Annotated in this window: 50 protein-coding genes and 2 tRNA genes (2 of these 52 only partly in view); 19 read left to right on the top strand and 33 right to left on the bottom strand. The window is 68.3% G+C overall.

Features of this window, described 5'->3' with window-relative positions:
* Both pyrC and rnt read left to right on the top strand, forming a co-directional pair.
* On the top strand, positions 1 to 402 hold the final stretch of the coding sequence (pyrC, locus tag ACX93N_RS00775; RefSeq protein ID WP_459426471.1) for a dihydroorotase. It extends 633 nt beyond the left edge of the window; the window shows 402 of its 1035 coding nt (coding positions 634-1035); its start codon lies beyond the left edge, outside the window; the stop codon is at positions 400 to 402.
* Complete coding sequence (gene rnt, locus ACX93N_RS00770; RefSeq protein ID WP_459426470.1) at positions 399 to 1046, top strand: ribonuclease T; 648 nt, start codon at positions 399 to 401, stop codon at positions 1044 to 1046. Before pyrC ends, rnt begins: the two co-directional genes overlap by 4 nt.
* On the opposite strand, the gene ACX93N_RS00765 is transcribed toward rnt, so the two are convergent.
* The 4 genes from ACX93N_RS00765 to mpl are packed head-to-tail and all read right to left on the bottom strand — an operon-like array spanning position 1047 to position 5906.
* Positions 1047 to 1643: an LON peptidase substrate-binding domain-containing protein gene (locus ACX93N_RS00765; RefSeq protein ID WP_459426469.1), complete on the bottom strand. Its 597-nt coding sequence runs from the start codon at positions 1641 to 1643 to the stop codon at positions 1047 to 1049. It abuts the gene before it with no gap.
* Positions 1640 to 1897: a YkgJ family cysteine cluster protein gene (locus ACX93N_RS00760; RefSeq protein ID WP_459426468.1), complete on the bottom strand. Its 258-nt coding sequence runs from the start codon at positions 1895 to 1897 to the stop codon at positions 1640 to 1642. Before ACX93N_RS00760 ends, ACX93N_RS00765 begins: the two co-directional genes overlap by 4 nt.
* Entirely contained in the window at positions 1897 to 4515 is a 2619-nt protein-coding gene (locus ACX93N_RS00755) for an MMPL family transporter (RefSeq protein ID WP_459426467.1), read from the bottom strand. The genes ACX93N_RS00760 and ACX93N_RS00755 overlap by 1 nt, the downstream gene beginning before the upstream one ends.
* Complete coding sequence (gene mpl / locus ACX93N_RS00750; RefSeq protein ID WP_459426466.1) at positions 4512 to 5906, bottom strand: UDP-N-acetylmuramate:L-alanyl-gamma-D-glutamyl-meso-diaminopimelate ligase; 1395 nt, start codon at positions 5904 to 5906, stop codon at positions 4512 to 4514. The genes ACX93N_RS00755 and mpl overlap by 4 nt, the downstream gene beginning before the upstream one ends.
* 106 nt (positions 5907 to 6012) lie before the next feature.
* Here mpl and ACX93N_RS00745 point away from each other — a divergent pair, with 106 nt between their 5' ends.
* Together ACX93N_RS00745 and ACX93N_RS00740 are read left to right on the top strand one after the other, a co-directional pair.
* The gene (locus ACX93N_RS00745; protein WP_459426465.1) at positions 6013 to 7311 is read left to right on the top strand and encodes a 6-phosphofructokinase; all 1299 of its coding nucleotides are present in this window, start codon (positions 6013 to 6015) and stop codon (positions 7309 to 7311) included.
* A 69-nt stretch (positions 7312 to 7380) separates the two neighbouring features.
* On the top strand, positions 7381 to 8019 hold the full coding sequence (locus ACX93N_RS00740; protein WP_459426464.1) for an inorganic pyrophosphatase: 639 nt from the start codon (positions 7381 to 7383) through the stop codon (positions 8017 to 8019).
* A 20-nt stretch (positions 8020 to 8039) separates the two neighbouring features.
* Here ACX93N_RS00740 and ACX93N_RS00735 read toward each other — a convergent pair whose 3' ends face one another.
* Positions 8040 to 8789 carry a M15 family metallopeptidase gene (locus ACX93N_RS00735; protein ID WP_459426463.1) on the bottom strand — a complete coding sequence of 250 codons (750 nt, stop codon included), beginning with the start codon at positions 8787 to 8789 and terminating at the stop codon, positions 8040 to 8042.
* 395 nt (positions 8790 to 9184) lie between these two features.
* On the opposite strand from ACX93N_RS00735, the gene dksA reads away from it, so the two are divergent.
* From dksA to ACX93N_RS00675, 12 genes are all read left to right on the top strand, one after another.
* Positions 9185 to 9613 (top strand): RNA polymerase-binding protein DksA, encoded by a 429-nt coding sequence (dksA, locus tag ACX93N_RS00730; RefSeq protein ID WP_459426567.1) that lies wholly within the window; start codon positions 9185 to 9187, stop codon positions 9611 to 9613.
* Entirely contained in the window at positions 9559 to 10506 is a 948-nt protein-coding gene (gluQRS, locus tag ACX93N_RS00725) for a tRNA glutamyl-Q(34) synthetase GluQRS (RefSeq protein WP_459426462.1), read from the top strand. The genes dksA and gluQRS overlap by 55 nt, the downstream gene beginning before the upstream one ends.
* A 30-nt stretch (positions 10507 to 10536) precedes the next feature.
* On the top strand, positions 10537 to 10713 hold the full coding sequence (locus ACX93N_RS00720) for a hypothetical protein (protein ID WP_459426461.1): 177 nt from the start codon (positions 10537 to 10539) through the stop codon (positions 10711 to 10713).
* Positions 10703 to 13684, top strand: coding sequence for an ATP-binding protein (locus ACX93N_RS00715; RefSeq protein ID WP_459426460.1), 2982 nt, complete (start codon positions 10703 to 10705; stop codon positions 13682 to 13684). Before ACX93N_RS00720 ends, ACX93N_RS00715 begins: the two co-directional genes overlap by 11 nt.
* A 51-nt stretch (positions 13685 to 13735) precedes the next feature.
* The gene (locus ACX93N_RS00710; protein WP_459426459.1) at positions 13736 to 15148 is read left to right on the top strand and encodes a sigma-54-dependent transcriptional regulator; all 1413 of its coding nucleotides are present in this window, start codon (positions 13736 to 13738) and stop codon (positions 15146 to 15148) included.
* 453 nt (positions 15149 to 15601) lie between these two features.
* On the top strand, positions 15602 to 16873 hold the full coding sequence (gene pcnB, locus ACX93N_RS00705) for a polynucleotide adenylyltransferase PcnB (protein WP_459426458.1): 1272 nt from the start codon (positions 15602 to 15604) through the stop codon (positions 16871 to 16873).
* A gap of 2 nt (positions 16874 to 16875) precedes the next feature.
* Positions 16876 to 17406, top strand: a complete 531-nt coding sequence (folK, locus tag ACX93N_RS00700; RefSeq protein WP_459426457.1) for a 2-amino-4-hydroxy-6-hydroxymethyldihydropteridine diphosphokinase — start codon at positions 16876 to 16878, stop codon at positions 17404 to 17406.
* On the top strand, positions 17390 to 18073 hold the full coding sequence (locus ACX93N_RS00695; RefSeq protein ID WP_459426456.1) for a deoxynucleoside kinase: 684 nt from the start codon (positions 17390 to 17392) through the stop codon (positions 18071 to 18073). Before folK ends, ACX93N_RS00695 begins: the two co-directional genes overlap by 17 nt.
* Before the next feature lie 15 nt (positions 18074 to 18088).
* Entirely contained in the window at positions 18089 to 18880 is a 792-nt protein-coding gene (gene panB, locus ACX93N_RS00690) for a 3-methyl-2-oxobutanoate hydroxymethyltransferase (protein ID WP_459426455.1), read from the top strand.
* A gap of 298 nt (positions 18881 to 19178) precedes the next feature.
* The gene (gene panC / locus ACX93N_RS00685) at positions 19179 to 20063 is read left to right on the top strand and encodes a pantoate--beta-alanine ligase (protein ID WP_459426454.1); all 885 of its coding nucleotides are present in this window, start codon (positions 19179 to 19181) and stop codon (positions 20061 to 20063) included.
* 119 nt (positions 20064 to 20182) lie between these two features.
* Positions 20183 to 22114 (top strand): acetate--CoA ligase, encoded by a 1932-nt coding sequence (gene acs, locus ACX93N_RS00680; protein ID WP_459426453.1) that lies wholly within the window; start codon positions 20183 to 20185, stop codon positions 22112 to 22114.
* A gap of 44 nt (positions 22115 to 22158) precedes the next feature.
* On the top strand, positions 22159 to 23769 hold the full coding sequence (locus tag ACX93N_RS00675) for a sulfotransferase family protein (RefSeq protein ID WP_459426452.1): 1611 nt from the start codon (positions 22159 to 22161) through the stop codon (positions 23767 to 23769).
* A gap of 28 nt (positions 23770 to 23797) precedes the next feature.
* Here ACX93N_RS00675 and ACX93N_RS00670 read toward each other — a convergent pair whose 3' ends face one another.
* From ACX93N_RS00670 to rlmE, 17 genes are all read right to left on the bottom strand, one after another.
* The gene (locus tag ACX93N_RS00670; RefSeq protein ID WP_459426451.1) at positions 23798 to 26266 is read right to left on the bottom strand and encodes a TonB-dependent receptor; all 2469 of its coding nucleotides are present in this window, start codon (positions 26264 to 26266) and stop codon (positions 23798 to 23800) included.
* Positions 26267 to 26474: 208 nt separating this feature from the next.
* A complete protein-coding gene (locus ACX93N_RS00665; protein ID WP_459426450.1) occupies positions 26475 to 27473 on the bottom strand; it encodes a glycosyltransferase in 999 nt (332 codons plus the stop codon).
* A 444-nt stretch (positions 27474 to 27917) separates the two neighbouring features.
* Positions 27918 to 30056 (bottom strand): polyribonucleotide nucleotidyltransferase, encoded by a 2139-nt coding sequence (pnp, locus tag ACX93N_RS00660; RefSeq protein ID WP_459426449.1) that lies wholly within the window; start codon positions 30054 to 30056, stop codon positions 27918 to 27920.
* 57 nt (positions 30057 to 30113) lie between these two features.
* Positions 30114 to 30383 (bottom strand): 30S ribosomal protein S15, encoded by a 270-nt coding sequence (gene rpsO / locus ACX93N_RS00655; protein ID WP_459426448.1) that lies wholly within the window; start codon positions 30381 to 30383, stop codon positions 30114 to 30116.
* A gap of 98 nt (positions 30384 to 30481) precedes the next feature.
* Positions 30482 to 31411 (bottom strand): tRNA pseudouridine(55) synthase TruB, encoded by a 930-nt coding sequence (gene truB, locus ACX93N_RS00650; protein ID WP_459426447.1) that lies wholly within the window; start codon positions 31409 to 31411, stop codon positions 30482 to 30484.
* A gap of 1 nt (position 31412) precedes the next feature.
* Positions 31413 to 31823 carry a 30S ribosome-binding factor RbfA gene (rbfA, locus tag ACX93N_RS00645; RefSeq protein WP_459426446.1) on the bottom strand — a complete coding sequence of 137 codons (411 nt, stop codon included), beginning with the start codon at positions 31821 to 31823 and terminating at the stop codon, positions 31413 to 31415.
* 9 nt (positions 31824 to 31832) lie between these two features.
* Complete coding sequence (gene infB, locus ACX93N_RS00640) at positions 31833 to 34487, bottom strand: translation initiation factor IF-2 (RefSeq protein WP_459426445.1); 2655 nt, start codon at positions 34485 to 34487, stop codon at positions 31833 to 31835.
* Positions 34488 to 34545: 58 nt separating this feature from the next.
* Positions 34546 to 36045 carry a transcription termination factor NusA gene (nusA, locus tag ACX93N_RS00635; protein WP_459426444.1) on the bottom strand — a complete coding sequence of 500 codons (1500 nt, stop codon included), beginning with the start codon at positions 36043 to 36045 and terminating at the stop codon, positions 34546 to 34548.
* A 4-nt stretch (positions 36046 to 36049) separates the two neighbouring features.
* The gene (rimP, locus tag ACX93N_RS00630; RefSeq protein ID WP_459426443.1) at positions 36050 to 36535 is read right to left on the bottom strand and encodes a ribosome maturation factor RimP; all 486 of its coding nucleotides are present in this window, start codon (positions 36533 to 36535) and stop codon (positions 36050 to 36052) included.
* Between the two features lie 95 nt (positions 36536 to 36630).
* Positions 36631 to 36707, bottom strand: a tRNA-Met gene (locus ACX93N_RS00625).
* Positions 36708 to 36943: 236 nt separating this feature from the next.
* A tRNA-Leu gene (locus ACX93N_RS00620) sits at positions 36944 to 37029 on the bottom strand.
* Positions 37030 to 37059: 30 nt separating this feature from the next.
* The gene (gene secG / locus ACX93N_RS00615) at positions 37060 to 37452 is read right to left on the bottom strand and encodes a preprotein translocase subunit SecG (RefSeq protein WP_459426442.1); all 393 of its coding nucleotides are present in this window, start codon (positions 37450 to 37452) and stop codon (positions 37060 to 37062) included.
* Between the two features lie 24 nt (positions 37453 to 37476).
* Positions 37477 to 38223 (bottom strand): triose-phosphate isomerase, encoded by a 747-nt coding sequence (tpiA, locus tag ACX93N_RS00610; RefSeq protein ID WP_459426441.1) that lies wholly within the window; start codon positions 38221 to 38223, stop codon positions 37477 to 37479.
* 81 nt (positions 38224 to 38304) lie between these two features.
* Complete coding sequence (glmM, locus tag ACX93N_RS00605; RefSeq protein ID WP_459426440.1) at positions 38305 to 39654, bottom strand: phosphoglucosamine mutase; 1350 nt, start codon at positions 39652 to 39654, stop codon at positions 38305 to 38307.
* Complete coding sequence (gene folP / locus ACX93N_RS00600) at positions 39651 to 40514, bottom strand: dihydropteroate synthase (RefSeq protein ID WP_459426439.1); 864 nt, start codon at positions 40512 to 40514, stop codon at positions 39651 to 39653. Before folP ends, glmM begins: the two co-directional genes overlap by 4 nt.
* 31 nt (positions 40515 to 40545) lie before the next feature.
* Complete coding sequence (gene ftsH / locus ACX93N_RS00595) at positions 40546 to 42477, bottom strand: ATP-dependent zinc metalloprotease FtsH (RefSeq protein WP_459426438.1); 1932 nt, start codon at positions 42475 to 42477, stop codon at positions 40546 to 40548.
* 169 nt (positions 42478 to 42646) lie between these two features.
* On the bottom strand, positions 42647 to 43309 hold the full coding sequence (gene rlmE, locus ACX93N_RS00590) for a 23S rRNA (uridine(2552)-2'-O)-methyltransferase RlmE (RefSeq protein WP_459426437.1): 663 nt from the start codon (positions 43307 to 43309) through the stop codon (positions 42647 to 42649).
* Positions 43310 to 43405: 96 nt separating this feature from the next.
* Between rlmE and yhbY the strand changes: the two genes are divergently transcribed.
* Positions 43406 to 43723 (top strand): ribosome assembly RNA-binding protein YhbY, encoded by a 318-nt coding sequence (gene yhbY, locus ACX93N_RS00585; RefSeq protein WP_459426436.1) that lies wholly within the window; start codon positions 43406 to 43408, stop codon positions 43721 to 43723.
* A gap of 42 nt (positions 43724 to 43765) precedes the next feature.
* Here the strand turns inward: yhbY and greA are convergent, their stop codons facing one another.
* From greA to carA, 3 genes are read right to left on the bottom strand one after another with little or no spacing between them, the layout of a single operon-like run.
* The gene (gene greA / locus ACX93N_RS00580) at positions 43766 to 44242 is read right to left on the bottom strand and encodes a transcription elongation factor GreA (RefSeq protein WP_459426435.1); all 477 of its coding nucleotides are present in this window, start codon (positions 44240 to 44242) and stop codon (positions 43766 to 43768) included.
* The gene (gene carB / locus ACX93N_RS00575) at positions 44239 to 47460 is read right to left on the bottom strand and encodes a carbamoyl-phosphate synthase large subunit (protein WP_459426434.1); all 3222 of its coding nucleotides are present in this window, start codon (positions 47458 to 47460) and stop codon (positions 44239 to 44241) included. The genes greA and carB overlap by 4 nt, the downstream gene beginning before the upstream one ends.
* Positions 47461 to 47464: 4 nt before the next feature.
* Positions 47465 to 48610: a glutamine-hydrolyzing carbamoyl-phosphate synthase small subunit gene (carA, locus tag ACX93N_RS00570; protein ID WP_459426433.1), complete on the bottom strand. Its 1146-nt coding sequence runs from the start codon at positions 48608 to 48610 to the stop codon at positions 47465 to 47467.
* Positions 48611 to 48927: 317 nt separating this feature from the next.
* On the opposite strand from carA, the gene ACX93N_RS00565 reads away from it, so the two are divergent.
* A complete protein-coding gene (locus tag ACX93N_RS00565; protein ID WP_459426432.1) occupies positions 48928 to 49746 on the top strand; it encodes an SDR family NAD(P)-dependent oxidoreductase in 819 nt (272 codons plus the stop codon).
* A complete protein-coding gene (locus ACX93N_RS00560; RefSeq protein WP_459426431.1) occupies positions 49730 to 50935 on the top strand; it encodes an MFS transporter in 1206 nt (401 codons plus the stop codon). Before ACX93N_RS00565 ends, ACX93N_RS00560 begins: the two co-directional genes overlap by 17 nt.
* 2 nt (positions 50936 to 50937) lie before the next feature.
* On the opposite strand, the gene ACX93N_RS00555 is transcribed toward ACX93N_RS00560, so the two are convergent.
* The 8 genes in view from ACX93N_RS00555 to ACX93N_RS00520 are tightly spaced (at most 58 nt apart) and all read right to left on the bottom strand, a layout consistent with a single transcriptional unit that may run on beyond the window.
* Positions 50938 to 51375: an acyl-CoA thioesterase gene (locus ACX93N_RS00555; RefSeq protein ID WP_459426430.1), complete on the bottom strand. Its 438-nt coding sequence runs from the start codon at positions 51373 to 51375 to the stop codon at positions 50938 to 50940.
* Complete coding sequence (locus tag ACX93N_RS00550; RefSeq protein ID WP_459426429.1) at positions 51372 to 52538, bottom strand: iron-containing alcohol dehydrogenase; 1167 nt, start codon at positions 52536 to 52538, stop codon at positions 51372 to 51374. The genes ACX93N_RS00555 and ACX93N_RS00550 overlap by 4 nt, the downstream gene beginning before the upstream one ends.
* Positions 52539 to 52540: 2 nt before the next feature.
* Entirely contained in the window at positions 52541 to 53524 is a 984-nt protein-coding gene (locus ACX93N_RS00545) for an NADPH:quinone oxidoreductase family protein (protein WP_459426428.1), read from the bottom strand.
* 58 nt (positions 53525 to 53582) lie between these two features.
* Entirely contained in the window at positions 53583 to 54761 is a 1179-nt protein-coding gene (locus ACX93N_RS00540) for an acetyl-CoA C-acyltransferase (RefSeq protein ID WP_459426427.1), read from the bottom strand.
* 28 nt (positions 54762 to 54789) lie between these two features.
* Positions 54790 to 55710 (bottom strand): SDR family NAD(P)-dependent oxidoreductase, encoded by a 921-nt coding sequence (locus ACX93N_RS00535; protein WP_459426426.1) that lies wholly within the window; start codon positions 55708 to 55710, stop codon positions 54790 to 54792.
* Between the two features lie 34 nt (positions 55711 to 55744).
* Complete coding sequence (locus ACX93N_RS00530; RefSeq protein WP_459426425.1) at positions 55745 to 56209, bottom strand: MaoC family dehydratase; 465 nt, start codon at positions 56207 to 56209, stop codon at positions 55745 to 55747.
* A 40-nt stretch (positions 56210 to 56249) separates the two neighbouring features.
* Entirely contained in the window at positions 56250 to 57500 is a 1251-nt protein-coding gene (locus ACX93N_RS00525; RefSeq protein WP_459426424.1) for an acyl-CoA dehydrogenase family protein, read from the bottom strand.
* Positions 57501 to 57556: 56 nt separating this feature from the next.
* Positions 57557 to 57671: the 3' portion of an acyl-CoA dehydrogenase family protein gene (locus ACX93N_RS00520; RefSeq protein WP_459426423.1), read on the bottom strand. It continues 1022 nt past the right edge of the window; only the last 115 of its 1137 coding nucleotides appear in the window; its start codon lies beyond the right edge, outside the window; it ends in the stop codon at positions 57557 to 57559.

Genomic DNA, 57671 nt, shown 5'->3' with positions numbered 1-57671 from the left:
GGCATCCGCCCGCACTACTACTGCCTGCCCATCCTCAAGCGCGCCCGGCACCAGGAAGCCCTGCGCAGGGCGGCCACCAGCGGCAACCCGCGCTTCTTCCTCGGCACGGACTCGGCGCCGCACACCCGCAGCGCGAAAGAATCGCCCTGTGGCTGTGCCGGTGTGTACACCGCGCATGCGGCCCTGGAGCTCTACGCCGAGGTTTTCGACAGCCTCGGCGCGCTGGAGCGCCTGGAGGGCTTCGCCTCGCTGCACGGGCCCGCCTTCTACGGACTGCCCGTCAACGAGGAGACGATCACGCTCACCCGTGGCGAGCAGCAGGTACCCGCCTCGCTGCCCCTCGGCGAGGATGTCCTGGTGCCGCTCCGGGCCGGGGAAGCGCTGCCCTGGCAGGTCGCATGAGCGAAGGCACGGCCTCGGCCATGGCCGGCCGCTTTCGCGGCTTCCTGCCCGTCGTCATCGACATCGAGACCGGGGGCTTCAACGCCGCCACCGATGCCATCCTGGAAATCGCGGCAACGCTCCTGCGCATGGCGCCAGACGGCACGCTCACCGTGCACCGCACCATCAGTCACCACGTGAAACCCTTCGAGGGCGCCAACATCGAGCAGGCCTCCCTGGACTTCACGGGTATCGACCCCTGGCACCCGTTCCGGGAGGCCATCGAGGAGCGCGAGGCCCTGGGCGACCTGTTCCTCGCCGTGCGCCGGGAGCTGCGCGAACAGGGCTGCAACCGGGCGATCCTCGTCGCCCACAACGCGCACTTCGACGCCGGCTTCGTGAACGCCGCCGTCGAGCGCTGCGACATCAAGCGCAACCCCTTCCACCCCTTCTCCTACTTCGACACCGCAACCCTGGCGGGCCTGGCCTTCGGGCAGACGGTGCTCGCCAAGGCCTGCGCCGGCGCCGGCATCACCTTCGACAACAGCGAGGCCCACTCCGCTGCCTATGACGCGGAGCGCACCGCGCAGCTGTTCTGCACGATCGTCAATCGCTGGCAGGCGCTCGGCGGCTGGCCGCCCCCGGCAGTGGAAACGGCGGAGTAGTCAGTCGCCGCCGCTGATCTCGTTGAGCAAGCGGTCGAGTTCCGCAAGCAGGTCCTCGGCCGAGGCAAGGCCCAGCAGACGGTATTTCTCCGACTCCTCCAACGGCAGCAGCTGCAGCAGGGTTCCCGCCACCTGCGCCGCGTTCGCCCGGTCGACGGGCAGGGCAAGGCGCTGCACGTGGGGATGCGCCTCCAGCCCCTCCAGGAGCCGCGCGAGCCCTTCCCAGCGCTCTCTCATGGGCACGGGCGCGAGCGGCGGCCCGAAGCTGACCTCACCCATGTTCAGCTCGTTCGCCAGGCGCCAGTGCCGGTGCAGGTGGAAGCGCTCACCGCCCTCGACGGTGAGGCCGAGGAGGCCATTGGGCAGCTGGTCCCAGTCGACGATGCGGGCATAGGTGCCCACCGCGCCCAGCTCCGCGGCGCCACCGGCAACTTCGCTGCCGGCGCGCAGCCAGACAACGCCGAAGCCCGAACTCTCGCGCATGCAGCTGCGCACGAGGTCGAGGTAGCGTTGCTCGAAGATCTGCAGCGCCATGCGCCCGTAGGGCACCAGCACCGAGGACAGGGGAAACAGGGGAATCTCCGTGCGCTCGCTCATGCGGGGACGCTCCAGGCCTCCAGCTCGGTGAGAATCAGCAGCGCCTCGTCGCGGCTGTCGCCACAGAAGGCCGGCTCGGCCTGGAAGCGCTCACAGCAGACCGGCCGCTCGGGGCGGCCGAACAGTCCGCAGCGCAGGTCCTCCTGCAGGTGCACGCAGCGCACGCCCGCGGGTTTGCCCGCCGGCATGCCCTGGAAGGGCTGCGTGATCGCCGGCGCAATACAGCAGGCGCCACAACCCGGACGACACTCCATCACGCCCCCTCCGGCCCGAGGGGGCGGAAGAGGATGATCAGCCGCGGCAGGAGCAGCAGCGCGCCGAGCACCGCTGCGGTCATAGCCAGCACGGTCAGCACGCCGAAGTAGATGCTGGGCGTGAAATTCGACAGGGTGAGCATGGAGAAGCCGATGACGATAGTGATGGTCGTGTAATACATGGCCCGGCCGATACTGCCGTGGCTGCGGTACATGGCCGCGAGGTAGTCCCGGTCGCCGCGGAACTCTTCCCGGAAGCGATAGACGTAGTGCACGCAGTCGTCCACCCCGATACCCACGACAATCGCCGCAATGGTAATGGTCATGATATCCAGGGGAATGCCAACGAGGCCCATGATGCCGAGCACCAGCGTCGCCGCCAGCAGGTTCGGCGCGAGCGCCACCATGGCCAGCGAGAAGGAGCGGAACAGCACCCAGAACATCACCAGGATGGCGAGGAAGACCGCGCCGAGGGTGAGGATCTGCGAGCGGAACAGGCTCTGCAGCACATTGTTGTAGAGGACCAGCATGCCGGTCAGGCGGATATCCTCGGCGGACAGCGCATCGAGCGCCGCGAGGTCGGCGGACAACTCGCGGAGCAGCCGGTCCCGCCGCAGCGTCTTGCTGGTTTCCTTCACGCGCACCGTGATCCGCGCCTCCTCGTGCTCCCCGTCGAAGTAGGGGTCGACCAGCTGCCGGGCCACCTCCTCCGGGAGGCTGCGCTGCACCAGGGCGAGCTCGACGCTGCCGATGTCATCGCCGAGGAGCTCACGCACGACGCTGAAGGTGGTTGCCAGGGACAGGACCTTCCCGGTCTCCTCCCGCGAGGCCACGAGGTCATGGGCGGCATCGATGGTCCGCATGCCCTCGAGACTGAACCAGTAGCTCGGCTCGAAGGACTCGCCGCTCCCCGCGAAGGGATCCCCGTCGCCGGCGAAGGGATCCTCTTCGGCAAACGGGTCGTCATTGGCGAAGGACTCCGCGGAGTCGTCGTTCTGCTCCGGGCCGTCGAAGGCCAGCGCATCCTCCGCGAAGGGATCGTCTGCCGCTACCGGCTCGCCACCGCCCTCGCCTGCGGGGGAAAGCCCGGGCAGGGGCGCCGTGGCGTCGGGCGCGGACAACACGATATCCAGGGGTATCGTGCCCCCCAGCCGCGAATCTAGCAGCTCCATGCCCTGGTAGATCTCGGTGGATTCCTTGAAGTAATCAATGAAACGATTCTCCACCCGGAGCTGGGACACACCGACCACCACCACGACGATAAGCGCAGCGCTGGTCCACAGCACCGAGCGACCGTGCCGGTCGGCAAAGCGTGCGAAGTGCAGCGTGAGCGGCGCGTCGGCGCCCGTGTGGCGCACCGGGCGGCCCCTGGGCCAGAGGAGCACGAGCGCCGGCAGCAGCGAGAAGCAGACCAGGAAGGCCACGGCGATGCCGAGGGTCATCATCCAGCCGAAGTCGATCACCGGCTGGATGTCGGAAACGACCAGCGACACGAAGGCCACCATGGTCGTAAGCGCCGTGTAGGCACAGGGTACGAACATCAGGCGCACCGTGTCGCGGACACGCTGGCACCGGTCGCCCTCGGGGTGCAGCGCGTGGAGCTCGCGGTAGCGCACCACGAGGTGGATGGCGATGGCGAGGGTGACGATGAGCAGCACCGCGACGAAGTTGGAGGAGATCACCGTCAAGCGCCAGTCGAGCGCGGCCAGCAGGCCGAGCATGAGGGTCACGGTGACGCTGCAGGTGAGGAGCGGGATGACCGTCCAGCGGACGCGGCGGAAAACGATGGCAAGGACGAACAGCATCACCAGGATGATGGCACTGCCGAACACGACGAGATCGCTGCGCACGAAGTCGACCATGTCCGCGGCGATCATGGGCACGCCACCGACGAAGATGCGCGCGTGCTCCCGGTAGCGGTCGGCAATGGCCCTGACCGAGGCGACCAGCTCGCTTTGTTGTTCGAGGAGGACCGCGCTGTGCGCCTTGAAGGCGGCCTCGACCTCGGCGAGGCGTTCGGCTTCCTCCGCGCTGAGTGCCTCTTTCTTCTCGCGCAGCGCCTCCCGCTCCCGGAGCAGCTCGAAGTAGCGCTCATCCCGCTCGAGGTTGACCTGCACCGCCGTGACCTCGCCGTCACGGCCGACGAGCAGGTCCGTGTAGAGGGGGCTGCTGGTGAACTCGGCGAGGGCGGCCTCGCGATCGACGGTCGGGTCCCGGAGGCTGGGCAGCGGATCGCCGGACGTCACCGCCGAGAGGCTGAGCGGGCGCGTCTCGAGCAACGGCACGTCCCAGACGGTAACCACCGACGAAACACCGGGCAGCTCCCGCAGCTCATCCGCCATGCGCTTCAGGGGGTCCAGGGAGGCATCGGCGAAGAGCGGCGCATCGGGCTGCCAGGTCAGGAGCAGGAAATCCTCCGAGGCGTAGCGCTTCGACACCTCGCGGTAGAACTCCAGGGACGGATCCCCCTGCAACAGCAGCGAGTCCGCGGAGGCATCGATGCGCAGCTTGCCCAGCTGGGACAGGGCGCCCGCGGTCAGCAGCGCAAGCAGCACCAGGACGATGACCGGGTGACGCAGAACGACACGCTCGTAGAGCGCCAGGAGGTAATGGCTCATGCGCCGTGCACCGCCCGAAGCGCGTCCAGCAGGCGCTGGTGGATACCGGCAAAGCTGCCGTTGCTCATGATCACGATCTGGTCTCCTTGCTGCGCCTCTCCGACAACGGTCGCCACGAGGTCTTCAACGTCGTCACTGACGGAAGCCGGGACGGTGCCCGCGGCGGCCACGTCATCGAGTGACCAGTCCATGCCCGGCGGCTGGTACCAGTAGACGCGATCGGCGTCGGCGACGGAAGCGGCGAGACTTTCCCGGTGCCTACCCATACGCATGGTATTCGAGCGCGGTTCCACGAGCGCGAGCAGCCGGCCGCTGCCGCCGCGGGCACGCAGGGCTCCCAGGGTCGCCGCTATCGCCGTCGGATGGTGCGCGAAGTCGTCGTAGAGCCGCACGCCGGCGATCTCGCCAAGCAGTTCGAGGCGGCGCTTCACGCCCCGGAAGCGGGCCAGGGCGTCGAGGGCCCGCGCCGGTGCAACACCCGCGTGCGCGGCGGCGGCCACCGCGGCCAGCGCATTGTTCGCGTTGTGCCGCCCCGGCAGGGGCAAGGCAACGCGACCGCCCTCGCCGCCGGGACCGCGCACGGACAGGTGCATGCCGCCCCCGTCCTCCAGGCGCCCCTGCCAGTCCGCGGCCTCCGGTGCTTTCCCGGGAGCGGCGAGGGACCAGCGTTCCACCGGCGTCCAGCAGCCCATGGCTTCCACGGCGTCCAGCGCGGCACAGTTCCCGGGCCGCAGGATGCGCCCGTTGCCCGGTACACAGCGCACGAGGTGATGGAACTGGCGCTGGATGGCGGCGAGGTCCGGGAAGATGTCGGCGTGATCGTACTCGAGGTTGCCGAGCACCAGGGTCTTCGGCCGGTAGTGGACGAACTTGGAACGCTTGTCGAAGAAGGCCGTATCGTACTCGTCGGCCTCGACCACGAAGTAACGGCCGGCGCCCTCGCGAGCGGATACCCCGAAGTTGCCGGGCACGCCGCCGATGAGGAAGCCGGGCGCGAGGCCCGCGTCCTCGAGGATCCACGCGAGCAGGCTGCTGGTCGTGGTCTTGCCGTGCGTTCCCGCCACCCCCAGGACCCAGCGGCCGCGCAGTACCTCGCGGGCGAGCCACTCCGGGCCGGAGCAGTAGTCCAGGCCCCGGGCGAGCACGGCCTCCACCGCCGGGTTGCCCCGGGACAGGGCATTGCCGATCACCACGAGATCCGGCGCGGGCTCCAGGTGCTCCGCTGCATAGCCCTCCATCAGGCCGATCCCCGCCGCCTCGAGCTGCGTGCTCATGGGGGGGTAGACGTTGGCATCGGAACCGGTCACGCGGAAACCACGGGCCGCGGCCAGCTGCGCCAGGCCGCCCATGAAGGTGCCGCAGATGCCGAGAAGATGGAGGTGTTGCGCCACGGGTGGGTCTCCGGAAAATGCCGCGCATGGTAGCACGCGCCACGCGGTGCACAGTCCCCCGCGAATCGCGTATCCTCGTTGCGTCGCGCAGCGCCGGGAGTGTCCCATGGCCCAGGAAAAGCCCCAGAAACCGTCCAGGAAAACCCCTCGCAGGAACGCCTTCTATGCCCAGTCCGGCGGCGTGACGCCGGTAATCAACGCGTCCGCCTGCGGCGTGATCGAGACCGCCCGCGCCAACCGTGGCGCCATCGGCAAGGTCTACGCCGGGCGCAACGGCATCATCGGCGCGCTCCGGGAGGAACTCATCGACACCGGCGCCGAGACTGCGGCGGCGATCCGCGGGCTCATGCACACCCCGGCCGGTGCCTTCGGCTCCTGCCGGCACAAGATGAAGTCCCTCGAGGAGAACCGGGCCGAGTACGAGCGACTCATCGAGGTCTTTCACGCCCACGACATCGGCTATTTCTTCTACAACGGCGGCGGCGACTCCGCGGACACCTGCCTCAAGGTGTCGCAGCTCGGCGAAGCGATGGGCTACCCGATCCAGGCCATCCACGTGCCCAAGACCATCGACAACGACCTGCCGCTCACGGACAACAGCCCGGGCTTCGGCTCCGTAGCCAAGTACGTGGCCGTGTCCACGCGGGAGGCAGCCATGGACGTCGCCTCCATGTGCGAGACCTCCACCAAGGTCTTCATCCTCGAGGTCATGGGCCGCCACGCCGGCTGGATCGCCGCCGCGGCGGGCCTGGCCGGCGCGGGCCCGTCGGAAGCGCCCCACGTGATCCTGTTCCCGGAAATCGCCTTCGATCGCGAGCGCTTCCTGAAAAAGGTGGAGGCGACGGTAAAGAAGGCCGGCTACTGCGTCATCGTCGCCTCCGAGGGCACCCAGTACGCCGACGGCACCTTCCTTGCCGATGCCGGTACCCGCGATGCCTTCGGCCACGCCCAGCTCGGCGGCGTGGCACCGACCCTCGCCGACATGGTCCGCAGCGAGCTCGGCTACAAGCACCACTGGGCGGTTGCGGACTACCTCCAGCGCGCCGCCCGTCACATCGCCTCGCAGACCGACCTCGACCAGGCCTATGCGGTGGGCAGGGCGGCGGTGGAGTTCGCCCTGGCCGGCCACAACGCGGTCATGCCAGCGATCGTCCGCGGCAGCGGCAAGCGCTACCGCTGGTCCATCGGCGAGGCGCCGCTGGCGAAGGTCGCGAACCGCGAGAAGAAGATGCCGCGCCGCTACATCAGCCGCGACGGCTTCGGCATCACTGCCGCAGCCCGCGACTACCTCGCGCCGCTGATCCAGGGCGAGGCCTACCCGCCCTACGCCGGCGGCCTGCCGCGCTACCCGCGGCTCAAGCACAGGCTCGTGCCCCGGCGGCTGAAGACCCGCTTCGACATCTGAGCAGGGAGATTTTTCCGCGGGCACCCGGTACAATCCGCGCCTTTTCCGGCAACCGCTCACGAGGCACGCATGTACAGGAACGAGAAATTCAACCGCTGGCGCCGTCACCCCTGGCACGGTCTCCACGCGCGCATGGACGACGCGCCGGAGGATATCGTGCAGGTGTACGTCGAGATGCTGCCCACGGACGTGGTCAAGTACGAGCTCGACAAGAGCTCCGGCTTTCTCGTGGTCGACCGGCCCCAGCGCACCACCTCAAGCCCGCCGGCACTCTACGGCTTCATTCCGCGCACCTACTGCGCCGAGGAAGTGGCCAAGCGCTGCCCCGGTGTCACCGAGGCCGACGGCGACCCGCTGGATATCTGCGTGTACTCGGAGCGGCACATCAACCGCGCCGACATCGTGCTCAACGCGCGCGTCGTGGGCGGCATCCAGATGATCGATGGCGGCGAGGCCGACGACAAGATCATCGCCATCCTGGAGGGCGACAACATCTGGGGCAACGCCCAGGACGTCGCCGACCTGCCGCCGATCAAGGTCGAGCGCCTGCAGCACTACTTTGCCACCTACAAGATGGTTCCCGGCAAGGAAATCGACATCAAGGTCGACCATGTCTACGGGCGGGAAGAGGCCCTCAAGGTCATCGCTGCCGCCGAGAAGGACTACTGGAACCACTACAGCGAACTGCACCAGCAGCAGCGCGGTTAGCAGGCAGCGGCCGCTGCCCCTCAGGCCATCGCCCGACCCTCGGGCACCGCGACATAGCGTTCGAGCAGCGCCGGTAACGCGTCCACCAGGGCGGACAGTCCGGCGGGCTGCCCGCCCTCCTCCCAGCTGCGCAGGAGCAGGGCGGCGGTCAGGCGCGGAGCCAGCCGCCTGGCGAGGGGGGCGTAGCTGAGGTGCCAGCGCTCCGGGGCGACGCCGCCCCGATCCACCGCATAGGGCCGGAAAAAGCCGTGGCATTCGCCCGCGGCCATGCGCTCGTCCAGCCAGCAGTGCAGCGCGTCGAAGACGCCGCCCGGCGCCACTTCGCCGGGCGTCAGGGCCGGCCTCGCCCCCGCCGGCAGCGCCGCCGCATCGTAGACATCGAGGTCCGTACCCCAGTGGTGCCGCGAGGTGCCGGGCAGCGCCGAGAAACGCAGCACCGCCGCCAGTTGCTCCGGGAGGGCGAGGTCCGCCATCGCCACCGGACGGCCATCGTCATCGTGCACCGGCCGCTCGCCGGCCAGCTTGCCATTCCAGATTGCCAGCTGCCGGGCGTAGCCCCGCCAGGCGCTGGCGACGGCGAGATCGAAGCCCGCGGCCCGGGCATCGGCGCGCAGAGCCTCGAAGGCCGCCGCAGCCGCCGGGTGCAACTGCCCACCGCCGGCGAGGGGCACGAGGTGGCCGTCGTCGAGGCCGACGAGCTGACGGTCGTCGGGCAGGTCGCGGGGCCCGGCCGGGCCCGCGGCGCGGGGCCTGTGAGTCACTGGTGCCATGGCCGGCATTGTGACACCGGGCCGGCACGGCGCCTAGCCGGGGCGCCCTTCGCCGGATGCCCCGGAAAGCTTCGAAGAACCTCATACTTTTTTCTGGAATGGATCCTAGATATCTGGTAGCTTCACCGCGCTTCGGCGCTGGCCCTCCGCCGCGGGGGCTCGCCAGAGACCACGTCATTACGTCGATGGAACAGACCATGCCGACCAAGACCGCCCCCAAGAAGCCCGCAGCCAGCAAGAAGGCAGCCGCCAAGAGCAAGGCACCGGCCAAGGCGAAAGCCAAGGCGCCGGCAAAGAGCAAGGCCGCCGCCAAGGCAAAGGCACCCGCAAAGACGAAGACTGCAGCCAGGAGCAAGGCACGGGCGAAGAGCAGCGCCCGGGCGAAAGCCCAGGCCGTGACCTCCGCGAACAGCCAGTTCAAGAACTTCGAACCGTACCAGCCGAAGCGTGGTGAGGAGTACATGAACGACGCGCAGCTGGACCACTTCAAGAATATCCTGCTGAAGTGGAAGGGCGAGCTGATGCAGGAAGTGGACCGCACCGTCACGCACATGAAGGACGAGGCCGCGAACTTCCCGGACCCGGCCGATCGCGCCACCCAGGAGGAGGAGTTCAGCCTCGAGCTGCGCACCCGTGACCGCGAGCGCAAGCTCATCAAGAAGATCGACTCCACCATCGAACGCCTCGAGCAGGAAGACTACGGCTTCTGTGACGCCTGCGGGGTGGAGATCGGCATCAAGCGCCTCGAGGCGCGCCCCACGGCCACGCTGTGCATCGACTGCAAGACCCTCGCCGAGATCAAGGAGCGGCAGGAGCTGGGCTGATCCCGGGGGCCGGCAGCTACTGCGGGCGCTTCGCCCCCTCACCGACGGGGCCCCTTCATTTCGGCTCCCTGCTGGCGGCCCTTGCCAGCTACCTCGACGCGCGGGCCCACGGCGGCCGCTGGCTCCTGCGTGTGGAAGACATCGACCCTCCCCGCGAGCAACCGGGCGCCAGCCGGTCCATCATCGCCAGCCTGCGCGCCCACGGCCTGCACTGGGACGGACCTGTCTGCTACCAGCACACCCGCGGTGCCGCCTATGACGAAGCGCTCGACGTCCTCGAGCGCAAAGGGCTGCTGCGCCGCTGCTACTGCCCGCGGCGCATCCTCGGTCCGGACGGCGCCTGCGGCGGCCGCTGCGGCGGCAACGGCGAGGGACCCGCGGCGCTGCGCGTGCGGGTGGACCCGGCCTGGCCGACCGCTTTCGAGGACCGCATCCAGGGCCACGTCGCTGCCACGCAGCTCCCGGAGGACTTCGTCGTTCGCCGGCGCGACGGGCTCTACGCCTACCAGCTCGCGGTGGTCGTGGACGATCAGGCCCAGGACATCAGCGACGTGATCCGGGGAGCCGACCTGCTGTCGGTGACGCCGCGCCAGCGCTACCTCCAGGCCTGCCTTGGCTATGCCTCGCCCCGCTACGGCCACTGCCCCGTCCTCCTCGGCGGCGACGGCAGAAAGCTGAGCAAGCAGAACCATGCGCCGCCCCTCGACGACCGGCGCGCCGCCGCCAATCTGCGCCTGGCTCTCGAGCTGCTCGGCCAGGCATCGCCGCCGGCCACGGCAGCCACGCCATCAGCCCTGCTCGAGCACGCGGTACGGCACTGGGCACCGGCGGCCCTGGCCGGGACCGCAGCGCTGGCTGGCGAGCGCCTTTACCCCCCTGCGGGCATCTCGTAGACTCGCCGCAGGCCACCGGGATCCATCGCCATGTACCTCGATCGCGGCCTGCTGCTCGCCGTCGCCCTGACCGTCATCCTGTTCCCGGGCATCGAACGCTGGATGTTCGCCGACCCGGTGCACTGGTACCGCCCCTTCATCGTCTGGGCCGCGGTTATCGCGGGGGTCTACTGGAACCAGCGGCGCCGGGACTTCGATGAGCTTTAGCCCGGACCAGGTCCTCCTCGCCATCATCGCCTACCTGAGCGTCCTGTTCCTGGTGGGCTACTTCGGCGACCGCGGCGCGATCCCGGCGCGGGTGGTGGAGCACCCGGCGACCTATGTCCTGTCCCTCGGGGTCATCGGCGGCGGCATGGCCAGCAACGGCGTGTTCACGCTCGCCGCGCTCTACGGCCATCACTACCTGCTGTACTATCTGGGCATTGCGCTGATGTTCCTCCTCGCGGTGCTGCTGCTGCGGCCCCTCCTGCGCCTGTGCCGGGTACACCAGCTTGCCTCCCTCGCGGATCTGCTGGCCTTCCGCTTCCGCAGTCCCTGGGTAGGCGCGGCCGTGACCCTCGCCATGTGTGCCACCCTGCTGCCGCTGCTCGCGCTGCAGATCCGTACCGTCGCCGACAGTATCCATCACCTCGCCGGCGGCGGCCTCGACCTCCTGCCGGGCGGCCGCCGCGATGGCCTGGCCCTGCTCTTCTGCGTGATCATCACCGTGTTCACGATCCTCTTCGGCACGCGCAATGCCGCCAACCCCAACCGGAACCCCGGACTCGTGGCCGCCATCGCCTTCGAATCCCTGGTCAAGCTCGGGGCCCTGACGCTGCTCATGGCGGTTGCCCTGAGCCAGGTCTTCGACGGCTTCGACGGCCTTCAGCGCTGGCTCGTGGCCAACCCCGCTTCCCTGCGCGGCGAGGGACCACCGCTGCCCGCCGGCGCCGCCCGCCTCCTGCTGCTGCTCTTCTTCGCCGGCGCGGTGTGCATGCCGCACATCTTCCACATGGCCTTCGCCGAGAACAGCGACAGCCGGCACCTGCGCGCGGCGAGCTGGGGCCTGCCTCTCTACCTGCTGCTGCTGGCGCTGCCGGTACTGCCCGTGTTCTGGGGAGCCGTCGCCGCAGGCAGCTCCCTGCCCGCCTCCTTCGCGGGCCTCGGCCTCGGCACCGCCCTGGGCGCCCCCTGGGTGAGCGGCGTGGCTTTCGTCGCCGGCCTCTCGGCCGCCAGCGCGGTGATCGTGGTCGCGACGCTGGCGCTGGCGAACATGTGCCTCAATTACCTCGTACTGCCGAACCGCCCCCTCCGTGCCGCCGGCGACCGCGGACTCTACCGGCAGCTGAAGTGGCTGCGTCGGAGCCTCATTACGGCGCTCATCCTCGGCGGCTACGCGTTCTTTGCCTTCCTCGGCGACGGGCAGTCGCTGCCGGAGCTCGGTTTCCTGGCCTTCAGCGGAACCCTGCAGTTTCTGCCGGCGGTGATCTTCACGCCCTACTGGCCGCGGGCCAACCGCATCGGCCTGCTGGCGGGTCTCGCGCTGGGGCTGGCGATCTGGTTCCTGGCGCTGGTGCTCCCGGTTCTGTCGAACAATACGCTCGGCATCACCGCGAGCCACAGCGACGACTGGGCGCTGCGCTGCCTGCTCGCCCTGCTGGCCAACAGCGCGGCCTTCATCGCCTGCTCTCTACTGACCCGTCGCTCCCAGGAGGAGACCGTGGCGGCGGAGATCTGCTCCATGGACTCCGGCAGCAGACCGCACCGGCGCACGCTGGCCGCACACGCCGCTGCCGATTTCGTCCCGGCGCTGGCCCGGGGGCTCGGAGAAGACACGGCGCGTGCGGAGGTGCACCGGGCCCTGGGCGAGCTGCGTTTTGACGAGGGCGAGAGCAGGCCCTATGCACTGAGGCACCTGCGCAGCCGGATCGAGGCCAACCTGTCCGGCATGCTGGGCCCCGCCCTGGCGCTGGAAATCGTCGACCGCTGCCTGCCTTACGGCAAGAGCTATCCCGGCGAGGCCGGCGATTTCACGCTCCTCGAGCAGCGCCTGGAAAAAGCCGCCGGGCGCTTTACCGGCCTGGCGGCGGACCTCGACTACCTGCGCCGCCACTACCGGCAAACGCTCGAAGCCCTGCCGGTGGGGCTCTGTTCGCTCGGAGTGGATGGCGAGGTGCTGCTCTGGAACCGGAGCCTTGCCGAACTCACCGGGATCGAGGCTCCCGACGCCATCGGGGCGCGCTGGACCGCACTGCCGGAGCCCTGGCAGGCGGTGTTCGCCGATGCCCTGGAGGCCGAGCCGAACACGCTGCTCAAGCGCGAACTTCCCGGCAGCGGCCCGGCGGCGCCGCGCTGGATAACCCTGCACTGCAGTGCACCCACGGAAGACGCAGACCGGCTCCTGCTGGTGGAGGACATCACCGACTACCAGCTGCTGCAGGATGAGGTCCTGCACAACGAACGCCTCGCCTCCATCGGCAGGCTCGCCGCCGGCGTTGCCCACGAGATCGGCAACCCGATCACGGGTATCGCCTGCCTCGCCCAGAACCTGGCCGCGTCCTGCGACCCGGCGGAGGTTCGCGAGACAGCGGACGACATCCTCACGCAGACGGGCCGCATCAGCCGTATCGTCGAATCGCTGGTGAACTTCTCCCACCTGGGTTCCGGGGCCGGCGATACCCGCGTCGAGCCCTGCAACCTCGCCGATTGCATCGACGAGGCCATCAGCCTGCTCTCCCTGGACCGCGACGCGCGTCCCGTCAGCTTCGTCAACGACTGTCCCCGCGACACCCTGGTACTCGCCGATTGCCAGCGCCTGCTGCAGGTCTTCATCAACCTCCTGGGCAACGCCCGTGACGCCTCCGGTGACGGCGCGGCGGTCACCATCAGCGCCGCGGCAGGGGACAGCGGTGCGGTGGAGGTTCACGTCGACGACTGCGGCCACGGCATCGCGCCGGCGCTGCTGCCGCGGGTCTTCGAGCCCTTCTTCACCACGAAAGACCCGGGCAAGGGCACGGGCCTCGGGCTGCCGCTGGTGTACAGCATCCTCGAGGATATGGGCGGCAGCGTGCGCATCGAGAGCCCCGGGCCCTCGGGCCATGCGACCGGCACCCGGGTCACCCTGACCCTGCGCGCGGCCCGCTACGACGACGCGTTCACGAGGCTCGCGAACGCGGACGCCGGCACGGCGGCTGGATAATTCGTCGCCGGGAGGGTATGTTGTGGGGCTCGTCGGATAAGGGATCAAGCGATGCAGCAGATTCTTGTCGTCGAGGATGAACCGGTCATCCGCACCGCCCTGCGCCGCTTGCTGGAACGTTCCGGCTACGCGGTTGCCGAGGCCGGGGCCGTGGCCGAAGCGGAAGCCAGCCACGCCCTCGGTGAATTCGACCTCATCATCAGCGACCTGCGCCTTCCCGGCGCGCCGGGCACCGACCTGATCCGCAAGGCGGGAAAGGTCCCCGTGCTCATCATGACCAGCTATGCCAGCCTGCGCTCCGCCGTGGACTCCATGCGCATGGGCGCCGTGGACTACATCGCCAAGCCCTTCGACCACAGCGACATGCTGAACGCGGTCAAGCGCATCATCAGCGAGCATCCGCGGCAGGAAGGCGCCGCCGCAAAGGCCGCGGCGGAGGGCGATGACGACCGTCCCGACATCGTCGGCGACTGTCCGGCCATGCAGCGGCTGCTGGCGCATGTGGCCAAGTTCGCCCCCACGGACTCAACGGTGCTCGTGCTCGGCGAGACCGGCACCGGCAAGGAGCTGGTGGCGCGGGCCATTCACCGCCAGAGCCGGCGCGCCGGCGAGGCACTGATCTGCGTCAACTGCGCGGCCATCCCCGAGACGCTGATCGAGTCGGAGCTTTTCGGCTACGAAAAGGGCGCCTTTACCGGGGCCAACGCCAACCGCATGGGCCTCATCGAGGCCGCCGACGGTGGCACGCTGTTCCTGGACGAGATCGGCGAGCTGCCCATGGAGGCCCAGGCGAGGCTGCTGCGGTTCATCCAGGAGGGCGAGATCCGCCGCATCGGCTCGGTCCACTCGCGCAAGGTAAACGTGCGCCTGATCTGTGCCACGCACCGGGACCTGCAGACCCTCGCCGCCGAAGGGCGTTTCCGCCAGGACCTGTTCTACCGTATCAACGTGCTGCGGCTCAGCCTGCCCGCGCTCCGCGACCGTGGCAAGGACATCCTGTACCTGGCCGAGACGCTCCTCGCCCGCCAGGTGGAGCGCTTCGGCCGCGGTTCCATGGCCCTTTCCCCGCGGGCCATCCAGGCCATCACGACCTACCAGTGGCCCGGGAACGTGCGCGAGCTCGAGCACGCGATCGAGCGGGCCGTCATCCTGACGGAGGGCAACGAAATCGACAACGAGGCCCTCGGCATCGACCTCGAGCTGGTGAACATCAGCCGCCTGCGGGGCGAGCGTATCGGCGGCCCCAAGAAGCGCCAGGCGAGCCACAGCAATACCGACCCCCAGGAAGACCTGTCCCTGGAGGACTACTTCCAGCGCTTTGTCATCGAGCACCAGGACTCCATGAGCGAGACCGAGCTGGCCCAGAAACTCGGCATCAGCCGCAAGTGTCTGTGGGAGCGGCGCCAGCGCTTCGATATCCCCCGCAAGAAGAACGCCCCGCGCGGCAAGAAGGCCGCCTCCTAGCCGGCACCGCCCCGGGACGGCCCGGGGGCGTTACCCAGCCCGCTGCCTGTAACAAATGGTAGTAGCCGAAGGTAACAAAACGGCCTCCAGAGCCGTTACCGGCCACCACACCAGAAAACACATGTTATTGTTTTTAAAGTGCTTTTATCTTATTGGCACAGGCGATGCAATATTACGGGCGCTCAACAATAAAAATAATCCAGCAGCAATAAGAATAAGCGCAAGAAAAAAAATGGACCTGGATGGGGAAGTACGCTTCCCCGTCGTTCCTTCTTACCACCCGGCCGCCTACTGGCCATGCCAGGAACGGCTGCGCCCGCTAAGAATAATTGCCTGCATAAGAATAACCGTCCCGGGGTGGACCTGTGCGGGGGAGGGATCTCCCCCGATCTCCCCGGAAGCCGTCGGGGCTGTGCTACCATCCCGCTTTTCCACAACGAGAGATGCCCGCGCTTGAAGGTCATTCCCCGGGACCAGCACTGCATTTCCCGCAAGAACATCAGCCCCAGCGCCCTCAAGGTCATGGCCCGGCTGCGCGGCCAGGACTTCCAGGCCTATCTCGTGGGCGGGGCCGTCCGCGACCTGCTTCTCGGCGGACACCCCAAGGACTTCGACGTGGCCACCGACGCCACGCCGGAAGAAGTCCACGGGCTGTTCCGCAATTCGCGGATCATCGGGCGGCGTTTTCGCATCGTTCATGTCCGTTTCGGCCGCGAGATCATCGAAGTGACCACCTTTCGCGGCCACCACGACGGCGAGGGCGAGGCACGGCGTGCCGACAGCGGCGTCCTGCTGCGGGACAATGTCTACGGCACCCTGGAAGAGGATGCGGTCCGCCGTGACCTCACGATCAATGCGCTGTACTACTCGTCGGGGGACTTTGCCGTGCACGACCAGGTCGGCGGCCTCGCCGACCTGCAGGCACGGCTCATCCGCATCATCGGCGATCCGCACGAGCGCTACCGGGAGGATCCGGTGCGCATGCTCCGCGTCGTGCGCTTCGCCGCCAAGCTGGGCTTTCGGATCGAGCAGCACACGGCCGCCGCCATCAAGGAAGCGGCTGGGCTGCTCGATTCCATTCCCGCCGCACGCCTCTTCGACGAGATCCTGAAGCTCTTCCTGGCCGGGCACGGTGCCGCGACCCTCAAGCTCCTGCGCCGGCACCACCTCCTCGAGCACCTGTTCCCGGAAGCCGAGCACCACATGGCGAGGGATGTTCGCGCTGCGGAACTCATGGCCGCCGCCATGGCCAGCACCGATCGTCGCGTCGCGGAGGACCGGCCGGTAACGCCGGCCTTCATCCTGGCCGCCCTCCTCTGGCCCGCTGCGAGCCTGCGCGCCGAGCAGCTGCGCGACCGCGGTGAACCGCCGGTGCCGGCCATGCACAGCGCGGCCCAGCAGGTCATCGCCGAGGCCTGCCACCGCGTCGCGATACCGAAGCGCTTCAGCCAGCCCATGCGGGAGATCTGGGAGCTGCAGAACCGCCTGGAGAACCCGCGGGGCAAGCGTGCCGCGGAACTGCCGGAGCAGCGGCGCTTCCGGGCCGCCTATGACTTCCTCCTGCTGCGCGAGGCCGCCGACGAAGACACGGGGGGCGTGGGCGAGTGGTGGACCCGCTTCCAGGAGCTCGATGCCGAGGCCCGGTTGCGGGAGATGGAGAACCTGGAGCCGGCCGGCGGCAAGCGCGGCCGCCGCGGCGGGCGCCGCCGGCGCAGCCGAAACTGAGGGTGCAGCGTTGCTACATCGGCCTCGGTGCGAACCTCGGCCACCCGCTCCGCCAGCTACGCGACGCCGCCCGCGCCCTCGCCGGGCTTCCCGGCTGCAGGCCGGGGCCCCTGTCCCCCCTCTACCGCAGTGCACCGCTCGGCCCCCGGGACCAGCCGGATTTCCTCAACGCCGTCGCTGCGCTGGACACGGTACTGGCGCCCCTCGACCTGCTCGACGCCCTGCAGCATATCGAGGCCGGGGCGGGACGCGTGCGCGGTCGCCGCTGGGGACCCCGCACCCTGGACCTGGACCTGCTGCTCTACGGCGACCGGGAACTGCAGCTGCCCCGGCTCACGGTCCCGCACCCCGGCATTGCCGAGCGGGCGTTCGTGCTCTGGCCCCTGGCCGATCTCTGCGGCGAGGATTTCCGGCTGCCATGGGGGTCGGATATTGGTACATTGAAGCGCGCCTGTCCCGGGCCGGCCCCGGAGCGCCAGGCGGAAGGGCTAGGGCCAGCGGGAGGGGGAGTCGAGCTTGACGGCAACGAATGAGGTACTGAGCCTGGACCTCAAGGGGCGGACACCCCCCGGCTACATCGCCGTGGAAGGGCCCATCGGCGTGGGCAAGACCACGCTCGCACGCCGTCTCGCGGACACCTTCAACTACCAGGTCATGCTCGAGGACGCCGAGGACAATCCCTTCCTCGAGCGCTTCTACCAGAACCGGAAGCAGGCCGCGCTGGCCACGCAGCTGTTCTTTCTCTTCCAGCGCGCCCAGAAGATCCAGGATCTGCGCCAATCGGACATCTTCCAGCCGGTGCGCGTGGCGGATTTTCTCATCGACAAGGACCCGCTCTTCGCCCGCATCAATCTCGACCCGGACGAATACCAGCTCTACGAGAAGGTCTATCGCCAGCTCACCATCGACGCGCCCGTACCGGACCTGGTGATCTACCTCCAGGCCTCGCCGGACGTCCTGCTATCGCGCATCGAGCAACGCGGCATTGCCCATGAACGCAACATCGACCGGGGCTACCTCGAGCGGTTGAACGAAGTGTACAGCGAATTTTTCCTGTATTACGATGGCGCGCCGCTGCTGATCGTCAACGCCAGCGCGATCGACCTGGTCCAGGGAGAGCGCGATTACGGCCAGCTCGTCGACTATCTCCTCGACGTACGCAGCGGGCGCCACTACTTCAATCCCACCTTTTTCGGCTAGGGTTCGGACAGGTCCATGGGCAAGATCACCATCAGCACCCTCGACAGGATGAAGGCGGCGGGAGACAAGTTCGTCTGCATCACTGCCTACGACGCGACCTTCGCCCGTCTCGTCAACGAAGCGGGTGCGGAGACGATCCTCGTCGGCGATTCCCTCGGCATGGTACTGCAGGGGCACGACAGCACGATCCCCGTAACCGTGGACGACATGGCCTATCACACGGCCTGTGTCGCCCGCGCCGGCGGCGATGCGCTGGTGATCGCGGACCTGCCCTTCATGAGCTACGACCGGCCGGAGACCGCCATGGACAGCGCCACGGCGCTGATGCAGGCCGGTGCGCAGATGGTCAAGATGGAAGGTGGTGTCTGGCTCTCCGATACGATCAGCGCTCTCGTTGAGCGCGGCATCCCGGTCTGCGCCCACCTGGGCCTCACCCCGCAGTCGGTGAACGCCTTCGGCGGCTTCAAGGTCCAGGGCCGCACCCCGAAGGAAGCCAAATCGATCCTCGCCGACGCGGTCGAGATCCAGGATGCCGGGGCCGCCCTGCTCGTGCTCGAGTGCGTGCCGGCCCCCCTGGCGGCCGATATCAGCAGCAAACTGGACATCCCGGTCATCGGTATCGGCGCCGGCGCCGGCACGGACGCCCAGGTCCTGGTACTGCATGACCTCCTCGGCCTCAGCCCCCGTGTGCCCCGCTTCGTGCGCAATTTCATGGCCCAGGCGGGCAGCGTGCAGGACGCCCTGGCCGCTTTCGTGACGGCCGTCAAAGCCGGCGATTTTCCCGCCGACACCCATACCTACGCATAAGCCGCAGCAGGTCTCCTGCCTGCCCGGCCAAGCCCGGGACGCGCGGCGGTAGTAAACACTTACTTTCAGTAGGTATATATAACCAGATCACGTAGCGAGTGATTCCTTTCGTAACAAAAAGGTGTGTTGTTGCGTGACACTTTTGTTGCTGCCCCCCGGACCATGGGGCATACTCGGTCTCCCTTCGGGGGCCGCTCTGCCAGCCCCGTGAAGGAAAACGTACAGAACGTATAGAACGTTTAGAAAGGCGCCGCCGATGGCAGCGGCTCCACCCTGACCGCAAGCGGGGGCGTACGTCATGAAGACAACCGGTGACCGGCAGCGGCTGCGGGCGCAGCTCGCCGAGTGCAAGCAACGGGGGCAGCGCATCGCCTTCGTACCCACCATGGGCAACCTTCACGATGGCCACCTGCAGCTCGTGCGCCGGGCGCGCGAACTGGGTGACATCGTCGTCGTCAGCATTTTCGTCAACCCGCTGCAGTTCGGCGCCGGCGAAGACCTCGATGCCTACCCGCGGACGCTCGCGGCCGACAAGGAAAAGCTCTTCGCCGAAGGGGTGACGTTCCTCTACACGCCCGAGGCCACCGATATCTACCCGGAGGGGCTCGAACGTCATACCCAGGTACTGGTGCCGGACCTCTCGGAGACACTCTGCGGCAGCAGCCGGCCCGGCCACTTCAACGGCGTCGCCACGATCGTTGCCAAGCTGTTCAACATCGTGCAGCCGGACGTGGCCATTTTCGGGGAGAAGGACTTCCAGCAGCTGTCCATCGTACGCAAGATGGTGGCCGACCTCTGCCTTCCCGTGGCAGTGATCGGCGTGCCGACGGTACGCGACGAGGACGGCCTCGCGCTGAGTTCCCGCAACGGCTACCTGACCCTGGCGGAACGGCGCATCGCACCCCTCCTCCACGAGACCCTGGCGAGCTGCCGGGACGCCATCGCCTGCGGCTTCGACAATTTCCTGCAGCTCGAGTCCCACGCGCGCATGCGCCTCCTGCAGGCGGGCTTCGAGCCCGACTACTTCGCCATCCGCGATGCGCGCACGCTGCGTAAGGTCACCGAGGACACCGAGGAAATCGCCATCCTCGCCGCCGCCCGCCTGGGCAGCACGCGCCTCATCGACAACCTGCGCCTCAGCCTGAACCCCGCGACCGACTGGGGCATGCTCGCCACACCCTGAGGCCCGCCTGCCGCCGCGGCCCGGCCCGCAGGCCCGCGACCTCGACCATGGTCGCCTTGCTCTCCGCGCGGGTGGAAGTACCATCAGGGAACACAGCCCGAAGGAGCGGAGGCCCACCGATGTCCGAATTTCCCGTCCACCCGGTACCCGAAAGCTTTGCCGATGCCCACATCGATGCCGAGCGCTACGCCGAGCTGTACCGCCGCTCCCTGGAAGAGCCGGACGCCTTCTGGAGCGAACAGGCCGAGACCTTTCTCGACTGGATGGCCCCCTGGGAAACCGTGTGCAGCTACGACTTTCACCGCGGCGAGGCCAGCTGGTTCCGCGGCGGCAAGCTCAACGTCAGCCAGAATTGCATCGACCGGCACCTGCCCGCACGCGCCGACCAGCCGGCACTGCTCTGGGAGGGAGACGACCCGGCAGACTCGAAGACCATCACCTACGCCGAGCTCAAGGACGCCGTCTGCCGCCTCGCGAATGCGCTGAAGAGCCGCGGCATCGGCAAGGGCGACCGGGTCTGCATCTACATGCCGATGATCCCCGAGGCCGCCTACGCCATGCTCGCCTGCGCACGCATCGGTGCGATTCACTCCGTGGTCTTCGGGGGCTTTTCGCCCGAGGCACTCAAGGACCGCATTCTCGACGCCGATTGCTGCGCCGTCATCACCGCCGACGAGGGTGTGCGCGGCGGCAAGCGCATACCTCTCAAGAAAAACACCGACAAGGCGCTCGCCGAGTGTCCCGGGGTGCACAGCTGCCTGGTCGTCCGCCGCACCGGCGGCGACATCGACTGGAACGACGCACGCGATGCCTGGTACCACGAACTGGTGGACGCGGTGTCCGCCGACTGCGAACCCGAACCCATGGACGCGGAGGACCCGCTCTTGATCCTCTACACCTCCGGCTCCACCGGCAAGCCCAAGGGCGTGCTGCACACCACCGGCGGCTACCTCCTGCAGGCGGCCATGAGCTTCAAGTACGTCTTCGACTACCGCGAGGGCGAGGTGTACTGGTGCACCGCCGACGTCGGCTGGGTCACCGGCCACACCTATATCGTCTACGGCCCCCTCGCCAACGGCGCCATCTCCCTGGTCTTCGAGGGCGTGCCGACCTACCCGGATGCCGGCCGCTGCTGGGAGGTCGTCGACAAGCACAGGGTCAACAGCTTCTACACCGCGCCGACGGCGCTCCGCGCCCTGCAGGCGGTCGGCGACGAGCCCGTGAAGCGCGCCTCCCGGGAGACACTCCGCGTACTCGGCACCGTCGGCGAGCCGATCAACCCCGAGGCCTGGGAGTGGTACTACAACGTCGTCGGTGATGGCCGCTGCCCGATCGTCGACACCTGGTGGCAGACGGAAACCGGGGCACACATGATCACCCCCCTGCCCGGTGCCACGGCCCTGAAGCCGGGCTCGGCGACCTTCCCCTTCTTCGGTGTCGAGCTGGCCCTGCTGGCCGAGGACGGCAGCGAGATCGAGGGCCCCGGCGCCGGCTACCTCGTGGTCAAGCGCTCCTGGCCGAGCCAGATCCGCAGTGTCTATGGCGATCATCAGCGCCTCGTGGACACCTACTTCAGCCATTACCCCGGCTACTACTTCACCGGCGACGGCGCCAGCCGCGACGAGGACGGTTACTACTGGATCACAGGCCGCGTCGACGACGTGCTCAACGTCTCCGGGCACCGCATGGGCACCGCCGAAGTGGAAAGCGCCCTGGTGCTGCACGACAAGATCGCGGAGGCGGCCGTGGTCGGCTTCCCGCACGACATCAAGGGCCAGGGCATCTACTGCTACGTGACGCCGATGCAGGGGGTGGAGCCCGACGAGCAGCTGAAAGCCGAGCTCATCGCCCTGTGCGTGCAGGAGATCGGCCCCATCGCCAAGCCGGACATCATCCAGTGGGCACCGGGGCTGCCGAAAACGCGCTCCGGGAAGATCATGCGGCGCATCCTGCGCAAGATTGCGGAGAACGAGCTCGAGAGCCTCGGCGACACCAGCACCCTTGCCGACCCGTCGGTCGTCGACAGCCTCGTGGACAACCGCCCGGGCTGAGCCGGCGCGCAGACGGCATCGCCGGGAGCGGGTAGACTGCGCCCATGGCGGAATCCGTCCAGGCACTGCACCGGCGCGCCCAGCGCCACCTGAACCGGGGGGAATACGGCCCCCTGGCCGCCTGCTGCAAGGCGATCCTCGCCCGGCAGAAAGACTTCGCCGACGCCTGGTTCCTGCTATCCGTGGCCGCCGAGGCCGCGGGGGACCTCACCCGGGCCGAGGGACTGCGCGCCCGGGCCCTGGAGCTCGACGGCGGCAACGCCGAGTACCTGGCTCAGCAGGCGCGCCTCCTGTCGCGGCGGAGCCGGAGCGCCGAGGCCCTGGCGGCCGCCCGCAGTGCCCTCGCGGCCGGACCGGCCAATGCTCTGGGCTTCGACACGATCGGGGTCGTGTTTTCCCGCCTGGCCCGCTACGAGGAAGCACGGACGGCACTCGCCGAAGCGGTGCGGCTGGCGCCGGAGAACCCCCAGTACCGCTTCAACCTCGCCGCCGCCGAGCAGTTTCTCGGCCATGCGGAGGCAGCGGAGGAACACTACCGCGCCGCCCTCGCGATCCGGCCCGGTTTCGCCCGGGCCTGGTGGGCCCTGTCCGAATTGCGCAAGACCGGTGACGCTTCCGACGACCTGCCGGTGCTGGAGGCCCAGGCCGGACGAGCCGGCCTCTCTGCCGAGGATGCCCTCTACCTCGGTCACGCGCTGGCGCGGGAAAACGAACTGCGTGGCAATCACAGCGCCGCCTTCGCGGCCCTCGAGAAGGGCAAGGCCGGGCACCGGGCGCGGGCCCGTGAAGCGCGGGCGCGGGACGCGGCGCTTTTCGCCGCACTGCGCGAGAGCTTCCGGGAGAGCGACCGCGAGCAGCGGCCCCGCGACAGCGGGCGGGGGACGCCGTTGTTCGTCGTCGGCATGCCGCGGACCGGGACGACGCTCGTCGAACGCATCCTCACCAGCCATGAGGCGGTCACCAGCCTCGGCGAGATCCAGGACCTCGCCCACGCCGTGCGGCGCAGCGCGGACAGCAGTGGCGCGGCGGGCGTCCTCGACCCGGCGGTCATCAGGGCGGCGCTGCTGGCGCCGGCGGAGGCCGCCGCAACGCACTACCGGGAAAGTACCGCGGCCCGGCTGGAAGGCGCCCCTGCCCCGGGGCAGTACATCCTCGACAAGATGCCCCTGAACGCGCTCTATATCGGCTTCATCCTGCGCAGCCTGCCCGAGGCGCGCATCGTACTCCTGCGCCGGGACCCGCGGGACACCTGCCTCAGCAACTTCCGGCAGCTGTTCGCCGTGGACTACTCCTACTACGACTACCACTACGACCTCGAGACCACGGCGCATTACGTCGCGGACTTCGAGCGGCTGATGGCACACTGGCAGTCGCTCTACGGCGGACGCATTCACGCGCTGGCCTACGAGGCGCTGGTGGCGGACCCGGAAAGCGAGGTGCGTGCGCTGCTGGCCTACCTGGGACTGCCCTGGGAGCCGCGCTGCCTCGCGTTCCACCGGAACGCGGCGGGGGTGGCGACGCCGAGCGCGCTGCAGGTGCGCCAGCCCCTGTACCGGGACGCGCTCGAGCGCTGGCGACGCTATGAGAGGGAACTGGCCCCGGCGACGGCGATCCTCACCGAGGCCGGGGTACTGCCACCGGCCGCCGGCGCCTGAGCGCCGGCGGCCGCAGCTTCGACGAGGGTCAGAAGCTGTAGCTGGCGCGGATGCCCGCGGTGCGCGGTGCACCGACGAAGTTGCCGTAGGAGCGCACCGTGAAACCGCCGATCTGCGTGCCCGGGCCGACACCATTCTGCAGGAAGCGGCGGGTGTTCCGCGTGCCCGTCACGTAGTACTCGTCCCACAGGTTGTCGACGAAGGCCTGCACGGACCACTGGTCCCTGCTGAAGGTCGCGCTCAGGTGGTGCACGTCCCACTCGGGGATCGCCTCGCCACCGAAGTCCGCCGCCTCACCGGTGGCCGGGTCGATCAGCGCGCCGGTCTCGTCGCCGCCGGTGACGTTGTAAACGTCACTGGAAAAGACGATGCCGTAGTTGACCGCGAGGTCGATGCCGTCGAGGACCATCGTGCTGTAGGTCACGTTGAAGGTGCCCTGGTGCTCGGCGTGACCGGGCAGGCGCGCACCCTCCGTTCCGGTGAAGTCGTCGACCAGGCCCGGCGCATCCTCCACCAGCTCCGCGTCCGTGTAGGCGTAGCTGAGCTGCACTTCCCAGTTGTCATTGATCAGCCAGTTGCCCTGCAGTTCCAGGCCCTGGCTCTCGGCGGCGGAGCCGTTGCCGACAATGGGCAGCTGGCCGAAGGTGGTCACCGTATCCACCTGCAGGTCCGTCCAGTCAATGTAGAAGAGCGCGGCGTTCAGGGACATGCGGCCGTCCAGGAGCAGGCCCTTGTAGCCGATTTCGTAATTCTCGATCTGGTCCGGGGAGATGAACACCTCGTCCGGGAGCGCGCAGAGGTTCTGCGTGTCGCTCTCGTTGACGTCCGGGGGGCAGGCGGGCACGGCATTGACGCCGCCGTTGCGATAACCCTCGGAATAGGTGGCGTAGATCATGTTGTCGTCGTCGATATCGAAGGCGGCGTTCAGCTTGATCAGGTCGCCCTCGTCGTCGCCGACGTTCTGGCCGAAGTCGATGTTGATGGCATCCTGAGGTTCGCCGAAGAACACGGTCTCGAGGAGCGGCAGGCCGAAGCCGGAGCGGTTGTCCACCTCGAAGGTGTAGTCCCGGTAGCCGACGGTGAGCTCGAGGCGGTCAAACAGGCGGTAGGAGATCTCGCCGTACCAGGCCTCCTCCTTCTCGCTGGTGAAACCCTGGGAGATATATTCGAGGCTGTCCGGGCGCAGTTGCACGCCGCCGAAGTTGTCGACCGCGAACTGGTCGAAGCCCGGGGTAAACTCGCGGCTCTCGCTCTCGCTGTCGACCTCGTTGTTGAAGTAGCCGAGCACCCAGGACAGCGGGCCCTCGTAGGTCGAGACGAGCCGGATCTCCAGCGTCTCGGTCTCCTCATCGACGATCTCGCGGGTGAACGAGGAGAAGGTCGGGAAGGCCTCGTACCCGTACTCGAAGTTGAGCAGCAGGTCGGTCTGGTCGCGCTGCCCCTCCTCCTCGTACTCCGTTTCACCGTAGATGAAGGTCGCCTCGGCAAAGCCCAGATCCGCCTTCACCTCCAGGCTGTACAGCTCATTGGTGTAGTCGTTCGGCTCCAGGTAGCGGTAGGCGGAGACGTAGTCGCCGGTGCCGAACGCCTGCTTGTGGTTGATCTGCCGGCCCTCGGCTTCCGTGTCCTGGTACAGCCACCAGAGGTTCACGTCGAGCCAGTCCGTGGGCAGCCAGCGCAGGTTGGCGCGGGCGGCCAGCGTATCCTCGCCGTTCGCGTCCTCCACCCGGCGCAGGTTCGCATTGACCTCGTCCGGGTTGGAGAAGTCGGGCTCCGGGTCAGAGACGCCAGCCTCGCGCACCACGAAGTCGTAGTCGATAAAGCCGGGGTCGTCCACGCGGTCGAGGTTCACACGCAGGGCCAGGCTGTCGCGGATGATGGGCAGGTTCAGGGTCACGCCGACATCGTTGTACATGTCGTCGCTTTCGAAGTTCTGGCTCAGGGTGCCGCGCAGGTCGATCCCGAAGGCCTCGGGGTCGGCGCGGTTCGGCAGGTAACGGATGGCACCGCCCATGGTGCCCTGGCCGTACAGCGTGCCCTGGGGGCCGATGAGCACCTCGACACGCTCGAGGTCGACGGGACGGATGTCCAGGGGCAGCGGGATATCGCCGAAGTAGGTGGCCACCGTGTCGCTGGTGTAACCCGGGCCGAGCTGCGAGGTATTCAACCCGCGGACCAGAATGTCAGGGACTTCGTCCCGAGCGCCGCGGTCGATGACCGTGAGGCCGGGCACGTAGCGCGCAATCTCGTTGATGCCGGTGAGCCGGTATTTTTCGATCTTCTCGGCGCTGACGGCGGAGATGTTGATCGGGATGTCCTGGACCGTGGAGGCCCGGCGGGAGGCGGTCACGACCACCTCCTCGAGGCGGGCGCCGTTATCCTTCTCCTCCTCCTGGGCCAGGGCGCCGACGGCGCCGGCCCCTGCCAGGGGCAGGGAGGCCAGGGCCACGGCTCGGGACAGGCGGGAGCGCGGGTGTGCGGACTGGTTGCGTTGCATGGTTTTTCCCCTCTCGGACAACGGTTGCCACCTTATTTTCGTCGGGACCATTTTCCCGCCCGACCGGCGGCGCACAATAGGAAATAGTACCTAAGCAAACTTCACACCAGTTGCAGTCTGCGGCAGAGTGCCGGCGGCAGGCGTCGAAGCGCCGAGAAGGCGTGAAAACCGGTGGCGCTCGCACCATAATAGTGCTCTCTGCCAGGGCCTACGCCCCTTCGAGGTGCATGATATTGCGCTCGATGACAGCGTTGATGGCCGGCCCGAGCCCACCGAGGGCAAGACATTCACGCAACAGGGCAAGGGCGGTCACGCGATCGCCGCGGCGCACCGCCAGGTTGGCCAGGTTCAGGCACAGGGACGGCGTCCGGTAGCCGTCGCGGTAGAGACGCTGGTAGAGGTCGCTGGCGGCGCCGAAGTCACCGTCGCGATAACTCGCCTCCGCCGCCCCCTCGAGGCTGCGCTGCGGGTCATAGCCGAGTTCGGCGGCGCGCAGGAAATAGTCCCGCGCCTGGCGGTAGTTCCCCGTGGCGTGCATGGCGCCGGCCGCGGCGATGCCGTAGAGGCGCCCATCGGCCCCGGCGGCCAGTTCGCGTTCGAGCATGGCCTGGTAACGCTCGCCCCTGGCCTTGCGCGGCCGCTCCGCGTTGGCGTTGCAGTAGTGGTGCAGGGGTACGGCAAGCTCCCCGCGGCGATTCTCCGGGATGGTGCCGTCGACGATCTCGTGGATGCGGCCCTGGTAGCGGATTTCGTCGCGGCGACGGAAGAGCCGGAGGATCGGGTTGACCGTGTAACCCGTGTAGCCACGGGCATAGGGCGCATGTTCCCCCGTGGGGCGCCAGCCCCACGCGGCCTGGTCGTCACCGTAGTTGTGCTGGGGCAGGTAGAAGCCGTCAAAGGCTGTTTCGGCCATGGCCGCCCGCAGCCGCGGGTAGTCGGCTTCCGCGATCCGCTCATCGGCGTCGAGGACCAGGATCCAGTCGCCGCTGGCCGCCGCGAGGCCATGGTTGCGCGCGGCGGAGAAGTCGTCGCACCAGCTGAAGTCCAGCAACCGGTCGGCATGGGCAGCCGCAATCTCGCGGCTGCCGTCGATGGAGCCCGTATCCACCACGACCAGTTCGTCCACCTGCGGCCGCGCCGCGGCCAGGCACTCCTCGAGGATCCAGGCCTCGTCACGGACGATCATGCAAAGGGAAAGGGTCGCCATGGGCACCTCAGCAGAAAACGCGGGCCAACCTTAGCAAAATCGCCGGGTAAAGCGGACACTTCACCCAAGGACCCTTGCAGCAGTTACGGGGGATTGCCGGATACTTTCCCCGGGGCGAGCGCGGGATACTTCTCCCGGCCGCTCCCCGATACACGCTTTGTGAGAGAAGTATCCCGCACTCCCGCCTGGCGCCTCGTGCGCTTCCAACTCGGTCGACCGTCTACCGAGGGTAGGGACGGCTGCTGGAGAGTGCTCCCACAAAGCGTGTATCGGGGAGCGACTGGGGGCACTCTCCAGCAGCCGTCCCGGAAAGCAGAGAAAGCAATGCCACGCTCACCCCGGAGTGTGGAGAAAAGGCCTCCGGGTCAGCTATCCAAAGCAGACCGCCAACGGGCAGCCACAAAAAAGGGCGCCGAAGCGCCCTTTTCATCACGCCGCGGAGCCTTACTCCGTGGCCTCGTCCGCCGGGGCCTGCGCCTCGGTGACGTCCTCTTCGATTTCCTCGTCGAGGAGTTCCTTGATGGACAGCTTGATGCGGCCACGCTGGTCCACGTCGAGCACCTTCACGCGGACTTCCTCGCCCTCGGTCAGGTAATCGGAGACATTCTCCACGCGCTCGTTGGCAATCTGCGAGATATGCACCAGGCCGTCCTTGCCAGGAAGGATGTTGACGAAGGCGCCGAAGTCGACGATGCGGGCCACCCGGCCCTCGTAGATCGCGCCGACTTCCGCCTCGGCGGTGATCTCCTCCACCATCGCCACGGCGGCGTCCCGCGCGGCCTGGTCCTGGCCGAAGATGCGCACGGTGCCGTCGTCGTCGATATCCACCGTCGCGCCGGAGGCTTCCGTGATGCCGCGGATCGTCGCGCCACCCTTGCCGATGATGTCGCGGATCTTGTCCGCGTCGACCTTGAGCGTGACCATGCTCGGCGCGTTCTCGGAGGTGACCTCGCGGGCCTCGGCGATGACCTGGTTCATCTGCCCGAGGATATGCAGCCGCGCCTGCAGCGCCTGCTCGAGGGCGATCTCCATGATCTGCTCGTTGATGCCCTCGATCTTGATGTCCATCTGCAGGGCGGTCACGCCCTCGGCGGTCCCGGCGACCTTGAAGTCCATGTCGCCCAGGTGGTCCTCGTCGCCGAGAATATCGGTCAGGACGGCGAACTGGTTGCCGTCCTTCACGAGGCCCATGGCGATGCCGGCCACCGGCGCCTTCAGGGGAACGCCAGCCCCCATGAGTGCCATGGAGCCGACGCAGACGGACGCCATGGAACTGGAGCCGTTGGACTCGGTGATCTCGGAGACTACGCGGACCGTGTAGGGGAACTCCTCTTCACCGGGCAGCACCGCGGCGAGACCGCGGCGGGCCAGGCGGCCGTGGCCGACTTCGCGGCGGCCGGTAAAACCGATGCGGCCCGCTTCGCCGACCGAGTAGGGCGGGAAATTGTAGTGCAGCATGAACGGGTCGCGGCGCTCGCCCTCGAGGGCGTCGATGATCTGCGCGTCGCGGGTGGAGCCGAGGGTGACCGCACCGATGGCCTGGGTCTCACCGCGGGTGAACAGGGCCGAGCCGTGCGCCTTCGGCAGCACGTCGATCTCGCAGGCGATGGGGCGCACCGTGCGATTGTCGCGGCCGTCGATGCGGGCCTCGCCGTCGAGGATGCGCTTGCGCACGAGCTGCTTCTCGACGCCCTTGAACACGTCCTTGACCTCTTCCTCGCTCGGGCCGCCTTCCACGGCCAGCGCCTCGACGCAGGCCTGGCGGATCTCGCCGACGCGCTCGTAGCGGGCGGCCTTCTCGGTGATCCGGTAGGCCTCGCCGAGGGCGTCCCTGACCTGGGCCTCGACCGCGGCAACGAGCTCCGCGTTGACGGCGGGGGGCTGCCAGTCCCAGCGCGGCTTGCCGGCTTCCGCGGCCAGCTCGTTGACGGCCTGCACCACCGCCTGCATTTCCTGGTGCGCGTAGAGCACGGCGCCGAGCATCTGGTCTTCCGTGAGCTGGTCAGCCTGGGATTCGACCATGAGCACGGCGTCCTTCGTGCCCGCCACGACCATGTCGAGCTTGCTGTCGGCGAGCTGCGCGTAGGTCGGGTTCAGGAGGTAGCCATCCTGCTCCGTGAAGCCCACGCGGGCGGCGCCGATGGGACCGTTGAAGGGGCAGCCGGAGATCGCGAGCGCCGCGGAGGTGCCGATCATCGCCGGGATGTCCGGGTCGATGTGCTTGTCGGCGGACATCACCGTGCACACGACCTGCACCTCGTTCATGAAGCCGTCGGCGAAGAGCGGCCGGATCGGGCGGTCGATGAGGCGGGAGGTCAGCGTTTCCTTCTCACTGGGCCGGCCCTCGCGCTTGAAAAAGCCGCCGGGAATCTTGCCCACGGCGTAGGTCTTTTCCTGGTAGTGGACGGACAGCGGGAAGAAGGGCTGCCCGGGCTTGGCGTTCTTTTCCGCCACCACGGTGCACAGCACCGACGTGTTCTCGACGGTCACGAGCACGGCACCGGTGGCCTGGCGGGCGATGCGCCCGGTCTCCAGCGTGACGGTCTGGCCGCCATACTGGAAGGTCTTGGTTACTGGATTCACAATCTTTCTCCGATTCTTTAAACGACGACCGGGGCCCTGGGCCCCGGTGTGGCTGGCCTAGCGGCGCAGGCCGAGGCGCTTGATCAGTTCCGCGTAGCGCGCGGCGTCCTTGCGCTTGAGGTAATCGAGCAGGTTGCGGCGCTGGTTGACCATGCGAATGAGGCCGCGACGAGAGTGGTGATCCTGCTTGTGCGACGAGAAGTGGTCGCGCAGCTGTTCGATATTTGCCGTCAACAGCGCCACCTGTACTTCCGGTGATCCGGTGTCACCCTCTACGCGCTGGTATTCCTTGACGATTTCCGCTTTCTTTTCGGCAGTCAATGCCATGAGTTCATCCTCTTCTTAACCTGCGGGGCCGCACCCGTTACGCCGCGCGGCCGATTCATGAAAGAGCCTGTCCGTGCAGATTTACAGACAGGTTCGCGTCACCGCCTGGTGACCATCAGTCGACGGGGCGCCACGCGCCCGTCGTCCAATATCTCGCCGATACCGAGCAGTTCCCCGCTCTGCGCGGCGACGCGCACCATACCATCACAGGGCGCGTTTGGCACTAGCACCGGCTGCCCCTGGCGCAGGTAGAAACCCGCCGATTCGCTGAGCGTCACCAGGGGCATGTCCGCGAGGGCGCGCTCCGCCGGGAGCAGCAGCCGATCCAGCGCCGCCTCGTCGCCCGCATCCCGCAAGGCCTGCAGGGCGTCCAGGGTGACCGCCTCCTCGATACGGAAGGGGCCGGACTGCAGGCGGCGCAGCCGCGAGACGTGCGCACCGCAGCCGAGGACCTCACCCAGGTCTTCCGCCAGCGTGCGCACGTAGGTGCCCTTGCTGCAGTGCACCCGCACTTCGGCCTCGGCCTGCGCGCCGGGACGGAAGGCCAGGAGTTCGAAGGCGTACACCGTGATCCGGCGCGCCTTGCGTTCCACCTCCACGCCCTGGCGCGCGAGTTCGTAGAGCGGCCTGCCGCCCTGCTTGATCGCGGAATACATGGACGGCACCTGCTCTGTCTCGCCCCGGAAGGGTGCGAGCGCCGCTTCCACTGCGGCCGCGTCGAGAGCGCTGGCGTCGGCGCGCGCCGTCTCCGTGCCCTCCGCATCTCCCGTGTCGGTGCTGACACCGAAGATGAAAGTGCTTTCGTAAACCTTGTCCGCCTCGAGGAGGTACTGGGACACCTTGGTCGCCTCGCCGAAGCAGAGCGGCAGCACCCCCGTGGCCAGGGGGTCCAGGCTGCCCGTGTGGCCGGCTTTCGCGGCCCGGTACAGGCCCTTGGCCCGCTGCAGCGCCCGGTTCGAGGACAGCCCCGCCGGCTTGTCGAGCACCAGGATCCCGCTGACCGGGCGGCCGCGTCGACGACGGGCCACCTCAGCCCTCTCCTTCCGGGTTGTCGTCCCGCTCCCGGCGGGCATCGAGGGCGCGGTCCCGCTCGCCGGCCTCGCGGATCAGTTCTTCCATGTGGCGCCCCCGGCCAACGCTGCTGTCGAAGCAGAAGCGCAGCCGCGGGACGCTGCGCATGGTGGCCTCCCGCGAAAGGAGCGTGCGCAGGTAACCGGCGGCGCCGTTGAGAGCGTCTACTGCTTCCGTCGCCTCGTCGGCGCTATCACTGCCCAGGCGGGTGAACCAGACCTTCGCGTGGGCCAGGTCCCGGCTCACGTCGACGCCCGTAAGGCTGACCATGCCGACGCGCGGGTCGTCGACTTCCTGCTGGATCAGGAGCGCCAGCTCCCGCTGCAGGTAATCGGCGACCCGCTGGGTACGACTGAACTCTCGTGCCATGGCGGGCCGCTACAGGGAGCGGGCGACCTCCTTGACCTCGAAGACCTCGATCTGGTCCCCGACCTGCACGTCGTTGTAGTTCTTCACGCCGATGCCGCACTCCATGCCGTTGCGGACCTCGTTGGCATCGTCCTTGAAACGGCGCAAAGACTCGAGCTCACCCTCGTAGATGACCACGTTATCGCGGAGCACGCGAATCGGCTTGCTGCGGTAGACAGTGCCTTCCGTGACCATGCAGCCCGCGACCTGGCCGAACTTCGGCGAGTTGAACACCTCGCGAACCTCGGCGATGCCGACGATCTCCTCGCGCATCTCCGGCGCCAGCATGCCGGACAGGGCCTGCTTGACATCGTCGATGAGGTCGTAGATGACGTTGTAGTAACGCAGGTCGACGCCCTCGTTCTCCACCAGCCGCCGGGCGGCGGAATCCGCACGAACGTTGAACCCGAAGATCACGGCACCGGAGGTAATGGCCAGGGTGACGTCGGTCTCGGCGATGCCGCCGACACCGCTGGAAACAATGTTCACCTGGACCTCTTCGTTGCCGAGGTCCAGGAGCGCGGCCTGGATCGCCTCCAGGGAGCCGCGCACGTCGGCCTTGACCACCACGTTGAGGGTCTTCTTCTCGCCGGCGGTCATGCTCTCGAACATGTTGTCGAGCTTCGCCGCCTGCTGCCGCTGCAGCTTGTTCTCGCGCATCTTCTCCTGGCGGTAGTCGGCCAGGTCCCGGGCCTGTTTCTCGTTCTCGACCACGGCGAACTGGTCGCCGGCGTCGGGGGTGCCGTCCAGGCCGAGGATCTCCACCGGGATGCTGGGGCCGGCGGTCTCGATGGGCTGGCCGTTCTCGTCGAGCATCGCGCGGACGCGGCCGTACTGCAGGCCCGCGAGGACAATCTCGCCCTGGCGCAGGGTGCCGCTCTGCACGAGCAGGGAAGCGACGGGGCCGCGGCCCTTGTCGAGGCGCGACTCGATGACGATGCCCTGCGCCGGCACGTCCTTCGGCGCCTTCAGCTCCAGCAGCTCCGCCTGCAGCAGGACGGCGTCGAGCAGCGCGTCGATGCCGTCACCGGTAATCGCCGAGACGTGGACGAACTGCGTGTCGCCGCCCCACTCCTCCGGGATCACTTCCTGCGCAGAAAGCTCGTTCTTGACGCGGTCCGGGTCCGCTCCCTCCTTGTCGATCTTGTTCACGGCGACGATGAGCGGCACCTCCGCCGCCCGGGCGTGCTGCACCGCCTCGATGGTCTGCGGCATGACGCCGTCATCGGCGGCCACCACGAGGATCACGATATCCGTACTCTTCGCGCCGCGGGCCCGCATGGCGGTGAAAGCCGCGTGGCCGGGCGTGTCGAGGAAGGAGATCATGCCGTGGCCCGTCTCGACGTGGTAGGCACCGATATGCTGGGTAATACCGCCGGCCTCGCCCGAGGCGACCTTGGCCTTGCGGATGTAGTCCAGCAGCGACGTCTTGCCGTGGTCGACATGCCCCATGACCGTGACCACCGGCGCGCGCGGCTCCGGCGTGCCTTCGTGCTGGGAGAGGGTTTCCGTGAGATCCTCCTCGAGCGCGTCGGCGCTGATGTACTTGACCTTGTGCCCGAGCTCCTCGACCACCAGCGTGGCGGTGTCCCGGTCGATCATCTGGTTGATGGTCGCCATGACACCGAGCTTCATGAGCTCCTTGATGACCACGCCGGACTTCACGGCCATGGCCTCGGCCAGGCCGCCGACGGAGATCATGTCGGCGATCTCGACTTCGTAGACCTTCTTCTCCGTCGGCATCTCGAAGCCGTGCCGGCTGTGCTCCTCGTGGGTGGCCTTCATCTTCCTGCGGCCACCGCGACGGCGCACGCGGCCCTCTGCCGCCTCCAGGTCGGACAGGGACAGGTTATGGCCGCGCTGCTTGCCGCGTCCGAGCGGTTCGTTGCGGCCGAGACGGCCCTTCTTGCGCTTCTGATCGTCCCGGGGCTGCTCGGACGGCGCCGCGTGGAGGCGCTTGGGACGCTTCGGCGCCTCTTCCCGCGCCTTCGCGGCGGCTTCGGCGGCCTTGCGCTGCTCTTCCTCGGCCTTGCGTGCGGCGATCGCTGCCGCACGGGCCGCGGCCTCTTCCTCTTCCTTCTGTTTCCGGCGCAGTGCCGCGCGCTGGCGGAGCACCTCCGGGTCGAGGTCGGCGGCGTCTTCCGGCTCTTCGTCCTCCTCCGGCACGGGCTCGAACTCCGGCTCCTTCGGTGCCGGAGCCTCCTCAACCGGCCGGGCTTCCGGAGCCGTCGCCTCCGTTGCCGGGGCCTCCGCCGCCGGTGCCTCGGGCGCTTCGGCCGAGGCCGCCGTCTCGAGCTCCTCCTCGGCGGGCGCCGGGGCTTCCGGTTCCTCGCGCTTCACGTAGGTACGCTTCTTCCGGACCTCGACGTTGACCGTCTTCTTGCCGGAAGAGCCGCCCGTGCGCAGCGTGCTCATGGTCTTGCGCTTCAGGGTAATGCGCTTCGGCGCCGCCGAGGATTCCCCGTGGCTGCGCTTCAGGTAGGCAAGAAGCGTCTGCTTGTCTTCATCGGACACCGGTTCCGCGGCGTCCTTGTGAGGCAGCCCGGCGTCCCGCATCTGCGTGAGGAGCCGCTCCACCGATGCGCCTACGGATTTCGCCAGCTGCTCTACTGTCACCTGCGCCATGCAAATACTCTCCTAGCTACCCTGGTTCCCTGACTTTCCGTGGTACTGGCCAGTGCCTTCAGGACTGGGCTTCCTCTTCGGCAAACCAGGGGGCGCGCGCGGTCATGATCAATTCGCCTGCGCGCTCTTCCGTCATGTTCTCGATGTCCATCAGGTCGTCGACGCCCTGCTCGGCGAGGTCTTCCATGCTGATGATGCCGCGGCTGGCGAGGAGATAGGCAAGATGCCGGTCCATGCCGTCCATGGTCAGCAGGTCCTCGGCCGGCTCGTTCGCCCCGAGCTGCTCCTCGCTGGCGATCGCCAGCGTCAGCAGCGCATCCTTGGCGCGCGCACGCAGCTCCTCGGCGATCTCCTCGTCGAAGCCTTCGATGGACAGCATCTCGTCGAGGGGCACGTAGGCCACCTCTTCAAGCGTCGTGAAGCCTTCCTCCACGAGGATCTCCGCGACCTCCTCGTCGATGTCGAGCTGATCCATGAAGGTCTGGATGATCTGTCCGGCCTCGGCTTCATGTTTCTCCGCGGCCTCCTCGTTGCTCATCACGTTGATGGTCCAGCCGGTGAGCTCGCTCGCGAGGCGAACGTTCTGCCCGGAGCGGCCGATCGCCTGGGCGAGGTTGTCCTCGGAGACGGCCACATCCATGGCGTGCGCGTCCTCGTCGACGACGATGGATTCGACCTCCGCCGGCGACATGGCATTGATCACCAGCTGGGCGGCGTTGTCGTCCCAGAGCACGATGTCGACGCGCTCGTTGTCCAGCTCGTTGGAAACCGCCTGCACGCGCGAACCGCGCATCCCCACGCAGGCGCCGACGGGATCGATACGCTGGTCGTTGGTCTTCACGGCAATCTTGGCGCGGGAGCCCGGGTCGCGGGCAGCGCTGCGAATCTGGATGACGCCTTCGGCGATCTCCGGCACCTCGATCTTGAACAGCTCGATGAGCATCTCCGGGCAGGCGCGGCTGAGGATGAGCTGAGGGCCGCGGGTCTCGGTGCTGATCTCGGTGAGGATGGCGCGGACCCGGTCGTTAACACGGAAGGTCTCGCGGCCCACGAGCTCGCCGCGCGGCAGCAGGCCCTCGGCGTTGTTGCCGAGATCGACGATGACGTTGTCGCGGGTCACTTTCTTGACGGAACCGGCGACCAGTTCACCGACCCGGTCCTGGTACTCCTCGACGACCTGAGCGCGCTCGGCGTCGCGGACACGCTGGACGATCACCTGCTTGGCCGTCTGCGCGGCGATGCGGCCGAACTCGACGTTCTCGACCTTCTCCTCGTAGATGTCACCCGGCGTCAGGCCCGGGTCCTTCTCCGCGGCCTCCTCGGTCGTGAACTGGGTGCCGAGCAGGGCGACCTCGTCGTCCGGCACGACGAGCCAGCGGCGAACGGTCTCGTAATCGCCGGACTCGCGGTCGATGGTGACGTGGATATCCGCGTCCTCGTCGTAGCGCTTCTTGGTGGCCGTGGCCAGCGCCAGCTCGATCGCCTCGAAGATAATGTCCTCGGAAACGCCCTTCTCGTTAGAGACGGCTTCCGCGACCATCAGGATTTCCTTGTTCATGAGCCTACCTTGCCTCGCGCCCGTCGCCGCCGATGTCTGCCGGCAACTCCACCCGCGCCTTGTCGATCGTGTCAAAGGGCAGGAGATACTCGTGGTCATCGACCTGTACCACCACGTCCTCGCCCTCGACTCCCTTGAGCTGCCCCCGGAACTTGCGCCGGCCCTCGAAGGGCATGCGCAGGCGCAGGTCGATCGTCTCGCCGAGGTAGCGGCCGTACTGGGCCAGCGCAAAGAGCCGGCGGTCCAGCCCCGGTGACGACACCTCCAGGGTGTATTCACCGTTGATCGGGTCCTCGACATCCAGGACCGCACTGATCTGCCCGCTCACCGCGGCACAGTCATCGACGCTGATGCCCTCGGGGCGCTCGACGTACACACGCAGCACGCTGTGGCGCCCCTGCGCCAGGTGCTCGACCCCCCAGAGTTCAAAGCCCAGGGCCTCGACTGTCGGTTCGAGCAACTCACGCAGCCTGTTTTCCCTGCCGCTCACGCATCTCCTGCGAATTTTCCCGGTACAAACGAAAAAGCCCCAAAAAGGGGCTTTTCACGCCGCATCACCAGGTTACGGAGCAGGTGATGCGTATTTGGTAGCGGGGGCCGGATTTGAACCGACGACCTTCGGGTTATGAGCCCGACGAGCTACCAGGCTGCTCCACCCCGCATCAAAACGCTCATGGCAAGCTTGCTTGCCCGGGACACACCCTCAAGGTGCCCCCAAAGAGGTCGCGTATTATAGGTAGGCCTCCCGGTGCGGTCAACAACCTTCTTGCCTTCTTCTTGCCTTTCCAGTCAGCCCGCGACCGGGCGATGTTTGGTGCCGTAGGGGGCACTTAACGCGCCCGGCCAAGGCCCCACGAGCACTCCGCGTAGCGGAGCAGATCCCTCGACTTGCTGTGTTTGGTGCCGAAGGGGGGACTTGAACCCCCACGAGCAAAGCTCACTACCCCCTCAAGATAGCGTGTCTACCAATTCCACCACTTCGGCTGAATCATCCTGCGTATTGTAACCCGACGCTTACGCTTCGGGAATGTCTCCCGTGGGCAAATCGCCCTCTACGGGTGTCGCCGCGGGCACGTCGCCCTGCTCCACCGCCGGCAGGTCGTCGGTGGAAGCCTCGTCCGCCGCCGGCTGCTGCGCCGCCGGCACGGCAATGTCTACCTCATCGACGCTACGGGTCTTTTCCGTGGCGATAATCGCCAGGCCGAAGCTGGTTGCAAAGAACGCGGCGACCAGCCAGGCCGTAGCGCGGGTCAGCACGTTGGCGCTGCCGGTGCTGCCCAGGAGCGTCTGCGAGGCCCCGGCACCGAAGGACGCCCCCATGTCGGCGCCCTTCCCCTGCTGCAGCATGATCAGGCCGATGATGGTCAGCGCCAGCAGCAGATGCACGATCAATACGATCTGTTCCATAACTCCCCTGCCCGGTCCCGGGCGTCAGTCCTCGGCGGCGGCGCGCACGATCGCGGTAAAGGCTTCCGCGTCGAGGGAGGCGCCCCCCACCAGCGCGCCGTCGATATCGGGGCGCGCAAACAAGTCTGCCGCGTTGTTCGCCTTGACGCTGCCACCATAGAGCAGACGCACGGCTTCGCCGTCCTCGACGAAGCCCGCCAGCTGCTCGCGAAGGAACGCGTGCATGGCCTGTGCCTCGTCCGGGCTCGCCGTGAGCCCGGTACCGATGGCCCAGACGGGCTCATAGGCGATCACCAGACCGGGCGCCCGCGGCTCGTCGGCCAGTGCGCCTTCGAGCTGCGCGGCCACCACGGCTTCCGCCTCGCCACCCTCGCGCTGCTCGCGGGTCTCGCCGACGCAGACGATCGGGGCGAGGCCGGCATCCGTCGCCGCACGCACTTTCGCGGCGATCAGCGGCGACGTCTCCCGGTGATACTGGCGCCGTTCCGAGTGACCGATGATGACCCAGCGGCAACCCAGATCGGCCAGCATCGGTGCCGACACCTCACCGGTGTAGGCCCCCTCCGCCATGTGGCTGCAATCCTGCGCGCCGACGGTAATGGTGCTGCCTGCGCAGAGCGCCAGCGCCTGCTGCAGGTAGGCGAAGGGCGGACAGACCGCCGCGTCGACACCGTCCGGCAGCCCGGCTGATGCGAGCCCCTCGAGCAGGCCGCGATTCGCCGCCAGGGAGCCATGCATCTTCCAGTTTCCAGCCACCAAGGGACGTCGCATTGCCAGCACCCGGCTCGGAAAGGGGCGCAATGGTACCCAAGACCACCGGGGGTGACAAGCGGGAATCGGCCGGAAAAGCCCTCAGGCAAGGCCGCGGGCGACTTCCTCCGCCAGGCGCTCGCAGAGCGCCTCGACCTGCCCGGCATCGCGGCCCTCGACCATGACCCGCACGACGGGCTCCGTGCCCGAGGGCCGCAGCAGGACGCGGCCAGCCTCGCCAAGTTCCGCCTCCGCCGCCGCCACGGCCGCGGCGACCGTGCCGTTGCCCTCCAGGGCTCCGTTGCCTTCGCGGCGCACGTTGACCAGGCGCTGGGGCAGCCGGTTCATGCCGGCAGCGAGCTCGGACAGGGGCCTGTCGGCCGCGCGCAGGGCCCGGAGCACCTGGAGCGCGGCAACGATACCGTCCCCGGTCGTGGTGACGTCACTGCAGATGATATGCCCGGAGGCCTCGCCGCCGAGGTGCCAGCCCTCCGCGACCATGCGCTCGCGCACGTAACGGTCGCCGACGGGCGTGCGCACGAACTCGAGACCGGCCTCGCGCAGGGCAAGCTCAAGGCCGAGATTGGTCATCAGCGTGCCGACCACGCCGGCGTCGGCCGTGCCCAGGGACAGGCGATGCATGGCGATGATGTAGAGCAGTTCGTCCCCGTCAACAACAGCGCCCTGTTCATCCGCGAACAACACGCGGTCGCCGTCGCCGTCGAAGGCGATCCCGACGTCGGCCCCCTCCGCGCGCACCAGGGCGCAGAGCGACGCCATGTCCGTGGAACCGACGCCCTGGTTGATGTTGAAGCCATCGGGCGTGGCCCCCATGGACACCACCTCGGCGCCGAGTTCCGCAAACACCGCCGGGGCGATGGCGTAGGTCGCGCCGTGGGCACAGTCGAGCGCAACGCGAAGGCCCCGCAGGCTGAAACCCTCGGGCACCGTGCTCTTGCAGAACTCGATGTAACGGCCGGCCGCGTCCACCACGCGCACGGCCTTGCCGATGGCGCGCGGCGGTACCGTTTCCAGCGGCGCTTCGAGCATCGCCTCGATCGCCAGCTCGATGTCGTCGGGCAGCTTGGACCCGGCGGCCGAGAAGAACTTGATACCGTTGTCTTCGAAGGGATTGTGGGATGCGCTGATGACAATCCCGGCGTCGGCATTGTGGCTCCGCGTCATCAACGCCACGGCCGGCGTCGGCATCGGCCCGAGGAGCTTGACGTCGACGCCGGCCGCGACCAGCCCGGCCTCCAGCGCCGACTCGAACATGTAGCCGGACACCCGGGTGTCCTTGCCGATGATGACCGAGCAGCGGCCCTCTTGCGTGGAATGGTCCGTGAAGACCCGGCCACAGGCCCAGCCCAGCTTGAGCATGAAATCGGGGGTGATGGGTGGCTGGCCGACCGTGCCGCGAATGCCGTCGGTACCAAAGTAGCGCTTGCTCATGCGCCTCCTGCCTCTGCCAGCGCCGCCACCATGGCGAGCGCATCCGTGGTCTCGACGACGTCGTGCGCCCGGATGATGCGGGCGCCGCGCTCGGCGGACAGCACCGCCAGCGCCAGGCTGGCCGGCATGCGCTCATCGATGGACCGCCCAAGGAGCTTAGCAATGAGAGACTTGCGCGACAATCCGACCAGGAGCGGATGGCCAAGCGCCGCGAGGCGGGGCAGCGCCGCCAGCAGGGACAGGTTGTGCGCCACGGTCTTGCCGAAGCCGAAGCCCGGATCGAGGAGGATGGACCCGGCGTCGATGCCTGCCGCGCGGCAGACCGCGACGCGCTCACGGAGGAAGGCCTCGACATCGGCCACCACGTCCCCGTAGCGCGGGCCGGCCTGCATCGTGTCCGGCGAGCCCTGCATGTGCATCAGGCAGACCGGGAGGCCGCTCGCGGCCGCCGCCTCCAGGGCGCCGGGGCGGCGCAGCGCGCGCACGTCGTTGATGAGGTGGGCCCCGGCTGCGGCGGCGGCGCGGATGACCGCCGGCGAACTGCTGTCGATGGAGAGCATGGCGTCGACGCGTCCTGCGAGGGCCTCCACCACGGGCACCACCCGGGCGAGTTCCTCGCCTTCCGGGACCGGCTCCGCGCCGGGGCGCGTCGATTCACCACCGATATCGAGGAGACTCGCCCCGGCCGCCACCATGGCCTCGGCGCGGTACAGAACCGCATCCAGATCGGCGGCGCCCGCCCGGTAGAGCTGGCCGCCATCGGAGAAGGAATCCGGCGTAATATTCAGCACCCCCATGACCCGGGGGCGGGCGAGGGACAGGGAACGTCCCCCGCCCCGGAGGACGGGTGCCGTGGTCACTGCGTCGGCCACCCGGGCCGGAAGGCCCGGCTCAGTGCTCGCTGGCGGGGCCGCCGATGGGGCTGGCCGGCTTGTCATCGCCGGTCGCCCGGTCATCATCGCCGACTGCGCTCGGCCCGCTCGGACCACCGCTGCTGCCACCCCAGCCCTCCGGCTCCCGGGGCTGCCTGCCGGCCATGATGTCATCGATCTGGTCCGAGTCGATGGTCTCGTAGACCATCAGCGCTTCGGCCATGACGTGCAGCTTGTCGATGTTTTCCTCGAGGATGCGCTTCGCCGTCGCGTAGCACTCGTCGACGATGGCGCGGACCTCGGCGTCGATCTGCTTGGCGGTCTCGTCGGACATCGCGTTGTGGGGCTGCGCCGCGCTGCGGCCGAGGAACGGCTCGTCCCCGCCCTCGTCATACATGAGGGGCCCCATCTTCTCGGACAGGCCCCACTTGGTGACCATGTTCCTCGCGAGTTCCGTGGCCCGCTGGATGTCGTTCGAGGCACCGGTGGTGATGCCGTCCTTGCCGAGCGTCATCTCCTCGGCGATGCGGCCGCCAAAGAGGCTGCAGATCTGGCTGATGATGTGCCGCCGGCTGTGACTGTAACGGTCCTCCTCCGGCAGGAACATGGTCACGCCCAGGGCACGGCCCCGGGGAATGATGCTGACCTTGTACACCGGGTCGTGCTCGGGCACCAGCCGGCCGACGATTGCGTGGCCGGCCTCGTGGTAGGCCGTGTTCCGCTTCTCGTGCTCGGACATGACCATGGACTTGCGCTCGGCGCCCATCATGATCTTGTCCTTGGCCAGCTCGAACTGGGTCATGCCTACGGTGCGCACGCCGGCGCGGGCCGCAAAGAGTGCCGCCTCGTTGACCAGGTTGGCGAGATCGGCCCCGGAGAAACCCGGGCAACCGCGGGCAATGCGCGATGCATCGACGTCTTCGGACAGCGGCACCTTGCGCATGTGCACCTTGAGGATCTGCTCGCGACCGCGGATGTCCGGCAGCCCGACCACCACCTGGCGGTCGAAACGGCCCGGGCGCAGCAGCGCGGGGTCCAGCACGTCGGGACGGTTGGTGGCGGCGATGACGATGACACCGTCGTTCACCTCGAAGCCGTCCATCTCGACGAGCAGCTGGTTCAGGGTCTGCTCCCGTTCGTCGTGCCCGCCGCCGAGGCCCGCGCCGCGGTGCCGGCCGACCGCGTCGATCTCGTCGATGAAGATGATGCAGGGCGACTGCTTCTTGGCCTGTTCGAACATGTCGCGCACCCGGGAGGCGCCGACACCGACGAACATCTCGACAAAATCCGAACCGGAGATGGAGAAGAACGGCACCTTGGCCTCGCCGGCGATCGCCTTGGCCAGCAGCGTCTTGCCGGTACCGGGCTGACCGACCATGAGCACACCGCGGGGGATGCGGCCGCCGAGCTTCTGGAACTTGCTCGGGTCGCGCAGGAACTCGACCAGTTCCTGTACATCTTCCTTTGCCTCGTCACAGCCGGCGACGTCGGCGAAGGTGGTGGTGATCTGGTCCTCGCCGAGCAGCCGCGCCTTGCTCTTGCCGAAGCTCATGGGCCCGCCGCGGCCGCCGGCGCCCCCCTGCATCTGGCGCATGAAGAACATGAACACGGCGATGATGATCAGGATCGGGAAGCTCGCAACCAGCAGCTGGGTCCAGACGGACTGCTGTTCCGGCTCGCGGCCCTCGACCTCGACATCGTGGGTCAGGAGATCATCGATGAGCTTCGGGTCCTCGACCATGGGCCGCGTCGTCTCGAAGCGCGAGCCGTCGAAACGCGTACCGGTGATGGTCAGGCCGTCGATGACGACCTTCTCCACCCGGTCCTGCTGAATTTCCTCGATGAACTCCGAGTAGACCAGGCGCTCCGTAGGGCTCTGCATGTTGAAATTGTTGAAGATCGACAGCAGCACCGCCGCGATCACAAGCCACAGGAGCAGATTCTTTGCCATGTCGTTCAATGCTGATACCTCGCTTTCCCGGCGCTGTCGGCGCCGCGCGGCAGACAGTGCCGCGTGATACTCCGTCCCAGTATAGCGTATGGACGCCCCGTCCCCAGCTGACGCCGCTCGCGCTTTTCGGGGCCGGTCCCCGAACCCTAGTTGCTACGGCCGGCGGGGTCTACTGTCTCTCCTCAAGGGATGTCGGGTCGCCGGCGCGGTTTTCAATGGCCCCGGTGGCGACGAGATAGACTTCCCGGGAGCGCGGGCGCGACGCTGCGGGTTTGCGCGTGTACACCCGCTCGAAGCCCGCGCGGGCACCGGCGAGCAGCGCATCGAAGCCCTCGCCCTGGAAAACCTTGCAGGCGAAGGCGCCCCCCGGGCGCAGCATGCGCAGCGCCAGGTCGAGCGCCAGCTCCGCCAGCAGCATGGCCCGGGGCTGGTCCACGGCGGCCATGCCACTCATGTTGGACGCCATGTCAGAAAGCACGACATCCGCCCCCTTGCCCGCAATTTCAGCGCATATCGCAGCAAATACCGTGTCTTCCGTGAAGTCCCCCTGAATAAAGGTCACACCCGCGAGGCTGTCCATCGGCAGGATATCGGAAGCGATCACACGCCCGTTGTCGCCGATGAGTTCCGCGGCAACCTGGGACCAGCCGCCCGGTGCGCTGCCGAGATCCACCACCGTCATGCCCCGGCGGATCAGCCGGTCCCGCTCCTGCAGTTCGAGCAGCTTGAAGCAGGCCCGGGAGCGATAACCCTCCCGCCGGGCGCGCTGTACGTAGGGGTCTTCGCGATGCTCGCGAAGCCAGGCCTTGCTCGATGAGCGCTTCTTCGCCACGGCTAGCGGCTCCGGTACCGGGGCGACGGGCCGCCGTTTCCGTCTGCCCCCGGGCTCAGGTAGACTTCGCCGCCCGCACTGCAGAGATCACCCGCCATGGCCACCATCGAACCCAGCAAGCAGCAGCTGCGCCAGTGGCGCGCCCTCGGGCACAAGCTGAAGCCCGTGGTCACCGTGGCGGGCAATGGCGTCAGCGACGGGGTACTGGCGGAGCTGGACCGGGCCCTGACCGACCACGAGCTGGTGAAGGTCAAGGTGGCGGCGGGCGATCGGGACAGCCGCGCTGCCGTCGCCGAGGCGCTCTGCGAGGCCAGCGGCGCACTGCTCGTGCAATCCATCGGCAATATCCTGCTGCTGCTCCGGAAGAACCCCGACGCCGACCCGCGCCTTTCCAACCTGCAGCGGATGCTCTGAGGCACCCGCGCAGGCAGCCGGCGCGCCGGCCCGGGGCGGACCTCAGACGTGCCGGACCTCGTCGATCTCGTACTCGATATCCCCGCCCGGGGCCTTCACCACGACAACCTCGCCCTCCTCCTTGCCGATGAGGGCGCGGGCGATCGGTGAGCTGACGGAAATGAGGTTCTGCTTCACGTCGGCCTCGTCATCGCCGACGATGCGGTAGGTGACCGTCTCGTCAGTCTCGGTGTTGATCAGGTCGACGGTGGTGCCAAAGAGCACTTTCCCGGTTCTCGGCAGCTGGGTCACGTCGATGACCTGGGCATGGGACAGCTTGCCCTCGATCTCCATGATCCGGCCCTCGACGAAGCTCTGCTGCTCGCGCGCCGCGTGATACTCGGCGTTTTCCTTCAGGTCCCCGTGCTCCCGGGCCTCGGCGATGGCCTGCGTGATGCGCGGCCGCTCGGTTTTCTTGAGCTGCTCGAGCTCCCTGCGCAGCGCCGCCTCACCCTGGACGGTCATCGGTACCTTGTTCATCGGTGCATGCTCCCGTGGAGGTCCTGCAGCCGCCGCACGGCCTTGTCACTCCCCTGCTTCAGCGCCAGGCAGATCGCCTCGGCGGCTGCCAGCGTCGTCGTGTAGAAGACCCGGTGCGCCTCGGCGCTGGCCCGGATCGGCGCCGAGTCGGCGATGGCCCGCCGCCCCTCGGTGGTGTTGATGATGATATCCGCCTCGTCATTCTTGATCATGTCGACGATGTGCGGCCGGCCTTCCATGACCTTGTTCACGCGTCGCACCGCCAGTCCGGCGGCCTCGAGGGCCTTCGCCGTGCCGCCGGTGGCGACGAGATCGAAGCCCAGCTCTGCCATCTGCCGCGCCACTTCCACGGCGCCGGGCTTGTCGACGTCGCGGACACTCACCAGCAGCGTGCCCCCGCGCGGCGGCGGATCACCGGCGGCGAGCTGCGCCTTGGCAAAGGCACCGGCGAAGGTTTCCCCGGTACCCATGACCTCGCCGGTGGACTTCATCTCCGGGCCGAGGATGGGGTCGACGCCGGGAAACTTGTTGAAGGGCATCACCGCCTCCTTCACGCTGAAGAAAGGCGGCACGATTTCCTCCGTGAACCCCTGGTCCGCCAGGGATGTGCCGGCCATGCAACGCGCCGCCACCTTGGCCAGGGAGACACCGATGCACTTGGATACGAAGGGCACCGTCCGCGATGCGCGCGGATTGACCTCGATCACGTAAACGTCATCATCCTGCCACGCCAGCTGAACGTTCATCAAGCCGCGGACCCCGAGCTCGAGGGCCATGCGTCGCACCTGCTCGCGCATGACATCCTGCACCGCCGGCGGCAGGCTGTAGGGCGGCAGCGAACAGGCGGAGTCACCGGAGTGAACACCCGCCTGCTCGATATGCTGCATGATCGCGCCGATGACCACGGTCTCGCCGTCCGAGACCGCATCGATATCGACCTCGATCGCCGCGCTGAGGAAACTGTCCAGCAGGACCGGGGCGTCGTCAGACACGGACACCGCATCGTTCATGTAGCGCAGCAGGTCCTCCTCGCGGTAGACGATCTCCATGGCCCGGCCGCCGAGCACGTAGGAGGGCCGCACCACCAGCGGATAACCGATGCGCTCCGCGGCCGCGACCGCCGCGTCGATGCTGCGCACGGTGGTATTCGCCGGCTGCTTCAGGTCCAGCTTGCTGATCATCTGCTGGAAACGCTCCCGGTCCTCGGCGCGATCGATGGCGTCCGGGGTGGTACCGATGATCGGTACGCCCGCCGCCTCCAGGGCGCGGGCCAGCTTCAGCGGCGTCTGGCCACCGAACTGCACGATGACGCCGACCGGACGCTCCAGCGCGACGATCTCCAGGACATCCTCGAGGGTCACCGGCTCGAAGTAGAGCCGGTCCGAGGTGTCATAGTCCGTGGACACGGTCTCCGGGTTGCAGTTGACCATGATGGTCTCGTAGCCGTCCTCGCGCATGGCGAGCACAGCGTGGACGCAGCAGTAGTCGAACTCGATACCCTGGCCGATACGGTTGGGACCGCCCCCGAGGACGAGGATCTTCGGCCGCTCCGAGGGCGCCGCCTCGCACTCTTCCTCGTAGGTGGAATAGAGGTACGCCGTGGCCGTGGCGAACTCGGCGGCGCAGGTATCCACGCGCTTGTAGACCGGGCGCACGCCCTGCTCCTGCCGGTGGTTGCGCACCTCTGCCTCGCTGACCCCGAGCAGTACCGCAAGGCGGGCGTCGGAGAAGCCCTTGCGCTTCAGCTCGAAGAGCCGTGCGCTGTCGAGATCGCGGAGCGCCTCGGTTTTCAGGCCGTTCTCCGTCCTGACGATGTCCTCGATCTGCACGAGGAACCACGGGTCGACTCCCGAGTAGCCGTAGACCTCTTCCACGTCCATGCCGGCGCGGAAGGCATCCGCGAGGTACCAGATCCGGTCGGGGCCCGGGTTGGTGAGTTCGCCGATCAGCTCATCGCGCAGGTCCGGGTTGTCCACGTCGATGCGGTGCTCGAAGCCCGCGGACCCGACCTCGAGGCCGCGGAGCGCCTTCTGCACCGATTCCTGGAAGGTCCGCCCCATGGCCATGACCTCGCCCACGGACTTCATCTGCGTGGTGAGGCGCGGGTCCGCGGCGTTGAACTTCTCGAAGGCGAAGCGGGGGATCTTGGTGACCACGTAATCGATGGACGGCTCGAAGGACGCCGGCGTGGCGCCGCCGGTGATCTCGTTCTGCAGTTCGTCGAGCGTATAGCCCACGGCCAGCTTGGCGGCCACCTTGGCGATGGGAAAGCCGGTGGCCTTCGAGGCCAGGGCCGAGGAGCGGGAGACCCGCGGATTCATCTCGATCACCACCATCCGGCCCGTCTTCGGGTCGAGACCGAACTGCACGTTCGAGCCCCCCGTCTCCACGCCGATCTCGCGCAGCACCGCCAGGGAGGCGTTGCGCATGAGCTGGTATTCCCTGTCGGTAAGCGTCTGCGCCGGTGCCACGGTAATCGAGTCGCCGGTATGCACGCCCATCGCATCGAAGTTCTCGATGGAGCAGACGATGATGCAGTTGTCCTTCCTGTCGCGGACCACCTCCATCTCGAACTCTTTCCAGCCGATGAGCGACTCGTCGATGAGCAGCTCGTTGGTCGGCGAAAGGTCCAGGCCGCGGTTGCAGATCTCCTCGAACTCATCGCGGTTGTAAGCGATGCCGCCGCCGGAGCCGCCCATGGTGAAGGACGGGCGGATGATGCAGGGAAAGCCGATGTCCTCGAGCACGGCGTAGGCCTGCTCGAGGCTGTGCGCAGTCTGGGCGCGAGGGGTCTCGAGGCCGATGCGGCGCATGGCCTGGTCGAACAGCTCCCGGTCCTCGGCCTTGTCGATGGCTTCCTTGGTGGCGCCGATCATCTCGACCCCGTGGGCCTCGAGCACGCCCTCCCGGGCCAGGTCCAGGGCGCAGTTGAGGGCGGTCTGGCCGCCCATGGTGGGCAGCAGCGCGTCGGGCTTCTCGGCCTCGATGATGCGGGCCACGGTCTGCCACTCGATGGGCTCGATGTAGGTGGCGTCGGCCATGGCCGGATCGGTCATAATCGTGGCCGGGTTCGAGTTCACCAGGATGACCCGGAATCCCTCCTCGCGCAGCGCCTTGCAGGCCTGCGCGCCGGAGTAGTCAAACTCGCAGGCCTGGCCGATGACGATGGGGCCGGCACCGAGAATCAGAATGCTGTGAATGTCCGTACGTTTCGGCATGGCGTCAGATCCCCGCGCCGCGCGCGGCCATGAGTTCGATGAAATGGTCGAAGAGCGGCGCCGCATCGTGCGGACCCGGGCTGGCCTCCGGGTGTCCCTGGAAGCTGAAGGCCGGCTTGTCGGTGCGGTGGATGCCCTGCAGCGAGCCGTCGAAGAGTGAGCGGTGCGTTACCCGAAGGCAGTCGGGCAGCGACGCGTCGTCGACCGCGAAGCCGTGGTTCTGGCTGGTGATCAGCACCGTGCCGGCTTCGACGTCCTGCACCGGGTGGTTGGCGCCGTGGTGACCGAACTTCATCTTCACCGTGCGCGCGCCGCTCGCCAGCGCCAGCAGCTGGTGGCCGAGGCAGATACCGAATACCGGGATCTCCGTCTCCAGCAACTCGCGGATGGCGGCGATGGCGTAGTCACAGGGCTCCGGGTCGCCGGGCCCGTTGGAGAGGAAGATACCGTCCGGCTCCAGGGCCAGCACTTCCGCCGCCGGGGTCTCGGCCGGTACCACGGTCAGCCGGCAGCCGCGGTCGGCGAGCATGCGCAGGATGTTGCGCTTGACGCCGTAATCGTAGGCGACGACGTGGAAGCGCTGGTCGCTTTCCCGGAACTGGCCGAAGCCGCTGCCGAGCTGCCAGCTGCCCTCGGTCCAGCGGTAGGGGGTATCCACGGTCACCTCGCGGGCGAGGTCGGCGCCGGCGAGGCCGGGGAAGGCCCGGGCCGCGGCCACGGCGGCCGCGTCGTCCGCGGCGGCCTCGCCGGTCACGATGCAGCCCGCCTGGGCGCCCTGCTCGCGCAGGTGGCGGGTGAGGCGACGGGTGTCGATGCCGGCGATGGCGACGACCCCCTGGTCGCGCAGGTACTGGTCGAGGGGCCGGGTGCTGCGAAAGCTGCTGGCGACGAGCGGGAGGTCGCGGATGACCAGGCCGGCAGCCCAGACGGCGCGCGACTCCTCGTCCTCCGGGTTGCTCCCGGTATTGCCGATGTGGGGGTAGGTCAGGGTGACCAGCTGCTTCGCGTAGGACGGGTCGGTGAGGATTTCCTGGTAGCCGGTCATAGCAGTGTTGAACACCACCTCGCCGACGGCGCTACCCTCGGCGCCGATGGCGCTGCCGCGGAACAGGGACCCGTCGGCGAGGGCGAGAAGGGCAGGGCTGGACAAGGAAACCTCCGCTCAGTGGGGCCTCGGCACCCGTCGAGCGGCCGCAAAAAAGCGAGATGAGTTGGCCTGCATCTCGCTTCCCGTGACGTGCTCCGACGCAGCGCGGCGATGGCACGGCTTGTGATGAATGCGCGCCGGCGAGGGCCGGACGCTTAGCCCGCGGATTGTAGGGGATGCCCCGGCGGGTGTCCAGAAACAGCCTCACCGGGCGCCGGGGACGACACGACGGACGCCGGTGCGATGCCCTACAAGGACGGGGGCGCATGGCCTATCATGCAGCGCTCTCCCGCAGCCAAGCGCCCCTGCAAGGAATCGCCATGAGCTACTTTGACGGCAAGCGTGCCGCGGTCACCGGGGCCGGCTCCGGCATCGGCCGCGCCCTGGCACAGGCCCTGAACGCGCAGGGCTGCGCGCTGTGGCTGTGCGATATCGACGGCGACGCCCTGGCGGAAACCGCCGCTGCCCTGCCGAGGAGCGAACTCCCCTGCGCCACGACGCAGGTCGACGTCGGCGACCGGGAGGGCGTGTCCGCCTGGCGCGACGCGGTGGCGGCAGCCACAGACAGGCTGGAGCTGCTGGTAAACAACGCGGGCGTGGGGCTCGTCGCCGGCGCCGCCGATGGTGCCATCGAAGACCTGCGCTGGCTCATGGATATCAACTTCTTCGGGGTGGTGCACGGTACCCAGGCCTTCCTGCCGCTGCTCGAGCGCGCGCCGCGCAGCCACCTCGTGAACCTGTCCTCGCTCTTCGGGCTCATCGGCGTGCCCACGCAATCAGCCTACAACGCGGCCAAGTTCGCCGTCCGCGGCTACAGCGAGGCGCTGCGCCAGGAGCTGGCTATCGCCGGCAGCCCCATCGAGGTCTGCTGCGTGCACCCGGGCGGCGTCGACACGCACATCGCCCGCAACGCGCGCAGCGCCGACCCGGCCGACACGCCGGAGGCCCGGGCGGAGGCCTTCCGCCCCTTCGCCCGCACGGCGCCGGACGCTGCCGCGGCGCAGATCCTGCGCGCGGCCGAGCGCGGCCGGCCGCGGCTGCTCCTCGGCCGCGACGCGCGCATCGCGGCCCTCATCGCCACGCTCTTCCCGGTGCGCTACCCGCGCCTGCTCGGACTGCATCGTGCCGGCGGACGCTGAGGCGCCGCCGCCCGTGCTGGGCGGTCGCGATCTCGCCATCCTGCTGTTCGCGCTGGTCGCCACGGCGATCGGCCAGTCCCTGGTCTTTGCCGTCCTGGCACCGCTGGGCCGGGAGGTGAACCTGTCGGAACTGCAGATCACCTCCATCATCGCCGTATCAGCGCTGGTTTTCGCTCTCGGCTCGCCGCGCTGGGGGCGCTTCTCCGATCGCACCGGGCGCAAGCCCGTGATCATCACCGGCCTGGTCGGCTATACGATCGGCACGGTGCTGTTCACCTCCGTGTTCTGGGCGGGACTCGCCGGCCTCCTCGGCGGCGTGGCGCTGTACGCGGTCGCCCTGGTCGCACGCTGCGGCCAGTCCATGATCATGTCCGCCACCACGCCGGCCTGCACCGCCTATGCGGCCGACCACACGACACCCGCGGCGCGCACCCGGGCCATGGCGCGCCTCGGCACGGCGAACAGTATCGGCATGATCCTGGGGCCGGCCATGGGCGGGGCGTTCGCGGCCCTCGGGCTGCTGGCGCCACTGTATTTCGCCGGGGCCCTGACCGCCGCGGCGGCACTGGTGGTCTGGCGCCTGCTGCCGAAGATCCCCGCGGACGAGCGTCACAGCCACCGCCGCGCCCGGCTGCGCTTCACGGACCCGCGGGTGCGCCTGTACATCTTTACGGCGGTCGCCCTGTTCACGGGCTTCTCGGCGATCCAGCAGACGCTCGGCTTCCTCCTCCAGGACGCGCTGGGCCTCGACAGCATCGGCACCGCCCAGTACACCGGCGCCGCCATGATGATCTCGGCGATCTTTGCCTTCGTCATCCAGGTCACGGTCATGCAGCACCTGCAGCTGGCGCCGGGCACCTTCATGCGCCTCGGCCTCCTGGCCACGCTCGCCGGCGCCGGCTGTATCGGCTCCGCCGACGGCTTTCTGCTCATCGGAGCGGGGATGGGCTGCCTCGGCGCCGGCCTCGGGCTGACCATGCCCGCGGTGACCGCCGGCGCGTCCATCGCCGTGGGGCCGGAGGAACAGGGCGGCGCGGCGGGGCTGGTGGGGGCCTGCCCGGCGATCGGCTTCGTCAGCGGGCCGATCATCGGCGGGGCGCTGTACCAGGTCGCACCCGCGCTGGCCCCGTTGTTCAGCGCGGCGGTATTTTTCCTGAGCCTGGTAGTGCTGGTCCTGGCGGACCGCTGAAGTCAGCCGGCGGTGAGACGCTCGAGGGCGTCGCGCAGCTCGCCGGGCATGGCGGCGGCGCGGTTCGTTGCCCGCTCGACAAAGACGTGGACAAAATGGCCGTGCGCGCAGGCCCCATCCTCACCGGCACGGAAGATCGCGACCCCGTAGCGGACGGAACTGTTGCCCAGCCGGTCGACCCGGATGCCGACCTCGATGGACTCCGGGTAGGTCACGGGCGCGAGGTACTCGCAGCCGGAGCTGACCACGAAGCCGACGATCTCGCCACCGGCGATGTCGAGCCCGCCCTCCTCGATGAGGTAGCGGTTCACGGCGCTGTCGAACCAGGCGTAGTAGACGACGTTGTTGACGTGGCCGTAGATGTCGTTGTCCGCCCAGCGGGTGCTCACCGGGTAGAACACCCGGTAGTCCCCGCGCCGGGGCTGCTCCCGGTCGCTCACGCCGCGGCCCCGTGGGCGGCGCGGTAGATCGCCAGGGCATCCTCCCGCGCCACCTCCCGCGGATTGTTCACCAGCAGGCGCTGTTGCTGCATCGCGTCGTCGGCGAGCAGGGGCAGATCCATCGCCGGTACGCCCGCCTCCGCCAGGGTCGCCGGCAGACCCACGTCCGCGATCAGCGCGCGCAGGGCAGCCACGAGTGCCTCGGTGGCCTCGACGGCAGTGCCTTCCACCGAGCCGCCGAGGACCAGCGGTGCCAGCTCCGCGTACAGGGGGGCCGCGGCCCGCGCGTTGAACGCGAGCACGCTGGGCAGGACCAGGGAGTTACTGAGCCCGTGGGGGATGTGGTAATGGCCGCCCAGGGGATAGGCCAGCGCGTGCACCGCGGCCACGGGGGCGTTGGCGAAGGCCTGGCCGGCCTGGAAGGCACCGAGGAGCATCGCCGAGCGGGCCTCCAGGTTGCCGCCGTCCTGCACCGCCTTGCGCAGGTGGCCGGCGAGCAGTGCCAGCGCACTGCGGGCGAGGTTGTCCGAGACCGGGTTCTTTTTGTGCCGGGAAGTGTAGGCCTCGATGGCGTGCACCATCGCATCGATGCCGGTCATGGCAGTCACCCGCGGCGGCAGGCCGAGGGTGAGCTCCGGGTCGAGGACCGCGATGTCCGGCAGCAGCACCGGCGACGACACGCCGGCCTTGGTGGTCTCGCCGGTGGTGATCACCGCCACCGGCGTCGCCTCGGAGCCGGTACCGGCCGTTGTCGGCACGAGCAGCAGCGGCAGGCGGCCGCCGCAGACCTGGTCCACGCCGTAGAGTTCGGGCAGCGGCTGTTCGCCGCCGAGGAGCACGGCGACGACCTTCGCCGTGTCCATGGAGCTGCCGCCGCCGACGGCGACCACCCCGTCGACGCCGGCGGCCCGGCCCTGCTCGACGCAGGCGAGCACCACGGACTCCGGCGGGTCTTCGCGGACCTCCGCGAAGCGCGTCACCGGGAGGCCGTCGGCACCGAGCGCCGCCTCGACGGGGGCGACGAGGCCGAGCTCGACCAGGCCCGGATCCGTCACCAGCAGCGGGCGGGCGATGCCCAGGCTGCGACAGTGGGCCGCCAGTTCCCGGGCCGCGCCCGGCGCGAACACCACCCGCGGCACCGTATTGAAGGTGAAGGCGTCCACGGTCAGTCGCCCAGGGTGAGGATGACCTTGCCGCGCGCCCGGCGCTCCATCATGCAGGCGTAGGCCTCGCGAAAGTCCGCGAGGGGGAAGACGTCGGTCACGGCAGCCTTGAGCTCGCCGCGGGCAAACAGCGCCCAGACCTCCTCGGTGTTCTGCCGGGCGAGCTCCGGCTCCTCGCCGAGGAAGCGGCCCCAGAACACGCCGACGATGGCGCAGCCCTTGAGCAGCGCGAGATTCAGCGGAATGGACGGGATCGGCCCGCTGGCGAAGCCGATGACCAGGTAGCGGCCGTTCCACGCCATGCCCCGCAGCGCCGGCTCGGCATAGTCGCCGCCGACGGGGTCGTAGACCACGTCGACACCACGCCCGCCGGTGAGCTCCTTGACGGCGCTCTTCAGGTCGGTCTCGCTGTAGTTGATGGTTTCGTCGGCACCGAGCTCCCGGCAGAAGGCGAGCTTCTCGTCGGAGCTCGCGGCGGCGATGACTGTCGCGCCCATCTGCTTACCCAGCTCCACCGCGGTGCTGCCGACGCCGCCGGCGGCACCGAGCACGAGCAGGGTCTCGCCCTTCTTCAACTGAGCGCGCTGCTTGAGGGCGTGGTAGGAGGTCAGGTAGGTCATGGCGACCCCGGCGGCCTGGTTGAAATCCAGGCCTTCGGGCACCGGGAAGACGGCGTTCTCGTTCGCCGCCACCTGGGCGCAGAAGGCGCCGTGACCGGTCATCGTGAGGACCCGGTCACCGGGCTTGAAGCGCGCGACCTTGTCGCCCACGGCCAGCACCTCGCCGGCGCATTCGCCGCCGGGCACGAAGGGCAGGTCCGGCTGGAACTGGTACTTGCCCTGGATGATCAGCACGTCGGGGAAGTTGAGGCCGGCGGCCTTCACGCCGATGAGTACGTCGTGGTCGCCGACCTCGGGCTCGGGCCAGTCGTCCACCAGGTCGAGTTTTTCCGGGAGGCCGTGCTCCCGGCATACCAGTGCCTGCATTATCTTCTCCTGCCTGGTTGTCATGCCCGCCGCGGTGCTGCCGCGGCGGCCTGAAGCGCTAGAGTACCTCGAAGAGGCCGGCGGCTCCCATGCCGCCGCCGACGCACATGGTGATCACCACGTACTTGACGCCGCGGCGGCGCCCCTCGAGGAGCGCGTGGCCGACCATGCGCGAGCCGCTCATGCCGTAGGGATGACCGATGGCGATGGCGCCGCCGTCCACGTTCAGCCTGTCGTTGTCGATACCGAGCTGGTCGCGGCAGTAGAGCACCTGCACGGCAAAGGCCTCGTTCAACTCCCAGAGGCCGATGTCGTCCACCGACAGGCCGTGCTGCTTGAGCAGCTTCGGCACGGCGAAGACCGGGCCGATGCCCATCTCGTCCGGTTCGCAGCCAGCCACCGCGATGCCGCGGTAGAGACCCAGCGGCTCGAGGCCCTGCTGCTCGGCGAGCTTCGCCTCCATGAGCACCTGCGCCGAGGCGCCGTCGGACAGCTGCGAGGCGTTGCCGGCGGTGATGGTGCCGCCCTCGATCACCGTCTTCAGGCCGGCGAGGCCCTCGGCGGTGGTCGCCCGGATGCCCTCGTCGGCACTCACGGTGACTTCCGCTTCGGACTGCTCACCGGTTTCCTTATCCCAGGTGATGCGCCGGCAGGTCACCGGCACGAGTTCGTCGGCGTAGCGGCCGGCCTCGTAGGCCGCCGCGGTGCGCTGCTGTGACTGCAGGCCGTACTCGTCCATCGCCTCGCGGCTGATCCCGTAGCGCTTCGCCACCACCTCGGCGGTCTGCAGCATCGGCATGTGGATGTCCGGGTGCATGGCCACCAGCTCTTCATCGACCATGCGGTGCACGTTCATGTGCTCGTTCTGCACCAGGGAAATGGACTCGAGGCCGCCGCCGACCACGCAGTTCATGCCGTCGTGCTGGATCTGCTTCGCGGCGGTAGCCACAGCCATGAGGCCCGAGGAGCACTGCCGGTCGATGGTCATGCCGGACACCGTGACCGGCAGTCCGGCGCGCAGGGCGATCTGCCGGGCGATGTTCTGGCCGGTGGCGCCCTGCTGCAGGGCGGCGCCCATGATCACGTCATCCACCGCCGCCGGGTCGACCCCGGCGCGGCGCACGGCCTCGGTGACGGCGGCGGCGCCGAGGGTGGCGCCAGCGAGGTTGTTGAACCCCCCCCTGTAGGCCTTGCCGATCGGGGTGCGGGCGGTGCTGACGATGACCGCGTCTCTCATGCTGCTCTCCCTGCGGGTCGCGCCCGCGCTAGTCCAGTTTGATGCCGAGGCCCTCGGCGGCCTTGGTGAGCATCTTCGCGGTCTGCTCGAAACCCGCATTGAGGGCGCGCTCACCGGCCGTCGCCGTGATCTCGTCCCAGTGCGCGGCGATGCCCTCCGGGGTCTGCTCCTCGGGCGGCAGCCAGCGCCCCTCGGTCTCGACGATCTTGGCCACGGCGTAGCTGCCGGCGCCGGCGGCGAGGATCGTCCGCGTCGGGCCCTCCTCGCTCACGAGGTAGAGCACGGCCGGGGTCACCGTTTCCGGGGTCAGAAGCTCGAAGGCCTTCTCGGGGATGAGCCCCTCGGTCATGCGCGTGCCCGCCGTCGGCGCCAGCGCGTTGATGCGGATGTTGTACTTGGCCCCCTCCTGCGCCAGCGTGTTCATCATGCCGATCACGCCCATCTTCGCCGAGCCGTAGTTGGTCTGGCCGAAGTTGCCGTAGAGGCCCGAGGAGGACGTGGTCACGACGATGCGGCCGTACTCCTGCTCCTTCATGATGTCCCAGCAGGCCTTCGTGCAGTACACGGAGCCCAGCAGGTGCACGTCGAGCACCATGCGGAAGTCCTCCATGCTGCCCTTGCCGAAGCTCTTGTCGCGGAGGATCCCGGCGTTGTTGACCAGGATGTCGACGCGGCCCCAGGCATCCATCGCCTGCTGCACCATGGCCTCGACCTCGTCAAACTTCGCGACGTTGGCGCCATTGGCGATGGCTTCGCCGCCCGCCGCCTCGATCTGGGCGACCACCGCCTTCGCCGCCTCGCTGGAGCCGCCGGTGCCGTCCTTGGCGCCGCCCAGGTCGTTGACCACGACCTTCGCGCCGCGCGCTGCCAGCGCCAGGGCGTGGCTGCGCCCGAGCCCGTGACCGGCACCGGTCACGATGGCTACCTTGCCGTCATAGCGAATCGTCATTGCATCTGCTCCTTGTCTCGTTGCCGGCCGTGCGCTAACCGCACACCACCATGGAAAGCCATTCGGCGACCAGCGCCGGCGTCTCCTCGCCCTCGATCTCGACGCTCACCGCCTGCTTGATGAGGAAGCGGTTGTCATCCTTCTGCGTGACATCCGTGATCTCCGTGTGCACGCGCACACGCTTGCCGGCCCGCACCGGGGCCAGGAAGCGCACCTTGTCGAAGCCGTAGTTGATGCCCATGACCATACCCTCGGGGTAGACACCCTGCCCCTCGCACATTTTCACCAGCATGGACAGGGTGAGAAACCCGTGGGCGATCGTGCCGCCGAAGGGCGTCTGCGCCGCCTTCTCTTCGTCGATGTGGATGAACTGGTGGTCCTCGGTGCAGTCGGCAAAGCTGTCGATCCGCGCCTGGTCGAGGGTCACCCACTCCCCGGGCGGAAAGGTCGTGCCCACCTGGGCAAGCATCTCGTCTTTCGGTACTAGCTTTACAGCCATGGCATCGCTCCTTGTGTTGGGGGGCCCGGGACGGCGTGGCTCAGCCGTCGCGGAAGGTGGCGTTGACGTCGTCCTGGGTGACGTATTTCTTCAGTTCGTGCCGGCCGACCACCATGCGGTGCACCGCGTCCGGCCCGTCCGCAAGGCGCAGCGTGCGCTGCCCCATGTACATGGTCGCCAGCGGCGTATCCTGGGACACACCGAGGCCGCCGAACATCTGGATCGCCTCGTCGATGACCTTCAGGGTCACGTTGGGCACGGCCGTCTTGATCATGGAGATCCAGATCCGCGCCTCCTTCGGGTCGCGGTGGTCCATCATCCACGCGGCCTTCAGCGTGAGCAGGCGCGCCTGCTCGATGTCCATGCGCGCGTTGGCGATGACATCCACGTTGCCGCCGAGGCGCGCCAGCGGCTTGCCGAAGGCGACGCGGGTCGTCGCGCGCTCGCACATGAGCTGCAGTGCCTTCTCGGCAGCGCCCAGGGCGCGCATGCAGTGGTGAATGCGTCCCGGGCCGAGGCGGCCCTGGGAGATCTCGAAGCCCCGGCCGGGGCCGAGAATGATGTTGTCCTTCGGCACCCGCACATTGTCGAGGCGCAGGTGCATATGGCCGTGGGGCGCGTCGTCCATGGAGAACACTTCCATGGGCCGCAGGGTCTCCACCCCGGGCGTGGCCAGGGGCACCAGGATCTGCGACTGCTGCTGGTGCTTCGGCGCGTCGGGGTCGGTCTTGACCATGACGATCATGATCTTGCAACGCGGGTCGCCGGCGCCGGAGATCCAGTGCTTCTCGCCGTTGATGACCCACTCGTCACCGTGGAGCTCGGCGCGGGTACAGATGTTGGTGGCATCGGAGGAGGCGACGCCCGGCTCGGTCATGGCATAGGCGGAGCGGATCTCGCCGGCCATGAGCGGCTCGAGCCACTGTTTCTGCTGCGCCTCGCTGCCGTACTTCGCCAGCACCTCCATGTTGCCTGTATCGGGCGCGGCGCAGTTGAAGACTTCCGAGGCGATGTGCGACTTGCCCATCTCCTCGGCGAGGTAGGCGTACTCCACGGTGCTGAGACCGGAGCTGTGCTCGCCCTCGGTGAGGAAGAAGTTCCACAGGCCCTGCGCCCGGGCCTTCGCCTTCAGGCCCTCCATGATCTCCGTCTGCCGCGCGGTGAACTGCCAGCGGTCGCCGCTGGCGATTTCCGCGAGGTACTCGCCCTCGAGGGGGGCAATCTCCTCCGCGATGAAGGCCTTGACCTGCTCGAGCAGGGGGGCAAGCCGTTCCGTGATCCCGAGGTCCATGGTGGTCTCCTTGTATCGGGGCCCGTCACTGGCGGGCCGGTCATTCGGGCCCGCGCTTAGAAGCCGCTCAGCGCGGCAAAGCGGTCCAGGTGGTAGTGGCTGTCGCCGAACAGGTGCTGCAGCACGCGGGCGCGCTTGATGAAAAAGCCGATTTCATGCTCGTCGGTCATG

It is taken from the genome of Pseudohaliea sp., from assembly GCF_054552115.1.
Note: the sequence above shows the minus strand (reverse complement) of the source record. Positions and strands in the feature narration are given on the sequence as shown.

Excerpts from the sequence above, each read along its gene's own strand:
- rnt (WP_459426470.1), top strand. The coding sequence starts at position 399 with ATGAGCGAAGGCACGGCCTCGGCCATGGCCGGCCGCTTTCGCGGCTTC.
- ACX93N_RS00765 (WP_459426469.1), bottom strand. The coding sequence starts at position 1,643 with ATGAGCGAGCGCACGGAGATTCCCCTGTTTCCCCTGTCCTCGGTGCTG.
- ACX93N_RS00760 (WP_459426468.1), bottom strand. The coding sequence starts at position 1,897 with ATGGAGTGTCGTCCGGGTTGTGGCGCCTGCTGTATTGCGCCGGCGATC.
- ACX93N_RS00755 (WP_459426467.1), bottom strand. The coding sequence starts at position 4,515 with ATGAGCCATTACCTCCTGGCGCTCTACGAGCGTGTCGTTCTGCGTCAC.
- ACX93N_RS00745 (WP_459426465.1), top strand. The coding sequence starts at position 6,013 with ATGGCCCAGGAAAAGCCCCAGAAACCGTCCAGGAAAACCCCTCGCAGG.
- ACX93N_RS00740 (WP_459426464.1), top strand. The coding sequence starts at position 7,381 with ATGTACAGGAACGAGAAATTCAACCGCTGGCGCCGTCACCCCTGGCAC.
- ACX93N_RS00735 (WP_459426463.1), bottom strand. The coding sequence starts at position 8,789 with ATGGCACCAGTGACTCACAGGCCCCGCGCCGCGGGCCCGGCCGGGCCC.
- ACX93N_RS00720 (WP_459426461.1), top strand. The coding sequence starts at position 10,537 with ATGTACCTCGATCGCGGCCTGCTGCTCGCCGTCGCCCTGACCGTCATC.
- ACX93N_RS00715 (WP_459426460.1), top strand. The coding sequence starts at position 10,703 with ATGAGCTTTAGCCCGGACCAGGTCCTCCTCGCCATCATCGCCTACCTG.
- ACX93N_RS00710 (WP_459426459.1), top strand. The coding sequence starts at position 13,736 with ATGCAGCAGATTCTTGTCGTCGAGGATGAACCGGTCATCCGCACCGCC.
- panB (WP_459426455.1), top strand. The coding sequence starts at position 18,089 with ATGGGCAAGATCACCATCAGCACCCTCGACAGGATGAAGGCGGCGGGA.
- panC (WP_459426454.1), top strand. The coding sequence starts at position 19,179 with ATGAAGACAACCGGTGACCGGCAGCGGCTGCGGGCGCAGCTCGCCGAG.
- acs (WP_459426453.1), top strand. The coding sequence starts at position 20,183 with ATGTCCGAATTTCCCGTCCACCCGGTACCCGAAAGCTTTGCCGATGCC.
- ACX93N_RS00675 (WP_459426452.1), top strand. The coding sequence starts at position 22,159 with ATGGCGGAATCCGTCCAGGCACTGCACCGGCGCGCCCAGCGCCACCTG.
- ACX93N_RS00670 (WP_459426451.1), bottom strand. The coding sequence starts at position 26,266 with ATGCAACGCAACCAGTCCGCACACCCGCGCTCCCGCCTGTCCCGAGCC.
- ACX93N_RS00665 (WP_459426450.1), bottom strand. The coding sequence starts at position 27,473 with ATGGCGACCCTTTCCCTTTGCATGATCGTCCGTGACGAGGCCTGGATC.
- rpsO (WP_459426448.1), bottom strand. The coding sequence starts at position 30,383 with ATGGCATTGACTGCCGAAAAGAAAGCGGAAATCGTCAAGGAATACCAG.
- rbfA (WP_459426446.1), bottom strand. The coding sequence starts at position 31,823 with ATGGCACGAGAGTTCAGTCGTACCCAGCGGGTCGCCGATTACCTGCAG.
- infB (WP_459426445.1), bottom strand. The coding sequence starts at position 34,487 with ATGGCGCAGGTGACAGTAGAGCAGCTGGCGAAATCCGTAGGCGCATCG.
- nusA (WP_459426444.1), bottom strand. The coding sequence starts at position 36,045 with ATGAACAAGGAAATCCTGATGGTCGCGGAAGCCGTCTCTAACGAGAAG.
- secG (WP_459426442.1), bottom strand. The coding sequence starts at position 37,452 with ATGGAACAGATCGTATTGATCGTGCATCTGCTGCTGGCGCTGACCATC.
- tpiA (WP_459426441.1), bottom strand. The coding sequence starts at position 38,223 with ATGCGACGTCCCTTGGTGGCTGGAAACTGGAAGATGCATGGCTCCCTG.
- glmM (WP_459426440.1), bottom strand. The coding sequence starts at position 39,654 with ATGAGCAAGCGCTACTTTGGTACCGACGGCATTCGCGGCACGGTCGGC.
- ftsH (WP_459426438.1), bottom strand. The coding sequence starts at position 42,477 with ATGGCAAAGAATCTGCTCCTGTGGCTTGTGATCGCGGCGGTGCTGCTG.
- yhbY (WP_459426436.1), top strand. The coding sequence starts at position 43,406 with ATGGCCACCATCGAACCCAGCAAGCAGCAGCTGCGCCAGTGGCGCGCC.
- greA (WP_459426435.1), bottom strand. The coding sequence starts at position 44,242 with ATGAACAAGGTACCGATGACCGTCCAGGGTGAGGCGGCGCTGCGCAGG.
- carB (WP_459426434.1), bottom strand. The coding sequence starts at position 47,460 with ATGCCGAAACGTACGGACATTCACAGCATTCTGATTCTCGGTGCCGGC.
- ACX93N_RS00565 (WP_459426432.1), top strand. The coding sequence starts at position 48,928 with ATGAGCTACTTTGACGGCAAGCGTGCCGCGGTCACCGGGGCCGGCTCC.
- ACX93N_RS00545 (WP_459426428.1), bottom strand. The coding sequence starts at position 53,524 with ATGCAGGCACTGGTATGCCGGGAGCACGGCCTCCCGGAAAAACTCGAC.
- ACX93N_RS00540 (WP_459426427.1), bottom strand. The coding sequence starts at position 54,761 with ATGAGAGACGCGGTCATCGTCAGCACCGCCCGCACCCCGATCGGCAAG.
- ACX93N_RS00535 (WP_459426426.1), bottom strand. The coding sequence starts at position 55,710 with ATGACGATTCGCTATGACGGCAAGGTAGCCATCGTGACCGGTGCCGGT.
- ACX93N_RS00530 (WP_459426425.1), bottom strand. The coding sequence starts at position 56,209 with ATGGCTGTAAAGCTAGTACCGAAAGACGAGATGCTTGCCCAGGTGGGC.
- ACX93N_RS00525 (WP_459426424.1), bottom strand. The coding sequence starts at position 57,500 with ATGGACCTCGGGATCACGGAACGGCTTGCCCCCCTGCTCGAGCAGGTC.